Here is a 57,671-nt window from a genome sequence, read left to right on the forward strand (position 1 = left end):
GTGTGCGGTTGGTCATTTTTGGGGTGTTTGTGGTTGTTGGGGGGGTGTCTCCGGTTCCGGTGGGGGGGTCGATGGTGTCGAGGATGAGTCGGGGTAGGTCGGTGTCGGGCAGTGTTTGGATGGTGGCGGTGTCGGTGATCAGTAGTTGGGGGGCGGCGTCGGTGAGCATGTATGTGGTGCGTTCGCTGGGGTAGTTCGGGTCGATAGGCAGGTAGGCCGCGCCGGTTTTGGAGATGGCCAGCAGCGCGGTGACCAATCGGGTGGAGCGGGGCAGTGCGACCGCGACGATGGTTTCGGGTCGGGCTCCATAGGTGGTCAGCTGGGCGGCGAGATGGTTTGCCCGAGCGTCGAGTTGGTGATAGGTCAGGGTCTCGTCGTCGTCTTCGACCGCGAGCGCCTGGGGTGTGCGGGCGGCTTGGGCGGCGAACAGTTCTGGCACGCTGCCGCGCGGTATTGGGGTGGCGGTGTCGTTCCACCGGTTCACGACCTGGTCGCGTTCGACCGCATCGATGATCTCGATCTGATCGATCCGCCGCTCCGGATCAACCGAGACCTCATGCAAAAAAGACGTCAGCTGAGCTGCCAAACGGAACAGATCGTGCTTCGCATAGAGCAGCCCGTTTGCATCAAGTTGGACATAAACATCACCGCCCTGGCTCTTGTCGCCTTGACCCGTGTCGTAATATGCCGAGATCAGGAGATCATCACAGGCTCCGAAAGAGGCGCCGCGAAAAACTGCACGGCTTTCGCCAAATTTGATGTTCCCGAAGAATGGCAGAACATTGATAACGGGTCCAAATCGGCTTTTTTGTCCGTTCAACAGGCGGGCATCGCGCTGAATAGCCGAGATCTGATATCGGGAATGGGCAACCAGTGTGCTGATCTCTCGGTCCAGTGATTTCGCAAAATCAATGAATCGGATTCCTGGCGCCATGTTGATGCGCACAGGAACGACATTGGAAAGCATGCAGGGCGTGCTCCACGCGGTGCCGAACCTGTTAGCGACCGCTAGTCGAATCGAAAACTCCGATGGCGAACACGCTCGACTAAAGAAACCGGCCAGACACCCGGTCAAAAAACGCGGCAGGGACTGGTCAGCGCGACCCGCAGCAGTTCTGAGGAGAGTTGCATCGTCTCCGGTGAGAGCCAAGCTCTGATGCAACGTCGGCGGTTGCGGGGAATTTGGACGTTCGGAGATCGCCAGCGGCTCCGGCCAAGCCGCCGTGTAATTGGCCCAGAATTCTTTGTCCGAAACAAAGCTCTCGGAGCATCTATATTCCAAATCGTCGCTGGCGATCACTTCGGGACTGCAAAACTTGGATCGGGAAGGGCTGACGCTCGACGTCGCGGCCGTGTACACCTCCGCTATGCGCCGGACAGCGACGAGCAGCCCAAATCCGTCACAGACGATGTGGTGGACTACCACGAATAACGTATGGCGCGCCTCATCTAGCTTGATCAGCCCCGCGCGGTACAAGATATCGTGACTTAGGTCGAACGCGCGATGAGTCATCGCCGATATGATGATGCGTCCAGCGGATTCCGGGTTATCCGTATGGCTGACATCGACGTAATCCGGTTCCCAGGCGTCCGGGTCGCCCTGCGTTTGCCACAGTCCGGCTTCGTCTTGAACAAAGGTGACACGCAAAGTCGTTGCTTCGCGACAGACGTCACGCAAAGCTTTCGCCATGACGCGGTGATCCAGTGGGCCCAAGATTTCAAGGTGGCAGGAGATGTTATTTGGCGGATCGGGAACTAATTTCTGGGCAAACCATAAAGCCTCTTGCGCAGATGATGCTGCGATGCGACGGTCCGACACGACTACCTCCCACAACGGACGCTGATGCCGTCAATCCGGCTATGAAGTTTTGGGGTTTACCCGGTAGAGGCGACTATCGCCGTTATCGTGGAGAGCACGCCCAGGATTAGGTAATCGGTCCGTGTCCTCGTCTTCGGCTTTGGGTACGATGAGATTGGCGAGCTCGCCGATCGTGAGCTCGACAAATACCACCACTTCTCCAATATTCAAGGGAACGTCGAGAGCGCGTTCGACTTCCAGCAGGAGCTCCACCCGGGACGCTGACTCGAGGCCCAAGTCCAGCGACAGGTTGGTCTGATGATTTAGTTCCCGCTCAGAAAAGGACGGGCGCATGGCGCGTACGGCGCGGATGATCTCAGCGATCACGCGATCGCGGGTTAGCGGCGTGCCGCTTACCGGCGCCGTCTTTTTCGGAGTGTGAATCTCGGGTTTGTCATTGTGCGACGCGTTGGCAGAGCCGGTCATTGCCCGCCTCCATGAGATCTGCGGCAATTCGGCGCCTGCGCAGCTTGCCGCTGGTTGTCCTGCTTAGCCAGTTCCGCGGTACGAATCTGACTCCTGTCAGCGGCAGACCGGCCGCTCTGGCGGCTCCCAGGAGCTCGCGACGGCGGGCCGTTGCCGCCTCATCGCTGATGTCGGATCCGCTTTCGATCACTGCAACCATTTGGGTCGCTGCGTCGTTGTCGACTCCGACTACGGCAACGCGCCCCGTTTTGCCGAAGCCCGTCCGGACCAGGAAGTCTTCCACCTCGGTGGGCAAAAAATCCTGCCCGGCGACCCGTACGACTTCGGCCGCCCTACCGGTAAAGACCAGCTCGCCGTCGGCAATGAACCCCAGGTCGCCGGTGTGCACCGGAACCGACGCGGGGACCACTTCGCCCCCGAAGGGGCCCGAGCAGCGGGAAGCCGACCGCACGACTACATCGCCGATGATGCGCTCGCCGACAGGATGACCCCCGACCTCGATCCATACCTCGGTGTTGGGCGCGGGTGGGCCAACAGATACCAGTCGGGTATATCGCTCGCTGCGATCGGGGGTTTCGGGCGCATCCACCGTCCGCCAGTGCCGATCCCCGGGAGCGCAGGTCACCATCAGCGTCGCATCGGCGAGGCCGTAGCAAGGGCGCACGACATTTTCGCCGCAGCCGGCCGTTGATTCGAACGCCGTTAAGACATTAGGGCGTATGACATCGGCGCCGACGAGCACAGCTCGCAGCGCACCGAGGCGGCGGCCGCGCGATGCCAATGCCTTGGTCGCGATATGCATCCCCGCGGGAATGACCGGCCAAAAGCCCACTCGGTGAGTCGCCATCTGCTCGATCCACTGGGCCGGCGCCGTCAGGAACTCTTCTGGGCTCCACAGCAACAAGGGGCACCCGAGCGACAAACCGAGCAAGGTGCTGACAAGTCCCATGTCATGCGACAGTGGCAACCACGAGCCCGCCACGGGGTCCGATCCGACCGCGGTGGCATCCGCCAATATCTCCAATTGAGCGCTGAGGGCGCGATGTGATATCCGCAGCGGCCGAGGGCTGCCGACACTCCCCGAGCTGAACTGTAAAAAGGCCGTTTCCTCGTGAGCGACGTCGGGTTGTGAATCCTTTGATACCTGTTGCCACGTTCCGTGTAGGTAGACGAATCGAGCATTGACCTTTTCGGCAACATCGTTAATGCGTCTTTGCACCGCCGTAGCCGACTCATACGTTCGTGAACCAGACAGCACAAGTGGCACGCCGCCGGCAAGCGCCACGGCGAAAAGCCCGGCCAAGGCGTCCTGTGGCTCCTGCACGACGATCGGTACGACAGTGCCCGCGAGATCTGGGGCCATCGCCGATTCGGCCCGACCTGCGGCGACGATCTCACGCGCATCGAGCGTGGAGCGAGCGCGGATGATCGGTATCGCTGTCGATCTGCCTTCGATCGACTCGCAGAGGTCAACAAGTACGGAACGTTGGGAAACGAAGGTGTCTGGCAATAGATTTGCACCCAGGGATTTCATCGTCGCACCTCTCATAACCGGGTCGGATTTTTAGGGGCGCTGTTATGCGGTTACGTACGTAATTCGCGATCGCAAAAGCTTTCCGAAAAATCGCACCCGGGAAGCTGTCTCGTAGAATGGGAAAATGGGGCCCGATGAGTTCAAATATTGTTTGCCGTGTAGCGGCATGTAGAGTGGTATTCTGACGGTTTTTCGCCGCCATAATGAGCTGCCTCGTGGGGCAGCGGCATAAGATTTCGGGCCACCCGCCGAAGGTTTGGTGGGGCCCGATGGGCCGAATGGTGCAAATCGGGAGATGTGATTATGGCCGCTGACCACTTGCACAAACGCTGGCCCGCTAGGCGGGCGGTCGGGATTGCGGTCGCCTTCGGCGGCGATGCGCTTGAGCAACACTGTCCCCGGGTGGACCGCAAACTCGACCATCGCATCCTCCAACCGGTGCAGCACCCGCGTTTCGTAGGAGGGGTGAGCGTGCTGACCGCCGACGAATCTTCTCTCTAACTTCCTCTCTCTCCCAGCTCATCATGGCTCACATCGCTCTCGCTGCACAAGGCCCAAATTGTGTCGGCCTTCGGCCGGCATGGAATTGGGCGCGTGACTGAGCGGCCTTCGTGGCAAGCGGGCGCAAGCGTTACGAGTCGCTCACAGCAACCTGAAAAGCGTCAGTCGCGACATAAGATCTGGCGTCGATTTCGACGCGCTGCTCGGGACCCGGTTGCCCGCTGAGGCGCGATGATCCGATAAACCTGTGCTGAGCGGCAACGCGGCCCCGCGTTCACGGTCGGTGACCGTTTAGCGCCTTCGTCGTGTCACATCTCGTCCAGTTATCACCAAAGTCGCCAGTCGACCTCTTCGATCCCGTAGCGTAGGCTGCAACGTGGTTATTTAGTTTGCTAGGCGGGGTCAATAGTTGCTCGTGCGTCTAATAGATCAAATTTGTCGTGTGCCTAATAAAAATGGCCAAATTGATCGCGCGCCTAATAACAGCCCCGAATTGTCGATGCCCATTAATTAACGCTCTCGAAGAAATTAATTAACACACTCGAAAGAAATCAATTAACGCATTCGAAGAAATGAGGTTACCTATTTGACCGCAGCGTTGCCCCCGGCGTTGCGTAGGGCGCTGGAACTGCTCGCCGATCCGCCCGCCGAGCCGGACGTCACAAGGGGCTACCTCGATCTGCTGGCCGCTGGATCGGTGGGAGAAGGCTCGGCATCGCCGAACAAAACCGGCGCGATCCAGGCGTTATGGGCCTCGCCGGCGGCGGCGATGGTCTACGACAATGCCCAAGCGGTGTTGCGCAAGCTGGTGAGCGCTTTTCAGCCCTCAGTCGACTGGCTCGACATCCCGCAGGGCGGCATCATCCTCGACGTCGGCTGCGGTCCCGCCAGCGTCACCGCGTCCATCGCCCGCGCGGGGGGGGCCGGACGCACTGGTGCTGGGCCTCGATCGCTCCGAGGCGATGTTGGCGCGCGCGGTTCGTGCGCAATCGGGGCCACAGCTCGGGTTCCTACGCGCGGACGCCCAGCGGCTCCCACTGCGCGGTGAGACGGTCGATGCGGTCGTCTCGATCGGCGTGCTGCAATTCATGCCGGACCCGGCTGCCGCGCTGGCCGAGATGATGCGGGTGCTGCGACCGGGCGGACAGTTGGCGGTGGTGGTCCCCGTTGCTCGACACGCCGTCCGATTCTGGCGCAGGCTACCGAGCCTCGATCCTTACGTGTTCACCCAAGACGAGGTCGGAGACATTCTGAAGGACCACGGCTTCGCCGGCGTGCAGACCAAGAATGTTGGGCCCGTTCAGTGGGTTCGCGGCCGACGTTCAGGAGATTCGGCCAAAAACCGTGGAGCACAAGGGCATACGGGCCGGTGGCCCTGACGGTGAGCTGAACCGCTACGTCGGCGCGTTGGCGGGCTGGAACATCCCGGAGCCGTCGGATTCCTCCTCGGCGCGGATCACGTGCACCACCGCGTTGATCAACGCCAGGTGGGTGAACGCCTGCGGGAAGTTGCCCAGGTGCCGGCCGGTACGCGGCTCGATCTCCTCGGCGTAGAGGTGCAACGGGCTCGCGTAGGACAACAACCGCTCGCAGAGTCGCTTGGCGCGGGCCACCTCGCCGATCTCGACCAACGCCGACACCAGCCAGAAGGAGCAAATCGTGAACGTACCCTCCTCGCCGGACAGCCCATCGTCGGTCTCCTCGACGCGGTAACGCAGCACCAGGCCTTCCTCGGTGAGCTCGTTGGCGATCGCGAGCACCGTGTTGCGCACCCGCGGATCGTCCGGCGGCAGGAATCGGGTCAGCACCACCAGCAGCAGCGAGGCGTCCAGCGCGTCGCTGCCGTAGCGCTGGGTGAACACGCCGCGGGAATCCACGCCGTGCTTCAGGATGTCCGCCTTGATCTCCTCGGCGATGTCCCGCCATTGCTGGGCATAGCTCTTCTCGCCCTGTCGCCTCGCCAGTTTGGACCCGCGGTCCAGGGCCACCCAACACATCACCTTCGACGACGTGAAGTGTTGCGGCTCTCCGCGCACCTCCCAGATTCCGCGGTCGGGCTCGCGCCAATGCGCGATCGCCTCCTCGACCTGTTTCTTCAACACCGGCCACAGGGTTTCAGGAACCTGCTCGCGTGACTTGGCGTGCAGATAGAACGAATCCAGGATCGAGCCCCAGATGTCGTGCTGGACCTGGTCGTAGGCGCCGTTGCCGATCCGCACCGGGCGGGCGTGGTCGTAGCCGGTCAGGTGGTGCAGCTCGTCTTCGACGAGGCTGCGCTCGCCGCCCACCCCGTACATCACCTGCAGTGGATGACGCTCGTTGCTGTTGGCGCCGGACACGTCGGCGATGAAGGCGAAGAAATCGTCGGCCTCGCGGTCCAGGCCCAGCGTGTAAAGCCCCCACAACGCGAACGTCGAGTCGCGAACCCAGGCGTAGCGGTAGTCCCAATTGCGTTGCCCCTGAGGCGTTTCCGGAAGCGACGTGGTACTGGCCGCCAGCAGGGCACCGGTGGGGGAATAGGTCAGACCCTTCAGCGTCAGCGCGCTGCGCTGCAAATACGCCCGCCACGGATGGTCGGGGAAGTTGCCGATGTTGATCCATTGCCGCCAGCATTCGGTGGTCTGCCACATCTTTTCCGCGGCCTCGGCGTAGGTCTGCGGCGCCGGGTGCTTCGTCCAGCTCAGCGCGACGAAGACGTCGTCGCCCTCGGTCATCCGGGTGCGTGCCCGGGCCTCCCGCCCCTCGATGCCGATGCGCAGGTTCGTGGTCAGCCGCAGCGTCGGGTGGCTGTCGGGTTGCCGGCCCGCCTGCGCGACGGCCTCGCCGTACGCGTTGGCCGAGTAGTCCCAGACCGCGGTGTCGCGGTGATAGTCGAATGCCGGCTCGCAGCTCATCATCAGTTCGACGGTGCCGCTGACGCAGCGCACCGTGCGAAGCAGGATGTGCTCGGCATCCCAGTCCATCGGGGTGCGACGGTGCGTGTGCGAGCGACGTTCGAGGTCGTGCCAGGGCCCCATCACCAGCGCGTCGCGCACGATCAGCCAGCCGGTGTGGGTCTGCCAGGTGGTCTCCATGATCAGGCTGCCGGGAAGGTAGCGGCGGGCCGACGGCACGGAGACGCCGTAGGGGCCCAGCCGGAAATGGCCGGCGCTGCGGTCCAGGATCGCGCCGAACACGCTCGGCGAGTCCGGCCTGGGCACGCACAGCCATTCCACCGAACCGGCCGGGGAGATCAGGCAGGTCGTCTCCCAGTCGGACAGAAACGCGTAATCGGCGATCGGCGGAAACGGGTTGCGCAGCGCTCCCGTGGACGCAAAGGGTGCGGGCGCGCTGAAATCGAGCGGCGACGCCAAGGCCGATTCGCGACTGCTCTGCGGCGCCGTTTCGAGGGCTTCCCCGGGGACGGCGTCGGCCGGTTGGTCGGCAGGTTGAGCGTGCAGCACCATTTCGACATCATCGACTGTCGACCTGCTCGCCGTCCATGATTTTGCTGATAAGCGTTGGCGGTGACCTTCCCGCCATAGTTGTGCGGCGCGTCATGCGAGTGGTGGCCCGCGCCACGAGGCTTTGCTGGACTGCCTCATCGGCACGGGCATCGCGTTGATGCGCCGCCGGCGGGGTGCGTGGCTCACCAGCGTGCCGGCGCACAATTGGCGATCGTCGCTTGGCTATTGATACACGCGTCAGACCGGCTGCGCCTCAACGATTCTCGTCGCATCGTTAGTGGCGATATCGTCGAGCCGGAGATTCGCACGTACGAGACCGCCAGTGGTGGCAAGACTTTGGCAGAGCCGAACTGCGGGATCAGCAACGAGGCGACGGTGCGCAGCTGGCCGTTTCTGCGTATTGCCTTCTGCGCCAGCATAATACGAGTCCGTAAGGCTCGAGCGTTGTACGCCAGTCCAATACGCACCGACGTTGCAAAGCTGTGCCGCCGCGCATAGCGTCATCACGGGGTGACCCTCCGCGGCGTCTAGTCGGGGAGGGCACCAGATGGGTGGAGAGTCTGCCCGGGGGGATCAAGCCGGATATCCCCATTCAGTAACGAATGGAGAATGCGATGGAAACACTTCACAACCTCCGCAGATGGATCCTTGCCGCGGCCATGGCGGGCGCACTCGGTGCTTTCGGATTGGGCGCGGGGATGGCCAGCGCTGACCCGGACAACGGCGGCAGCGTCAACGGTGGTGCAGGTGGCGGCGTCAACGTGGGTCCGGTGCAAGGCGGTGTCGGCGGCAACACGGGTGGCGGCGTCAACGCCGGTCCCGGCGGCGTCAGCGGTGGTGCCGGAACTGGCACCGGCGGCGACCTTAACTTGGGTCCGGTTCAGGGCGGCGTGGGCGGCAACACGGGCGGCGGTGTCAACGCCGGTCCCGGCGGCGTCAGCGGTGGTGCCGGCAGCGGCACCCGCGGCGGCGTTGACCTGGGTCCGGTTCAGGGCGGCGTGGGCGGCCACACGGGTGGCGGCATCAACGCCGGTCCCGGCGCCGGCAGGTAATCCCTGGACAGGGCGGTGCCGGTGCTGTCGCGAATGCGGCGGCGCCGGCACCGCGTGCTTTTCCATCACGGTGACTTTTACGCTGGCGCGGGCCAACAGCAGGCCAGCCATCCTGCCCACCGGTCTGCCGCCGGCGATCCGTCGTTGCCCCGGATTGGAGGATGCGGCAGGCGCCGGCCGTTCTCGGCACATTGGTTTCCGGTGCCGGGGCGAATAGTGTGAGCCCGGTGAACGCGTTCCTGAATTGGTGGGACGGCAACGAGCTGTGGCTTTCGGGTTTGGCCTTTGTGTTACAGGCCATGGTGGTGATGCCCGTCGTGCTGGTGGTGGCCTACATCACGGCGACTTTGCTGGACGGTCTTCTCGGCAGGGGCATCGGGCTTATGCGCCGCGCCCGCCACGCCGACGGGGCGGCCGGTTAGCCCGCATGCCCCGCTCGCACGTGACGTTGATTCTCGTCACGCTCGTGGTACTGGTGATCGTCGCGTGGCTGCTAACGCACTGAGGCCGGTGGCCGATGCGGCGTCCGGTGGCAGCCCCACGAATTCCTGTTAGGCTTCGCGCCATGCACGCAGCAACCGGTGTTTTGGACTGCTATGTATTCGTGCACTGTTGTCGCTGACTCCCAAACCCGTGCGCGGTCTGGTCTGAGTTCGTAGCTCCTACTGAAATTCTCGGCGCCTTTCCGCAGTTACGGATCGATATCAATAGTCCCGTACTGGAAGGCCACCAATGTTCGACGACATCGCAGGCGCGCTGCGCCGGCGGCGGGTTCGCTATGCCGGAGCGCTCGGGCTGGTTGCCGCTGTCGTCGCGGCGTGTCAGGGCGGCCCCAGCGACGTCGTCGGTGGTGGCGGCCCGGCGAACGCCCATACGAGCCTTACCCTGGTCGCCTACTCCGCCCCAGAACCCGGCTGGAGCAAGGTGATCCCCGCGTTCAACGCCTCCGAGGAGGGCAAGGGCGTGCAGGTGATCACCTCGTACGGCGCCTCCGGCGATCAGTCGCGCGGGGTCGTCGACGGTAAACCGGCCGACGTCGTGAACTTCTCGGTCGAACCGGACATCAGTCGTTTGGTCAAGGCCGGCAAGGTTTCCAAGGACTGGAATACCGACGCGACCAAGGGCATCCCGTTCGGCTCGGTGGTGACTCTCGTGGTGCGCGCGGGCAATCCCAAGAACATCAAGGATTGGGATGACCTGCTGCGCCCCGGTGTCGAGGTCATCACGCCGAGTCCGCTCAGTTCGGGTTCGGCCAAATGGAATCTGCTCGCCCCGTACGCCGTGAAGAGCAGCGGCGGCCAAAACGCCGATGCCGGCGTCGATTTCGTGCGGCAGTTGGTGAGCGGGCACGTCAAACTGCGCCCCGGATCGGGACGGGAAGCCACGGACGTCTTTGTCCAGGGCAGCGGTGACGTGTTGATCAGTTACGAGAATGAGGCCATCGCCACTGAGCGACAAGGCAAGCCGGTCCAGCATGTCACCCCGCCGCAGACGTTCAAGATCGAGAATCCGGTGGCGGTGGTGAGCACCAGCCCGCACCTGGATGCGGCGCGGGCCTTCAAGAACTTTCAGTACACCGCGGCGGCGCAGAAGTTGTGGGCGCAGGCGGGGTTCCGGCCGGTCGACCCGGCGATCGCTGCCGATTTCCGCGACCAGTACCCGGCGCCGGCGAAGCTGTGGACGATCGCCGAACTCGGCGGCTGGGGCACGGCGGATCCGCAGCTGTTCGACAAGAACACCGGCAGGATCACCAAGATCTACATGCAGGCCACCGGATGACGGCCGCGATTACACCGGACCCCCCGGCGATCCGGCCGGAACTCGACGGCGCCGCCGGTCGATGGGCTCCACGCGGGTGGCCCTCGCGCGGGTCGGGCACCACGTCCTTCCGAGTGGGTGTGGCGCTGGTGTGGCTTTCGGTGATCGTGCTGTTGCCGCTGGCCGCCATCGCGTGGCAGGCCGCGGGCGGCGGTTGGCGCGCGTTCTGGCTGGCTGTGACGTCGAACGCCGCGGTGGAGTCGTTCCGGGTAACGCTCACGATTTCCGCCGGAGTCACCGTCGTCAACCTGGTCTTCGGTCTGTTGATCGCCTGGGTGCTGGTGCGCGACGACTTCGTCGGGAAGAGGCTCGTCGACGCGATCATCGATCTGCCGTTCGCGTTGCCGACCATCGTCGCCAGCCTGGTGATGCTCGCCCTGTACGGGAACAACAGCCCGGTGGGGCTTCATCTGCAGCACACCGCGTGGGGTGTGGCGGTGGCGCTGGCCTTCGTCACCCTGCCCTTCGTGGTGCGTGCGGTTCAGCCGGTGCTGCTGGAAATCGATCGCGAGACCGAGGAGGCGGCGGCATCGCTGGGCGCCTCGGGGCCGAAGGTCTTCACCTCGGTGGTGCTGCCGTCGCTGACCCCCGCGTTGTTATCCGGTGCGGGGCTGGCGTTCTCGCGTGCGATCGGCGAATTCGGTTCGGTCGTGCTGATCGGTGGTGCGGTCCCGGGGAAAACCGAAGTGTCGTCGCAGTGGATCCGCACCCTGATCGAGAACGACGATCGCACCGGCGCGGCGGCGATATCGATTGTGCTGCTGTCGCTCTCGTTTGTGGTGCTGCTCCTGCTGCGTGTCGTTGGCGCGCGCGCGGCCAAACGCCAGGAGTTGTCCGCATGAGATCTTCGTCGGGGGTTCGCTACGCCATCCGGTACGTCGCGCTGGCATACGTCTTCGTGCTGCTCATCGTTCCGGTAGCGGTGATCCTGTGGCGCACCTTTCAGCCCGGGTTCGGCCGGTTCGTCGAGTGGATCAGTACCCCGGCGGCCATATCGGCGCTGAACCTGTCGCTGCTGGTGGTGGCCATCGTGGTGCCGCTGAACGTGGTCTTCGGTATTCCGACGGCATTGGTGCTCGCGCGCAACCGGTTTCGCGGCAAGGGCGTGGTGCAGGCGATCATCGATCTGCCGTTCGCGGTGTCGCCCGTCGTCGTGGGCGTGGCGTTGATCCTGTTGTGGGGTTCGGCCGGTGCGCTGGGCTTCGTCGAACGCGATCTCGGGTTCAAGATCATCTTCGGCCTGCCCGGCATCGTGCTCGCGAGCGTCTTCGTCACCCTGCCTTTCGTCGTGCGCGAGGTCGAGCCGGTGTTGCACGAGTTGGGAACCGACCAGGAGGAGGCCGCCGCAACGCTGGGTTCCACGTGGTGGCAAACGTTTTGGCGGATCACCCTGCCGTCCATCCGGTGGGGCCTGACCTACGGCATCGTGCTGACCGTCGCCCGTACGCTCGGGGAATACGGCGCGGTCATCATCGTGTCGTCCAACCTGCCGGGGAAGTCGCAGACGCTGACGTTGCTGGTCTCGGACCGCTACAACCGTGGGGCCGAGTATGGCGCCTACGCGCTGTCGACGCTGCTGATGACCGTTTCCGTGGTGGTGCTGATCTTCCAGGTGGTTGTCGACGCCCGCCGGGCCCGAGCAACCAGAGAGGTGTGAACGAGGGGACTCTATGACAGCCGCCCAGACCGACCAGAGCGAAAATGCCATCGTCGTGCGCGAGGCCAACAAGCGCTATGGCGATTTCGTCGCGCTTGACGACGTGGATTTCGTCGTACCCGCCGGCTCGCTGACGGCGTTGCTGGGCCCCAGCGGGTCAGGAAAATCGACCCTGCTGCGCACCATCGCCGGCCTCGATCACCCCGACACCGGAACCGTCACGATCAACGGTCGTGACGTGACGCGGGTGCCGCCACAGCGCCGCGGCATCGGATTCGTGTTCCAGCACTATGCGGCGTTCAAGCACATGACCGTTCGCGACAATGTGGCGTACGGGCTCAGGATTCGCAAGCGGCCGAAGGCCGAGGTCAAGGAGAAGGTCGACAATCTCCTGGAAGTGGTGGGGCTGAGCGGATTCCAGACCCGCTACCCCAACCAGCTGTCCGGTGGCCAACGACAGCGCATGGCGTTGGCCCGGGCGCTGGCGGTTGATCCGGAAGTGCTGTTGCTCGATGAGCCGTTCGGTGCCCTGGACGCCAAGGTCCGCGAGGACCTACGGGCCTGGTTGCGGCGCCTGCATGACGAAGTCCACGTCACCACGGTGCTGGTCACCCACGACCAGCACGAGGCGCTGGACGTCGCCGATCGAATCGCTGTGCTCAACCAGGGCCGAATCGAGCAAGTCGGTTCTCCCACTGAGGTTTACGACTCCCCGGCGAACGCGTTCGTGATGTCGTTCCTGGGTGCGGTCTCCGCATTGAACGGCGCGTTGGTCCGACCACACGACATTCGGGTGGGGCGCAAACCGGACATGGCGATCGCCGGCGGCGACGGCACCGCCGAGTCCATCGGCGTCGTGCGCGCCGTCGTCGACCGGGTAGTGGCGCTGGGTTTCGAGGTGCGCGTGGAGTTGACCAGCGCGGCCACCGGCGGGGCGTTCACCGCCCAGATCACCCGGGGTGACGCCGAGGCGCTGGCCTTGCGGGAAGGCGACACCGTTTACGTGCGCGCGACCCGGGTGCCGCCGATCGTCGGCAGCGACACCGGCAGTCTCGGCGACGCCGACGAAGACCAGACGACGCTGACGACGGCGTAGCGGGCGGCGGCGGCCGTTATGCGTTGTCTCCCATGACCAAACCGTCGCGGCGCGGGTCGGCGCCGCCGGTCCACTTCGACGAGCTGCGGGTGATCGCCGAGAGCCCGCTGGACTGATCAGCCAAGTTGACCTGATGTCCCAGCGCGCGGAGGCCTTGCACCAGCGGGTCGTGGTCGCCGTTATCCGAGGCGTTGATTTCGGGGTCCTCGCCGCCGACGTTGGTAAGCGGTGAGTTCTCGGCGCCGAAATCGACCAGGGAGACGGCCTGCTGCGGGTTGAGTCCCCAATCCAGCATCGCCACAAGTGTTTTCACGACGTACTGAATGATCGTGGAACCGCCGGGCGAGCCGGTCACCGCGTACAGCGGGCCCCGGCCGCCCGGCGAAGGGTCGAACACCAGCGTCGGCGCCATCGAGCTTCGTGGCCGTTTCCCCGGCTGGACGCGGTTGGCCACCAGTGCGCCGTCGGACGTGCGGGGCTCGGCGGCGAAATCGGTGAGCTGATTGTTGAGGACGAATCCGTCGACCATGTGGAAGGACCCGAACGACGCCTCGATGGTCGTGGTGAACGCGGCCGCGTTGCCGTAGGAATCGATGATGCTGACATGGCTGGTGCCGTGCTCCGGGGCCGGTGGTGCGACACCGGCGGGCATCCCGAAGTCGCCCGGCTTGGCGATCCCCATGGAGTGCTGCGGGGAGATCAGCGCGGCGCGACCGGCCAGATAGCCGGGGTCGATCAGCGCGTTGAGCGAGCCCCCGGGCGGCCCGACGAAATCGGCATCCGCGACGTATTTGTCGCGGTCGGCGTAGGCCAGCCGCTCGGCTTCGGAAACCAGATGCACCCCCATCACGCTCGGGCGGCCCCCGTTGAGATCGACACGGCTGGGCGGGTAGTCAGCCATCGGAAGATGCTCGAGGACTCCGAGCGTGGCCGCCACCGCGACGCCGCCCGACGACGGCGCGGGCATGCCGCAGACTTGCCGGCTGCGATACGTCGTGCACAGCGGTTCGCGTTTCTTGGCGACATAGCCTGCCAAATCCCCGCCCGTCATCTCACTTGGCGTGCGGCCCTCCGAGGTGTCGGCGGCCGCCGCGACGATGTCGCGGGCGATGGCGCCGGTGTAGAAGGCGCCGACGCCTCCGGAGGCTATGGCGAACAACGTTTTTGAGTACGCGGGGTTCGTCAGCCGCGTCCCCGCGGCTCTGGGTCCGCCGTCGGGATTGAGGAAATACCCGCGCGCCTGCGCGTCGCCACGCAGCTGAGCCGCCGAGTCGGAGATGGCGGCGGCCAACCGGGGGCTGATGTCGAAACCGCCGTCGGCCAACGCCATTGCGGAGTTGAAGAGGTCGCGCCACGGCGTGTGCCCGTGGTCGTTGTGCACGAGCTCGAGCATCCGCAGGATCCCCGGGACTCCGATCGAGCGCCCCGAGGCGCGCGCGTTGGGCCTGGGTGCGGCCCGATCGCTGTCGCTGATCCAGCGCAGGTAGTTCTCACCCGCCGCCGCGGGGGCGACTTCGCGGCCGTCGTAGGCCTGCACCGCGCCGCTACGGGCGTCGTAGTACAGCACGAACCCGCCGCCGCCGAGGCCCGAGGACTGCGGTTCGACCAGCCCCAACACCGCCTGAGCAACCACCAACGCGTCGGCGGCCGTCGCTCCGTCCCGCAACACCCGGCAGGCCGCCTGGGTCGCCAATGGGTTGGCCGTGGCCACCGCGTAGTGAGCGGTCTGCACGACGGTCATGTCGCTGCGGTAGCCGCTCGCGATCTCGGGATTCTGCGCGGTGTTCCGCGACGACGGCGGCGAAACCGCGGGCGTCGACGGAGTCTTGGGCACCGGTGACCCATTCGCCACGATCTCGCACGGGCCCGCCGCGTTGGGCGCGGCCGGATGGTTTCCGCCGCTACATCCGGCCAGGGACAGCACCAGCGCAGCCAGCGCGGCTCCGATTGGCAAGGGCGTGTTCAAGCAACGAAGTGTACTGAACGGGGATCAGGCCGCGATGCCCTGGAGTCCAGATTTGCGGGCCTCATCAAAGCGATTCAGCACGGTTTCGGCCACCAACCGGTGCGCGCCCAACGGTTTCGCCAGTTCCATGCCGGCGTTGTCGGCGAAACTTCGCACGCGATCCGGCAGGCGCCCTGGCGCCAGGAACCACGGCGCGACGATGATCCGTCGGGCGCCCTGCCGCCGCAACCGGCCCGCCGCCTCGGCCAGCGACGGTTCGGGACGGGTCACGAACGCCGTCGTCGCGCCCGCCCAGCTCGTGCCCGCCAGCAGGTAGGTTGCCACCCGCCGAGTCCGCGCGTTGGCCATGGCGTCGGACGACCCGATCGCCGCCACCAGCACGCCAACCCCGTCGTCGTGCCTTGAGACACCCAGGTCGGTAACCCGCTGCCGCAGCACCGAGATCAGCCGTGGATCTTCGCCCAGCACATCGGCTTGGGCAACATCGACACCCGATTGGGCGATCTGGCCCGGGATGTCGACGCGGGCGTGGTAGGCGTTCGCCAACAGCAGCGGGGTGACGACGGCGTCGCGACAGTCGCTCAGTACGTCGGGCAGGCTGGGGGAGTTCAGCTCGCAGAACGCAAGGCGCACGTCGAGGCCCGGCCGCAGGCGCGCCACACGGTCCGCGACGGCGCGCGCACTGGCCGCCGATCGTGGATCCCTACTTCCGTGTGCCGTGAGCACCAGGGTGGTCACGAGGCGTGCAACCCACATTCGGTCTTCGACAGCCCCTGCCAGCGGCCGCTGCGCGGGTCGGCGCCCTCGGCGGGTTTCGCGGTGCAGGGAGCGCAGCCGATCGACGGATAGCCCTCGTAGACAAGGGGATTGACCAACACATCGTGCTCGTCGATGTAGTTCTGCATGTCCTGATCGCTCCACGCCGCCAGCGGGTTGATCTTCACCAGCTTGAACGCCTCGTCGAAGCTGATCAGCGGAGCGTTGGCGCGCGTCGGCGCCTCGACGCGACGAAGTCCGGTCACCCAGGCGGAATAACCGCGCAGCGCTTTGCCCAGCGGGGCGACCTTGCGCAGCCGGCAGCACTCACCGGGATCGCGGGCGAACAGGTCTTTGCCCAGCAGTTGATCCTGTTCGGCGACACTGTGCTCCGGCGTGACGTTGAGAACCCTTACGTCGTATACGGATTCGATCGCGTCGCGGGTGCCTATGGTTTCGACGAAGTGATAGCCGGTGTCCAGGAAGAGCACCGGCACACCCGGCCGCACCTTGGCCGCCATATCGACCAGCACGGCGTCCTGCATGTTGGAGGCCACCACGTAGTTGCACGTGGCCCAGCCGCGGGGTCCGTTGATGCCGCCGAAGTTCTCGTCGGTCCAGCGCAGGAGGTCGGCCGCGCTAGCGCCTTCGAGATCCGCGGCGCCCCGCTCCGCCAGCTCACGCAGTGCGGCCTCGCTCGGCATCGTTGCTTGATCGCTCATCGCAGGTCGGCCTCCTCCGCGCGAATCGCCCACTGCGCGAACCGTTCTCCTTCGTTGCGGTGTTTGATGAAGTTTCGCACCACGCGGTCGATGTAGTCGCTCACCTCGTCGCTGGTGACCTTGTGCTGACGCAGCTTTCGGCCGAACCCGCTGTCCAGGCCGAGGCTGCCGCCTAGGTGAACCTGGAAGCCCTCGACCGAGCCGCCATGGCCGTCGTCGACCATCTGACCCTTGAGCCCGATGTCGGCGACTTGGATTCGCGCGCACGAGTTCGGGCAGCCGTTGATATTGACCGTGATCGGCACGTCCAGCTGGGAGTTGATGTCCTCGAGACGACGCTCCAGCTCGGGCACCAGACCCTGTGCCTTGCCGCGGGTTTCGGCGAACGACAACTTGCAGAATTCGATCCCGGTGCACGCCATCAGGTTTCGGCGCCAATGCGAGGGCTTGGACCGCAGCCCGAGCGCCTCGACGCCGGCGATCAGATCGTCGAGCTTGTCATCGGGTACGTCGAGCACCACCAGCTTTTGGTAGGGAGTGAAGCGAATCCGGTCGGAACCGGCCCGCTCGGCCAGCTCGGCCACGGTCGACAGGATAGTGCCGGATACCCGGCCGGCGATCGGTGCGAACCCGACGGCGTTGAGCCCGTTCTTGAGCCGCTGCACCCCGACGTGATCGATCGGATGCTTGACCGGCTCGGGCGCCGGGCCGTCGATCAGGCGGCGCTTGAGGTATTCGGTTTCGAGAACTTCGCGGAACTTTTCGATGCCCCAGTCCTTGATCAAGAACTTCAGGCGTGCCTTCGACCGCAGCCGCCGGTAGCCGTAGTCGCGGAATATCGACGTCACCGCCGCCCACACCTCGGGCACCTCGTCCAGCGGGACCCAGGCCCCGACCCGCTGGGCCAGCATCGGGTTGGTGGACAGGCCGCCGCCGACCCACAGGTCCAGCCCCGGACCGTGCTCGGGATGGTTGACGCCGATGAACGCGATGTCGTTGATTTCGTGCGCGACATCCTGCAGACCCGAGATGGCGGTCTTGTACTTGCGCGGCAGGTCGGCGAAGTCGGGCTGGCCGATGTAGCGGCGCACGATCTCCTCGATCGCCCAGGTGGGATCGAGGACCTCGTCGAGTGACTCGCCGGCCAGCGGCGAGCCCAGAATCACGCGCGGGCAGTCACCACACGCCTCGGCCGTCTGCAAACCGACATCGGCGAGCCGGCGCCAGATTTCCGGGACGTTCTCCACCTCGACCCAGTGGATCTGCAGGTTCTGGCGGTCGGAGATGTCGGCGGTGTCCCTGCCGAACTCGGTCGAGATCTGTCCCACCGTGCGCAGCGCGGCGCTCGACAGCGCGCCGCCGTCGCAGCGCACCCGCATCATGAAGTACTGGGCTTCGAGCAACTCGGCGTTGTCGTCGCCGGTGAACGTCCCGTCGTAACCCTGTTCGCGCTGTGTGTACAGGCCCCACCAGCGGAAACGACCACGCAGGTCGCTTTTGTCGATGCTCTCGAATCCGCCCTTGGCATAGATGTTCTCGATGCGCTCGCGGACCTCGAGGGGGGCGCCGGCCTGTTTCATTTCTTCGTTGGGGTTCAGCGGCTCGCGATCACCCAGCGCCCACTGGCCCTCATTCCGGGGCTTTGCGGGACGTGCCGTGGTCATTCGGGGGTTCTCCTTCGCGAACGTTGTCAGCCATCAGCGCGCAGGAAACCGGTATCTCCGGGCTGCGCAGATCCGGGGGCCAGCTGGAGGTACAGGTGGGCTGGGTCTACGACGTCAAGGCAGACAGCAACAGCTACAGACGCGCTTGAGGTCGATATGCCGCCGCGCCACTAGGGCGATACGCAGGCTGCGGTTGGCGACGGTCACGCGCCCATTCTGCCATGAATATCGACGAGCTTCGCAACCAGGTGAAATTTCTCCTCACGGTGATTAAAACTAGTGATCCATCCTGGGCGAACGGGCTGCGAAAGCCGAGTATTCCCTGGGAGGAATCGGGCACCCGGCCCATCCCGCCCGCCGTGGGATCATTTGGCATGGCCCTTCCCGACGTACCGCCCGACCTGCCCGACATGCAGGCGACGCGTGGGCGGCCGTTCGGGCTGTATGTCCATGTCCCGTTCTGCATCACTCGCTGCGGTTACTGCGACTTCAACACCTACACGCCAGCGGAGTTGGGTGGCGTCAACCCCGACGCCTGGCTGCAGGCGCTGCGTACGGAGCTCGAACTCGCGGCGGCACGGCTGGACGCACCGACGGTAAACACGGTGTTCGTCGGGGGCGGGACGCCGTCACTGCTGGGCGGCGAACGCCTGGCCGCGCTGCTGCGCATGGTGCGCGACCAGTTCGTACTGGCCCCGGATGCCGAGGTGACCACCGAGGCCAACCCCGAATCGACGTGGCCGGAATTCTTCGATGCCATCCGGGCGGCCGGATACACGCGGGTCTCGCTGGGCATGCAGTCGGTGGCCCCACGGGTGTTGGCGACCCTCGATCGTGTGCACTCACCCGGGCGCGCGGCGTCCGCGGCCGGCGAGGCGATGGCCGCGGGCTTCGACCACGTCAACCTCGACCTGATCTATGGAACCCCCGGGGAAACCGACGACGACCTGACGCGTTCCGTCGACGCGGCCCTCGAGGCGGGCGTCGATCACGTCTCGGCGTATGCCCTGCTTGTCGAGGAGGGCACCGCGCTTGCCCGGCGGGTCCGGCGCGGCGAGCTCGACGCCCCCGACGACGATGTGCTGGCGCATCGCTACGAGCTGGTCGACGCCAAGCTGTCGGCGGCCGGGATGGCCTGGTATGAGGTGTCCAACTGGTCCCGGCCCGGCGGCGAGTGCCGGCATAACCTCGGCTACTGGGACGGCGGCCAATGGTGGGGGGCGGGCCCTGGCGCGCACGGATTCGTCGGCGCGACTCGATGGTGGAATGTCAAGCACCCCAACACTTATGCGGAGATGCTGGCGCGTGCCGCGGTGCCGGTCGCGGGCTTCGAGCAGCTCGGGCCCGACGCCTTGCACACCGAAGACGTGTTGCTGAAAACCCGTCTGCGCCAAGGGCTTCCGCTGGACCGGCTGGATGGCGCCGAACGCGAACGTGCGCAAGCCGTCGTCGCCGACGGGTTGTTGGAGCCCGAGGGCGAGCGCCTGGTCCTCACGCCGCGCGGGCGGCTGCTTGCCGACGCGGTCGTGCGAACGCTGCTGGGGTAGTTCTCAGGTGGCCGGCCGTCAATCGGTCGGTTGAGGGACCGCCAACTTCTCGACGCTGCCCAGGGCGATCCGCGTGCTGGTCTCATGCTTGGACAGGGGCCGCATGTGATCCCATCCCTCGATGACCAGCCTTGGACTTTGGTCTTGGCCGCTGAACTCGTCCAGGTAGTAGCGGAGGGACTCACCTGTCGTGTGGTCGACGAGGGGCACACGCGAGCTCAAGTGGAGATGGACCGTCCGGGTATCCGATGGAAGCTGCCGCAGCTCCCGAATCACGTGGAACAGGTTGAAACACACCAGGGGACCATCCAGGTATAGGTGGTAGTCGCCGTCGTCGAATTCCCTGTCCGACACCGGATTCCGGAACAGACTGAGGAACCGGACGCCGAAATTCGGTTTGGCGGATTCCGAGCCGTTGCGCAGGGTGTGCCAGAGGCCCACGAACCATAGGTTCACCACCAGCTCCAGGGCGATGCCGGTGATGATGCCGATGAGCAGGTCGGTCGTGACGGTCACGAGCAGGGTGGTGGCGAAGACCACGAACTGCTCCGTGCCGATTCGTGCGACCTTGAGCCAGACCGCGGGCTTACACAGCTTGTAGCCGATGAAGACCAGGATGGCGCCGAGGACCGCCATCGGCACCATGTCGATCACATAGCGGCCGAATAGCACGAACAGCAGCAGGAAGCAGGCGTTGTAGAAGTTGGCCCACTGGGTCCGGCCGCCGGCCAGGACATTCGCGGTGCTCTTGACCATGCCGGGGATGATGGTCAAGCCGCCGAGCATGCTCGAGGCGCCGTTCGAAACACCCATGGCCAGCAGCGTCCGGTCCGGGTCGGACCGGCGGCGATACGGGTCAATGTTGTCCACGGCCGCGATCGTCGCCAGGGACTCGGTCGCGTCGATCAACAGGAGGGTGACAACGAGGTAGGCGAGGGGCAGCAACAGTGCGGTATCGGTGAATGCCTCCCCGAACTGGGGGAAGACGATCCCGTGCTCAAGCGAATCGGGCACGTTGATCAGGTAGTGCTTGTCCAATTTCAGGATGAATGTGCTGACCACCGTGCCGGCGAGGAACACCCAGACCGGAGGCGGCATGACCTTCAGCAGCCGCCCGGGGAGGGCCGACAGCACGAAAAGCGCTGCCAGGCAACCGATCCCGAGGGCGCAGACCTGCGGGTGTATCGACGGGACGTGGCTGGGCACTTCGCCCAGGACCGCCCAGAACTCGTGGGCGTCGAACTTCACTCCCATGAAGAGCGGAATCTGCTTGACGATGATCATCAGGCCGATCGCCGCCAGCATGCCCTGGATGGCCGCGGCCGGGAAGATGGCACTCAGGCGCGCCACCTTCAACTTGGCAAGGATCACCTGCAACACGCCCGCGATCGCAATGGCGACAAGGACTAGGGGGTAGCCCACTGCGAGCACCTCGGACGTGGGGGCGCCCCGGCCCAGGCGGGCGTGTCCCAATGCGATCATGCCGGCGAACAGCGCCGGCGCCAGCCCCGCGGCCGGGCCGCTGATGGTCACATACGAGCCGCCCAAGAACGGCAGGATGAAACCGGCGATGATCGCCGACATGATCCCGCAGATCGGCGGCGCACCCGAGGTCATCGCGATGCCCATCGAGAACGGAAGCGAGATCATCGCCACCGTGAAACCCGAGCGAAGGTCATAACGCCAATGTTTGAGGCCGGCCAGGCCATTGCGAGGCTTTTCGCTGTTGCGAAGCTTTTCGCCATTGCGAGGCTCTTCGGTCGGAGCGGTCCGGGCCTGCCGCACGCGTACGCGTACGCGTGGGCCCCGCTCGACGGCGGCTTCATGAAGCACTGGCGCCTCCCGATGACCTAGTCCGGCGACGCGGAAAGCAGCGAGCGGCACGGGGCGTCCACGAACACGAATCAACCTTGAGGACTCACCAGGCCTCGGTCAACGTAGTGAACGCCTCTTTACGAACAATTAACAACGAGTTGACATGCGCTCGAATAACCCGTCCGGCGCACCGATGCTTGGTGCGCTCAGGCCGCGGCGCGTACGGCCGTCAGTCGAGACGGCGCGGCACGATCGGCATGGCTTGTGCCGCATGGCTTATCGAGACGCCATCGATCAATCGCCCGGCGACCCATGATGTTTCGTCGATCATTGAGCGATCTTCCAGCCGTTTGACCTCAGGTTCCCGGGAACCAGTGTCCGACCAGACGGACGATCTCGATGTACAGGGGGATTCCGATGGTGACGTTATAGGAGAACGTCAGACCCAGTGACGCGGCGAGCGGCAGCGTCGGGCTGGCTTCGGGGATTGCCAGGCGCTGGACCGCCGGCACGGCGATGTAGGACGCCGCACCGCACAGCACCGCGAACAGCACGTAGGTCCCGGTCTTGAAGTCGGTGTGGGTCAGGTAGGCGTAGCTGTAGGCGACGAAAATCCCCAGCGTTGCAAAGAGATTCGGGGCCAGCAGGCCGTAGAAGATGAAACCGAGGCCGGCCGACCGCAGGTCCCTCAATTTGCGCGACGCCGTCATGCCCATTTCCAGCAGGAACAGGCAGAGCACGCCCTGGAATGCCATGACGAAGAACTTGTCGTCGTCCGCAACGACCTTCTGTCCCTGCAGCCCGCTGATGAGGCCGATGACGATCCCGCCGAACAGGAGGACCAGCCCGGGGTTGAGGAAGACTTCCTGGAAGAGCTCGCGGGAGAACAGGGGGGCCTTGACCTTCGCCGGGCGTGGGTCGGCCTCCCAGTCGGGATGTTCCATCTTTTCCAGCGAGAGCTCCAGCTCCTGCTCGAGGGCGCGTTCCTCCTCGGACTCGAGGCTCGCGCCGTGCGGCGGCCGCGCCGCGGTTCCGGGACCGACTCCGACCTTGACGGGCGGGGTGTAGCCGGCTTCGTTGGGCATGTATCCCGCCGTGTCCAACCCCCGGTGCCGCAGGCGCGCCACCAGGTACAGCGCCACCAGGCAGCCGGGCACCTCCATGACGGCCAACATGACGGGCATGTAGGCGTTGAACGCGATGCCGACGGCGGTCAGGACCGCCACGCAGGTGGCAAAAGTTCCCGCGGAGTCCGAGCCGTAGTAGCCGGCCACAGTGGCGCGGTCGACGCTTCTTAGCCGCGTCAGCAAATTCAGCAGCAAGTAGGCGATGCCGCCGATCGCGAAGTTCAGTACGAAGCCCACCGCCATGAATCCCACGATGACCCCGACGCTGGAGGCATTGATCTTGGCGAGTTCTTCGCCGCCATGCCAGCCAATGGCCAGCAGCAGGTACATCGTCAGGCCCTGATAGATCACGTACGGGAATTCGAAGCGCACCTTGAGGATCGGAATGAGGAACCCAAAGTAGAAGAAGAGCAGGAGCGGCTTGAACAGGTTGTGGGTGAAGTTCTGCCAGAACTCTTGCAGCATTGGTGCCTCTCTTGTTGATCCGGCGATCAGGGGAAGCACCGTTCGCAACTACGACCATCCCGAGACCGTGCAAAAATTTAACCCCGCCGGTAGGCGTCCGCCAGTCGAAGACAGCGCGAAAAGGCCGTGTTTAACACAGGCGTATTCAAACGGTCGATTTCGCCAAAGTTGGTGGTCACAGCGCCGCTGGTCGACCGGTATAAGCGGCCCTAGACGTGAATCCACTGTGACTTTTCTGGGGATTCGCTGTGTAGCATTGGTGTCGCCCGGACACGCCGTGGCAGGCCGACGCCGCCCGCGCGCGGCTAGGGGTTGCGCACGCTTAGATAGGTTAGGCTACATTTACTAACCGTGACCGACGTCAGCGTTTCGCCGAGTTCCGCCGGCACCACGTCATCGCCCATTCCGCTCCCCACCCACATCGAGCCCGCCGACCTGGCGGCCGAGCTGGCTGCGGTGCTGCCCGAGCGGTTGGGCGAGGAGTACCTGCTCTACGAGCACGGCGGTCAATGGGTGCTGGCCAGCGGTGTGCAGGCCATGGTCGAACTGGACAGCGACGAACTGCGCGTCATCCGCGACGGCGTGATTCAGCGGCAACAATGGTCCGGTCGGCCGGGCCCGGTCCTGGGTGAGACCGTCGATCGGTTGTTGCTGGAAACCGATCACGTGTTCGGCTGGATCGCGTTCGAATTCGGCGTCTACCGCTTCGGGCTGCAGCAGCGGCTGTCACCGCGAACCCCGCTGGCCCGATTGTTTTGGCCACGCACCCGCATCGTGGTGACCTCCGAGACGGTTCAGCTTTTCAACGCCGCCGCTTCTCACCGCGAGGCGGTGGTCGGCCTACTCGAAGGCGGTGTTCCGCGCGTGGGCGGCGCCCGCGACGTCGGAGTGACCGCCGACCCGTCGGGCTACCGCGATCGCGTGGCGACGGCCGTGGGCGAGATCGGCGCGGGCAACTACCACAAGGTGATCCTGTCTCGTTGCGTCGAAGTGCCTTTCGCGGTGGACTTCCCGGCAACGTATCGGCTGGGTCGTCGGCACAACACCCCCGTGCGGTCGTTTTTGTTGCGCCTGGGCGGAATTCGCGCCGTCGGCTACAGCCCCGAACTTGTTGCCGCCGTCCACGACGGCGAGGTGGTGACCGAACCCCTGGCCGGAACCCGCGCGCTCGGTCGCGGTCCCGCGCGCGACCGTGAGGCTCGTGACGATCTTGAATCGAATTCGAAAGAGATTGTCGAGCACGCGATTTCGGTGCGCAGCTCGCTGCACGAGATCACCGAGGTCGCCGTGCCGGGTACGCCGGTGGTGACCGATTTCATGACCGTGCGGGAGCGGGGGAGCGTGCAACACCTCGGCTCGACCATCAGCGCGCGGCTGGACCCCTCGCGCGACAGGATGGACGCCCTGGAAGCGCTCTTTCCGGCGGTCACCGCGTCGGGCATCCCGAAGGCGGCGGGTGTCGAGGCCATCCTGCGCCTCGACGATCACCCGCGTGGCCTGTATTCCGGTGCGGTGGTGATGATTTCAGCGGACGGCGGGCTGGATGCCGCGCTGACGCTGCGGGCAGCTTATGAGCGCGACGGTGCGACGTGGCTGAGGGCCGGCGCCGGCATCATCGCGGCGTCGGACCCCGAGCGCGAATTCGAGGAGACCTGCGAGAAGCTCTCAACCCTGGCGCCATATTTGGTTCCGCTTCGCTAGCAGTCCAGTCGGGTAACGGTTGGGGCACGTTTGTGTCACCCCGCGTCAAGTCGCGCGGCACCGCGGTTTGCGTCGTCGAGAATGCGGAACATGACGCAATCGCGGGAGCCCGACGATGGCGCGTGAAATCTCGCGGCAGGCGTTCCTGCGGGGCGCCGCCGGGGCGTTGGCCGCCGGCGCGGTGCTCGGATCGGGCCGCGTCGGCTGGGTGCGGGCCACCGCCGCGCCGAGCGCCACCGGCTGGGACGGTCTGTCGAATGCCCTCGGCGGGGAGGTATTGCTACCGAACAGTCCCCAATTCGGTTCGGCCAAGCAGGTTTTCAACACCAACTACAACGGCTATACCCCGGCGGCGATCGTCACGCCCAAATCGGCGGCGGATGTGCAAAAGGCGATGGCATTCGCCGCCGCCAACAACCTCAAGGTCGCTCCGCGCAGCGGTGGGCACTCCTATATCGGGGCGTCCACAGCGAATGGCGCCATGGTGCTCGACCTGCGACAGCTGCCCGGGGACGCCAACTACGACGCCTCTACCGGGCAGGTCACGGTGACGCCGGCGACCAGTCTGTACACGATGCACCGGACCCTGGCCGCGGCCGGCCGCGGCGTCCCGACGGGTACCTGTCCCTCGGTCGGGGCCGCGGGGCACGCCCTGGGTGGCGGAATGGGCGCCCAGTCCCGGCACGCGGGCCTGCTGTGCGACCAGATGACGTCGGCGTCGGTGGTGCTGCCCAGCGGCCAGGCGGTCACCGCGTCCGCCGGCAGCAACCCCGACCTGTTCTGGGCGTTGCGCGGTGGCGGCGGCGGCAACTTCGGCGTGACGACTGCGCTGACCTTCGCGACATTCCCCACCAAGGACGTCGACGTCGTCAACCTCAACTTCCCGCCACAGTCGTTCGCCCAGGTGCTCGTCGGTTGGCAGAATTGGCTGCGCACCGCCGATCGGAACAGCTGGGCACTGGCCGACGCCACGGTCGACCCAATGGGCACGCATTGCCGGATTCTGGCCACCTGCCCGGCCGGATCGGGTAACGGCACGGCGGCCGCCATCACCCGAGCGGTGGGAATGCAACCGTCCGGCACCGAGAATCACACGTTCAACTACATGGACTTGGTGAACTATCTGGCCGTCGGGAACCTCAACCCGTCGCCGCTGGGATACGTCGGCGGATCCGATGTCTTTCCGACCGTCAACGCCGCGGCCGCCCAGGGGATCGCCTCGGCCGTCAACGCCTTTCCGCGCGGCGCGGGCCGCATGTTGGCCATCATGCACGCGCTCGACGGTGCGCTCGCGAGCGTGGCACCGGGCGCCACGGCGTATCCGTGGCGCCAGCAGTCCGCCCTGGTGCAATGGTATGTCGAAACCGGTGACCCGGCGGCCGCGACCAGCTGGCTCAACACGGCACACCAAGCGGTGCAACAGTATTCGGTGGGCGGCTACGTGAACTACATCGAGGCCAACCAGCCGCCGTCGCGGTACTTCGGCCCGAACCTGGCCCGGCTGACCGCCGTACGGCAGAAGTACGACCCCAGCCGGATCATGTTCTCCGGGCTGAACTTCTAGCCAGCTCGCTGCGGTAACGGACGGGAACGCACCAGGGTTGGCCACCAGAACCATGGCCCGAGGATTCGCAGGATGCACGGCACGACGAACGAACGCACGATCAGCGTGTCGAGCAGCAGGCCAATGCACACGGTCGAACCCACCTGACCGACGGTGCGCAGATCGCTGGTGAGCATTGCCAGCATGGTGAACGCGAACACCAAACCGGCGGAAGTCACCACGCCGCCGGTGCTTCCGAGCGCGCGGATCAGGCCGGTGTGGATTCCGGCGTGCAGCTCCTCTTTGACGCGAAGGATCAACAGCAGGTTGTAGTCCGAACCCACCGCCACCAGGATGATGAACGTCAGCGGCAATACCAACCAGTGCAGCGGCAGGCCGATGAGGTGCTGCCAGACGAGGATGGAGAGCCCGAACGCCCCGGCGTAGGAGAAGGCCACCGTGCCGGGGATGACAATGGCTGCCATCAGACTTCTGGTGAGGAACAACATGATCAAGAAGATCAGCACGAAGGCGGCGATCGCCACGATGAGCAGATCGGATGCCGCGTATTGCTTGATGTCCTTGTTGGTTGATCCCGAGCCGCCGATATAAACCTTCGAGCCGGCCAGCGAGGTCTCTTTGAGCGCCACGGTTATCGCGGTGGGGAACTGTTCTACATGCTGCACACCTTCGGGGCCGTTGGCATCGCCCTCATGGGTGATGATCAGCCGGGCCGCCTTGCCGTCGGGCGACATCAGCAGCTGCATACCGGTTTTGACGTCGTCGTTGTCGAAAGCCTCGTGCGGGATGTAAAAGAAGTCATCGCTGCGGGACTGGTCGAAGTCGAGCCCCACATTGATCTGGTCGTCGAATGTCTGGTCGGTCTGGGTGGACTGCAGAGAAGACTGGCCGTAGGTGCTGACCAATAGAGAGGCTAACGCCTCCGAGTCGTCGGCCGTGAGTTTCAGCTGCGTGATGATTTGCGGCAAGGTCTTGTCGATGACCTCGAGAGAGTTTACGGCGTCCTTGATGTCGTCGGCCATCTTGTCGAGGCCGTCGACCGACTCGAACAGCGACCTGAATGCGTAGCAGATGGGAATGTCGAAACAGTGCTTCTCCCAATAGAAATAGCTGCGCATCGGCCGGAAGAAGTCCTCGAGGTTGGCAAGGTTCGACCTCAACTCGTCGGTGACCTGTTGCATGTCCTCCATGGTGATAACCGTCTTGTGCATCTCATCCGACATCGTTTGGAAGAAGCCGATCTCTTTGCGCAAGACCGCGACCGTGTGCTCCGTAATCTGTGCCTGCTCGTTGGTATTGGCGTTTTGCTGCTTGGTGAACGGGAGCTGTTGACCGCTCCCGCTGCCTTGTGTGGTGAACAAGTAGGGAATGGTGGCATGTTCCAAAGCTCGGCCCATGGGCCTGGTGATGCTTTGCACCATCGCGACGCCGGGAAGGCGTTCGAGGGCCTTGGCCGCGCGGTCTAGTGAGATGAAATCACCCGAGTTTCGCATGTCGTGATCTGACTCGATCATCAGCATCTCGGAGAACAGCTTGCTCTTCGGGAAGTGCCGGTCGGCAGCCTGGAAACCGAGGTTGGCCGGGGAGTTGTGCGGCTGGTACTGGCGGTCGTCGTAGTTCTGCCGGTACGTCGGCACGAAGATGGCCCCGAGCAGAACGGCAGCGGCGCTGGCGAAGAGGATCGGCACCGGCCACCGGACCACGCTCGCCCCGATCCGCCGATACAGATGCGCCTTGGCCTTGCTCCTTGGGTCGAAGAGCCCGAAAAGACTGCCCACCGTCAAGAAGGCCGGGCCCAGCGTCAGCGCCGCCGCGATGGTGAACAACATGCTGATCGCGACGGCCGGCCCCATGGTGTGGAAATAGTTGAGTCGCGCGAAGGTCAGGCAGTAACACGCCCCCGCGATCGTCAGCCCCGAGCCGAGGATGACGGGTGCGACGCTTTTGTACGCGGTGTAAAACGCCTCCTCCCTGCTTTCGCCGTCGTGTCGGGCCTCGTGATAGCGGCCCATCAAGAAGATGCCGTAGTCCGTCCCCGCTCCCAGCGTCAGCGCGACGACGATGTTCACTGCGAATGACGAGAGCTCGATGTACCCGAGATGCCCAAGGGTCGCGATAACCCCCTTCGCGACCAGCATCTCGAACAGAACTCCGGCCAACGGCACAAACAGGTTGACGATGGAGCGGTACACCAGCAGCAACATCGCGATGATGAGGAAGATCGTCACAATCGTGATGTTGTTCAGGCTCGAATTCGCAATAGCCACAGTGTCTTTGGCAAGCGGGGCCGCGCCGCTGACATAGACCATGAGCCCGGGCGGCGGCGCGTCCTTGGCGACGATATCCCGAACGGCGGCAACGGACTCATTCGCTTGCATCTGGCCGATATCGCCCGCGAGACGCAACAGCACGTATGCGCACTTGCCGTCGAGGCTCTGCGCCCCTGCCGCCGTGATCGGCTTTCCCCACAGATCCATGGCGTACTGCACATGCTTGGGGTCTTGCTTGAACCGGCGCATCAGATCGTCGTAGTACCGGTGATCCGCGTCGCCTAGCGGCCGGTTGGCTTCGAGCACGATCATGGCCAGGCTGGTCGAATTCGACTCGTGGAACTTCGCCCCGATGCTCAGCAGCGCGCGCTGCGACGGCGCGTAGTGCGGGACCAGTGGGCCCGCGAGCTCCTCGGCGACCCTTTCGACCTGCGGCATGAAGGTGTTCGTCGACACGGCGAGCAGGCCCCAGAAGGCGATGATCGGGATCGCGAAGACGCGGACCATTCTGGGGACCAAGGGGCGCTTCGCCCGAGGCTGCGCCTGGTGTTCGCTCATGCGGATTTCACCAGACAAAAGACGTGTGCGTCCTGATGGGCATCGGATTGTTCAGCGCGGACAACGCCATTCACCCGCAACCGGCAGCCGACTTGACCGCCATGAACCTGCGCCGAGATGCTGCCGGACACGACAGTGAGGGTGGTCGCCTCCGTATGCGACCACGGCAAGGTCGTCAGATCGACCTGGTGTGGATGCCCGTTGATGTCCACCCAGACGAGCATCCCGCCATCGCCGACGGAGCCGAACAACTCGTACGTGAGCCGTTTGATACTGAACTCGGGAGGCGCTGCCGGCTCATTGACGGTGATGACGGGCGGGGGATTAGAGAACTGGTGCACCTTCACCATGGCCACCGCGCCCACGCCGATAGCAATGACCGCGACCAATGGCATCCAGACGCGCGCCAAGACGGTCCTGCCGACCGAACGAGGGCTCATTCGATCACCTCTGTAGAACTCGGTCCCGGATCTCGTCTGCGCATCCCGCCCCCGCCCTCGTGCCCATGCAGATAGTAGACGGTCATGTGCCTAACGGGAAATGGGGCCAGGCGCAGACGATCGGCACCGCACCGGAACGCCTCAGTACGTCTTGCGCAGGCGCCTCTTCAGCCTTGCGCTTCTGAGAACCTGCACCGTGAGGTTCGTACCGGCCAACATGGGGAAAACGCCGAGAAATGTCCGCTCGGAGGGCGTCGCCCCATGCAGGTGGTAAAGGCTGCCGAACACATAAAAGCAGCCCACCATGAATAGGGCGCCGGGTATGCACAACGCCATCAACGAGCTGCGGGCGGCGATGATTTGCTGCGCGTAGTCCAACTCATCGGGTGACAGCGGTTCGCGTTTGCGCACTTTTTGCGTGACCGCCCTGGCGCTGCCTATTTCTTCGCCTATCGCGGTGGGCGTTCGGTCGCGCAATTGCATTGTGAAGACGAAAGCGACCGCCGCGAACACCAGCGCCAGCACGAGGGCGAGTACCGTCAGAAAACCCCACAAAGCTTCACCCATTGTTCGGCTCCTTCGCGCCTGCCGTCGAACTTAGCATCGCGCACGCGGCCGGCGCACGGCGTCAATCCACGCCGCCGACCTGGCGGGCGATCGCCTTTTTGTCGACCTTGCCGACGGGTGTGGTGGGCAGCGAGGGCATCGCGACCAACACGTCGGGCCGGGCATGCACGGCCACACCGCGCCGGTCGAGGTAGGCGTTCAGTTGCGCAAGGCTGATCGCTTCGCCGGTGAAAACGGCGGCGACGCAAATCTTTTCGCCCAGATAGGGGTCGGGCAGCGCAACGGCCGCGGCCGCGTAGATCGCGGGGTGGCGCAGCAGCTGCTCTTCGAGGTCCGCGGCCGCAATCGTCTCACCGCCGCGACAGATCACGTCTTTCACCCGCCCGGTGACCACCAGGTAGCCGTCTTCCCTGCGGCGGACCAAATCGCCGCTGCGGAAGAACCCGTCGGGATCGAAGCAGCGCTCGTTGTCCCGCTCGGCACGGAAGTAACCGTTGAACGTATACGGGCCGCGTACCAGCAGCTCGCCCTCTTCGCCGGGTGACACCGGCTCGCCCACGCCGTCGACGACGCGCAGTTCGTCATCCGCGCACAAGGGCCGGCCCTGGGTGCCGTCCAGCAATTCCGGCGGATCGCCGGGACGGGTGAAATTGAGCAACCCCTCCGCCATGCCGAACACCTGCTGCAGGCCCGGGGTCAGCGTCGCGCGCACCCGTCGGGCGTCCTCGGGCTCGAGTTTGGCACCGCCAACCTGCAAGAGCCGCAACGACTTCGGTGTCACCGGTTCCCAGTCGCAGGCCTGTGCCCACAGTTTGGCCAGCGCCGGCACCAGGGCGGTGACGGTGACGCCGTGGCGGTCGATGGCGGCGAAGGCCGCCTCCGGGCTGGGGTCGGTGCCGAACACGGTGGTGGCGCCCACCGTCATCGCACCGAGTAGCCCCGGACAAGCCAGGGGGAAGTTGTGGCCCGCGGACAGCGCCACCAGATAGACGTCCTGTGCGGTGAGCCCGCAGACGGCGGCGCTCGCGGTCGCGTTGAACACGTAGTCGTTGTGCGTGCGGGGGATGAGCTTGGGTAGGCCGGTGGTGCCGCCGGAAACCAGTAGCAAGGCAGGCGATTCCGGATCCACCGGCGATTCGGTGTTCGGAACCGCCACCGACTCGCACAGCCGCCGCCATGAGACGAACGGACCGGGGTCGCCGTCGACGATGACGTGCTGGAGCGTGGGGTGCTCCTCGGCGAGCTGGCGTGCCATCGCCCGATAGTCGAAACCGTTTGCGGCATCAGCGATTAACAGCACGCTGGCTTGACCGACGGCGGCAAAGTGTCCCAACTCGGCGGCCCGATGACCGGGCAGGCACATCACCGGGATCGCCCGCGCGCGCAACAGCCCGAACAACGCAACCGCGAATTGGCAGCCGTTCGGCAGCTGCAGCAACACCCGGTCGCCCGGTCCGATGCCCAGGCCGCGCAGACCGGCCGCCGCACGGTCGGCCCGCTCGTCGAGTTCGGCGTAGCTGAGTCGCTCACCCGGGAGTGCGTCGAGCACGGCGATCCGGTGGGGCCAGCGTCGCGCAGCGTCGGCGAGGATCGCGTCCACGGCCCGACCAGTCCAATACCCGGCCGCCCGGTACGCGGCGGCCCTATCGGCCGGGAACGGTACGAATCCCTCCATGCCTTCGGCCGCCGGCTGCGCGGTGTCTGCGGGCATCGGACTCCTCAGTGGGGGGCTAGTGGCGGCGACCCGGTGATCGAGGATAGGGTACCCAAAGAAATTAGGGCAGCCTTTGCTAATTCCGAGGAGGGTTCGTGGTACGTGCCCCGGCGTGCTCGGAGGATATCCGCGCGGAGGTGGCCGAGCTGCTCGGCGTCCCGGCCGACACCGTTCACCCGGGTAGCAACCTTATCGGCCAGGGCCTCGACTCGATCCGGATGATGACGCTGGCCGGTCGCTGGCGCCGCCACGGCATCGGGATCGATTTCGCCACTCTGGCCGCGACACCGACCATCGAGGCGTGGTCGGAGTTGGTGACGGCGGGTGCGCCGGCGACCACCGACGAAGCGCCAGCCGACCAGCCCGCTGGGGACGACCGCGCTTCCGACGATTTTCCGCTCGCCCCGATGCAGCACGCGATGTGGGTCGGCCGCCAGGACAACCAGCAGTTCGGTGGGGTGGCCGGGCACCTCTACGTCGAGTTCGACGGCGGCGCCACCGACCCGGACCGGCTCCGTGCGGCGGCCACCCGGCTGGCGCGGCGTCACCCGATGCTGCGCGTGCGGTTCGGATCCGACGGCACCCAGCGCATCGCCCCGATCTCGGAACGCCCCGACTTCCCCGTCACCGTCGAGGACCTGCGCCACCTCGCCGGTGACCTCGTCGAGCGGCGCCTGGCCGAGATCCGCGACGCCAAATCGCACCAGCAGCTCGACGGCGCGGTGTTCGAACTGGCGTTGACGCTGCTGCCCGGCGAGCGTTCGCGCCTGCACGTCGACCTGGACATGCAGGCCGCCGACGCGATGAGCTATCGCACCCTGATGTCGGACCTGGCCGCCCTCTATGTCGGCCGCGAGCTGCCCGCATTGGGTTACAGCTACCGGGAATACCGCCAGGCCGTCGCGCGGGAGGAGACGCGGCCGCAACCCGCCCGCGACGCCGACCGCGAGTGGTGGGCGCAACGCATCCCGCAGCTGCCCGACCCGCCGGCGCTGCCATCGAGCGGGGGCCGCGAGTCGCGCCGAAGCACCCGACGTTGGCACTGGCTGGACCCGGCGACCCGCGACGCGCTGTTCGCCCGCGCCCGGGCACGCGGCGTCACCCCGGCGATGGCGCTGGCCGCGGCGTTCGCCAATGCGCTGGCGCGCTGGTCGGGGGCGCCACGGTTCCTGCTGAACGTGCCCTTGTTCGCCCGCCAGGCCCTGCACTCCGACGTCGACCTGCTGGTCGGGGACTTCACCTCGTCCCTGCTGCTGGACATCGACCTGACCGGCGCGGGCACCCCCGCTGCGCGGGCACGCGTGGTACAGGACGCCATGCGGATGGCCGCCGCCCATTCCGAGTACCCGGGGCTGTCGGTGTTGCGCGACCTGAGCCGCCACCGCGGTACGCAGGTGTTGGCGCCCGTGGTGTTCACCAGCGCGCTCGGGCTCGGCGAATTGTTCAGTGCCGATGTCACAGGGCAATTCGGCCGCCCGGGATGGATCATCTCGCAGGGCCCGCAGGTGCTGCTGGACGCGCAGGTCACCGAGTTCGACGGCGGGGTGCTGGTGAACTGGGACGTGCGCGACGGCGTCTTCGCACCCGGCGTCATCGACGCCATGTTCGCCCATCACGTCGACGAACTGCTCCGGCTGGCCGCGGCCGACGAACCGTGGGATGCGCCGGACCCGTCGGCGCTGCCGGCCGCGCAGCGCGCAGTGCGTGACGCGGTGAACGGCCGCACCGCCGCGCCCAGCGGTGAGGCGTTGCACCACGGGTTTTTTCGGCAGGCCGGGCTGCGGCCGGACGCGCCCGCGGTGTTCGCCAGCTCCGGCGACCTCAGCTACGCGCGGTTGCGCGATCAGGCGCTGGCGGTGGCGGCGGCGTTGCGCGCGAGCGGGATCGGCGCCGGCGACACGGTCGCGGTCATGGGCCCCAAGACCGCCGAACAGGTGCCGGCACTGCTGGGAATCCTTGCCGCCGGAGGCGTGTATCTGCCGATCGGGGTCGACCAACCCCGCGACCGCGCGCAGCGCATCCTGGAAACCGGTGGAGTGAGGCTGGCCCTGGTGTGCGGCGGGAAGACGCTGTCGTTACCGGTGCGGGAGCTGACGATCGCCGACGTGGTTCGCGACGCACCCGCCGCGCCGGCGGGCGTCGTGCCCGCGGGCGGCGATCCGGCCGACCTCGCCTACGTGCTGTTCACCTCGGGTTCGACCGGGCAGCCCAAGGGCGTCGAGATGACGCACGACGGCGCGATGAACACCATCGAATGTCTCACCCGCCACTTCGATATCGGCCCCGCCGATCGGTGCCTGGCCCTGTCGACGCTGGAATGCGACATGTCGGTGCTGGACGTCTTCGCGACCTTGCGCGCGGGCGGAGCGATCGTGGTGGTCGATGAGGCGCAGCGGCGCGACCCCGACGCGTGGGCCCGGCTCATCGACGATCACCACGTCACGGTGCTGAACTTCCTGCCGGGCTGGCTGGAGATGCTCGTCGAGGTCGGCCAGGACCGGCTGTCGTCGCTGCGGGTGGTGCCTACCGGCGGCGACTGGGTACGTCCCGGCCTGGCCCGCCGGTTGCGGTCCCTGGCGCCGAACGTGCGGTTCGCCGGGCTGGGTGGCGCGACCGAAACCGCCGTCCACGCAACCATTTTCGAGGTCGGCGACGACCTGCCGACCGACTGGACCGCCGTGCCGTACGGCGTCCCGTTCCCGAATATCGCGTGCCGCGTCGTCAACGAGGCCGGTGCCGACTGCCCCGACTGGGTCGCCGGGGAGCTGTGGATATCCGGACGCGGCATCGCCCGGGGTTACCGTGGCCGCAGCGAACTCACCGCGGAACGTTTCGTGCTCCGCGACGGCCGGATCTGGTACCGCACCGGTGATTTGGCCCGCTATTGGCCGGACGGCACCCTCGAGTTCGTCGGCCGCGCCGATTACCGCATCAAGATAAGCGGCTACCGCGTGGAGCTCGGCGAGATCGAGGCGTCGCTGCGCCGAGTGCCCGGGGTGCGGGCGGCCGTGGCCGCCCTGGTTCCCGCGCCCGGCGGCGCCGAGGTGTTGGCGGCCCAGGTCTGCCTCGAAGACGCCGCGCTGGACGCCCGGCGGATTCGCGAGGTCCTCGTCGATCTCGTTCCCGCACACATGATTCCGGCACATATTTCGGTGGTCGAGCGCATCCCCTTCACCGACGGCGGCAAGATCGACCGGCGCGCCGTCGGCGGCGAGCTGGCCGCGGCGGTGGCCGAGCAGTCCCGCGACACGTCAGCGCGCTACGGGGCGCCCCGAACGCAGCTGGAACGGGCGCTGTGCCACATCGTCGCGGGGCTGCTGAACCGCGACGCCGTGGGCGTGCACGACGACTTCTTCTCCCTCGGGGGCGATTCCGTGCTTGCGACACAGGCCGTCGCGGCCATCCGCCAGTGGCTCGATTCGCCGAGCCTGATGGTCGCCGACGTCTTCGCCACGAGGACCGCCGCCACGCTGGCGCAACTGCTCATCGCCCGGGACTCCGACGCCGGACGACTCGAGCTGGTGGCCGAGGTGTACCTGGAGATCGCGGACATGTCGCGCGTCGACGTGTTGTCCGCGCTCGATGCGCCGACCGACCAACCCGTCCGACGGGAATTCCAGCCCTGGGTGAAGCGGTTTACCGGTGCCACGGCGAACGGCTCGGTGGTCGTGTTCCCGCACGCCGGCGGTGCCGCGGCGGCGTACCGGTCACTGGCTAAAGCGCTGTCGGCCAATGACGTCGACGCCTACGTGGTGCAGTACCCGCAGCGCGCGGATCGCCGGCATCATCGCGCCGCGCAGAGCATCGGCGCGCTGGCAATCGAGTTGTTCGAGGCGGGCGACTGGGCCGCGGCGGCTCCGCTGAGCCTGTTCGGCCATTGCATGGGCGCGGTGGTGGCCTTCGAGTTCGCCCGCGTGGCCGAACGCAACGGGGTGCCGGTGCGCGTGCTGTGGGCCTCGGCCGGGCAGGCCCCGTCGACGGTCACCGCGTATGGACCGCTGCCGACCACCGCCAGCGGCGTGCTGGCGGACATGGTGGATCTCGGTGGCACCGATCCGGCGCTGTTGGAGGACGAGGAATTCGTCGAACTGTTGGTGCGGGCGGTGCAGGCCGACTACACCGCCCTGAACGCCTATTCGTGCCCGCCGGACGTACGCATCCGCGCCGACATCCATGCGGTCGGCGGCAGCCGCGACCACCGGATCAGCCGGGAAACGTTGGCCACGTGGCAAACTCACACCTCCGGCCGGTTCACGCTGACCGATTTCGAGGGCGGCCACTTCTACCTCAACGACCATCTCGACGCGGTGGCCCGGATGGTGAGCGCCGATGTCCGATAACGACCCGGTCGTGATCGTCGGGCTGGCGCTCGAAGCGCCCGGCGGGATCGAAACCGCCGACGATTTCTGGGCGATGCTCTCCGAGCAGCGGGAAGGACTCGGCCCGTTCCCCACCGATCGGGGCTGGGCCCTTCGCGAGCTGTTCGACTCATCGCGGCGAGACGGCTTCAAGCCCATCCGCAACCTTGGTGGATTCCTGTCCAGCGCATCGGCATTCGATCCCGAGTTCTTCGGCATCTCCCCGCGGGAAGCGACGGCGATGGACCCCCAGCAGCGGGTCGCGCTGCGGGTCGCGTGGCGCAGCCTGGAGAACGGCGGGATCAATCCCGACGACCTGGCCGGTCACGATGTGGGCTGCTATGTCGGCGCCTCGGCGCTCGAATACGGCCCCGGTCTTTCCGAGTTCTCGCATCACACAGGGCACCTGATGACCGGGACGTCGCTGGGCGTCATCTCGGGGCGCATCGCCTACACGCTGGACCTGGCCGGGCCCGCGCTGACGGTCGACACCGCGTGCTCGTCCGCGCTGGCGGCATTTCACACTGCCGTGCAAGCGATCCGGGCCGGCGACTGCGACCTCGCACTCGCCGGCGCCGTGTGCGTGATGGGCACCCCGGGCTATTTCGTCGAGTTCTCCAAGAAGCACGCGCTGTCCGATGACGGCCATTGCCGGCCCTACAGTGCGCACGCCAGCGGAACCGTCTGGGCGGAAGGCGCGGGCATGTTCGTCCTGCAGCGCCGGTCCAGGGCGGTGGCCGACGGGCGCAGCATCCTCGCCGAGGTCCGCGCCAGTTGCGTGAACTCCGATGGGCGCAGCAACGGACTGATGGCGCCGAGCGGCGACGCGCAGCTGCGACTGTTTCGGCGCGCCATCGCCCAGGCCGGGGTCGAGCCCGTCGAGGTCGGGATGATCGAGGGGCACGCCACCGGAACCCGGGTCGGCGACCGGACCGAACTGTTGTCCATGGCGGCCAGTTACGGCACCGCACCGCCGGGCCGCGGGCCGCTGCTGGGATCGGTCAAGTCGAACATCGGGCACGCGCAGGCCGCGGCGGGCGCGTTGGGTCTCGCCAAGGTCATCCTGTCCGCCGAACACGCCGCGGTGCCTCCGACGCTGCACGTCGACGAACCCAGCCGCGAAATAGATTGGGACGACCAAGGTTTGCGGTTGGCGGACAAGCTGACGCCGTGGCGGGCGGTCGACGGATGGCGCACCGCGGCGGTGTCCGCGTTCGGGATGAGCGGCACCAATACCCACCTGATCGTCTCGATGCCCGACACCAGCAACGCGCGCAGGGTCGCCTGATGGCCCGGTTGCCCGATGGGCGCATCCCGGTACTGCTCAGCGCGCACGCCGGCGAACTCGTCGCCGCGGACGCCCGGGCGATCGCCGACTATCTCGACCGCTTTCCGGAAGCGACTGTGCCGCAGGTTGCCCGGCAACTGCACACGACCCGGCGGGTGCGCCGGCACCGTGCGGTGCTCCGCGCCGCCGACCGCCTCGAGCTCGTCGACGGGTTGCGTGCGCTGGCCGCGGGGCGCGAGCATCCGCTGGTCGCCAGTTCGGCGCTGGGGTCGGCTCCCCGGCAGGCGTTCGTGTTTCCCGGTCAGGGCGGACACTGGCCGGGCATGGGCGCCGTCGCCTACCGGGCGCTCCCGCGCTATCGGGCGGCCACCGATGGGTGCGTCGCCGCATTCGACGCCGCCGGCATCGCGTCGCCGCTGCGCTACCTCACGGCTACCGACGCGGCGGAGACGTTCTCCGAAACCGAGGTCCAGGGCGCCCAATTCGTCAACGCCGTCGCCCTGGCGGAGGTGTGGCGCTCGTGCGGCGTGGTCCCCGACCTCACCATCGGCCAGAGTCTCGGTGAGGTCGCCGCCGCCGTCGTCGCCGGCAGCATCACGATGCCCGACGCCGTCGCCGTGGTGGCCGCCCGCGCCGCCGTCGTCGACCGGCTTCCGGGCCGCTACGCGATGGCCACGCTGGGCATCGGCGCCCCGGCGGCCGAGGCGCTGATCGCGGCCACCGACGGCTGGGCGGAGGTGTCGGTGGTCTACTCCGCCTCCACCGTCGCGGTGTCGGGCGACCGCGACGCGGTGCTCGCAATGGCCGACGCGGTTCGCGCCGATGGCCAGTTCGCCCGCGAGATCAGCGCCGGCTTCCCAGGGCACACCAGCCTGCTCGAGTCGCTCCGCGACGAACTGCAAACGCGACTGCCCTCCTCGGAATTCGCAGAATCCCCAGTGCAATTCATCGGCGGCACCACCGGCGACGTCGTGGCGCCGAACACACCCTTTGGCGACTACTGGTATGCGAACCTGCGCAACACCGTGCGGTTGGACCGCGCGTTCGAGTCGGCAATCCGTTGTGGTGCTGGGTCGTTCATCGAGCTGTCGGCACATCCCGCGCTGCTGTTCTCGATCGGCCAGATCTTCGAGGCGGACCGACCCGAAGACCCGGCGGTGCTGGTCGGCTCGGGTCGCCGGGATGAGCCCTTGGTCGACACACTGTCGGCCAACATCGTCACCGCGGCGGTCGCGGATCCCGGGTACGCCTGGGGAGACCAACTGAATGCCGATGCCGGCGCCGGCTTGCGGGGATTCCCGAACGCGCCGATGCGCGCAATTTCGATGTGGGCGCAGCCGGAGCCGTTGTCCGCCGTTCCCGCGACAGCGGACGGGCTCAACATCTCCGTCGAGCACTGGGAGCGCACATCGCCGCCGACAACGGGGGCGCCCGCGCGGATCGCGGTGATCGACCTGGGTGCCCACGGGGCGCTGGCGAGCGCGCTCCGTGCGGCGGTCGACTCCCACCCGGTAGCGCAGCTCAGTCAACCGCCGGATGCGGAGATCGTCGTGGCGATCGCGCCCACCCTCGAATGCGCCGGGGCGTACCAGGCCGCCGAGGTGCTGCCCGGGGTGATCGGCGCCGGTTTGTTCGACTATGCGAACTCGCCGGGGCCCCGATGCCACACCGTCTGCCTGATCACCGTGGCGGCCGAACGGGTGGGCCAGCTCGACGCGTCGCAGTCGGCCACCCATGCGGCGCTGGCCGCGACACACCGCAGCATCGGATTCGATTACCCCGAACGGGCTTTCACCCACCTCGACCTGCCTTCGTGGGAACTGGGGCCAGCCGCCTGCCTCGCCGCGGTGGACGCACTGATCGCCGGTGTCGGTGAGGCCGCGCTGCGCGGCGTCGCCGACGGGTACGCAATGTTCGAGCGCACGTTCCGCGATGCGCCGACCGCCCCGCAATTGCCATTGGACTCTCGCGTGCTCGACGACGTCGTGATCACCGGGGGCGCCGGCGCCATCGGCCTGCACTACGCCCGCTACCTCGCCGAGCGCGGCGCGCGGCGCATCGTGCTGCTGAGCCGCCGCTCCGCGGATCTTGCAGTGCTGAAGACCTTGGCCGCCGAATACGGAACCGAGCTGCTGTCACCGCCGTGCGACATTACCGATCCGGCCCAATTATCGCTTGTCGCAGCCCAATACGGCGGATCGGCCGCTTCGCTGATCGTGCACGCGGCGGGCACCGCCACGTTCGGTACCGCGCCGGCGCTCACGCCGGGCGCCGTCGCCGCCACGTTCGCCGCCAAGGTCGGCGGCCTCGCCCATCTGACCGAGTTGTGGCCCACCGGGCCGGACGCACGAATGCTGTTGTGTTCGTCCGTATCCGGAATGTGGGGCGGACGTGGGCACGCGGCGTACTCGGCGGCCAACCGCCTCCTGGACGTCATGGCCGCCGAGCTGCGCGCCTCCGGCAGGCACTGCGTCGCGGTGAGATGGGGGCTGTGGCAGGGCTCGGGCATCCTGGATTCGACCGAGCGCGCAGACATCGTGCGGTCCGGTCTGCGCCCGATGGCACCCCGGGCAGCGATCGAGGCGAGCCTATGCGCGTGGCACCACGACCCGCTGGTGTTCTCCGCCGACGCTGCTCGGTTGCGAATCTTCCTGGACGCCACGCGATCCGAGGTGCCCGACCAGCCTTCCGAGCTGGGCTCGGCCGACGCCGCGGTGCCGATCGTCGACGCGGTCCGCGGCCAATTGGCGGCGGTGCTCGGCATCACGCCGGCCGGCGAATTGAGCCTCACCGAATCGCTCTTCGATCTGGGCATCGACTCGATGCTGGCGGTCGAACTGCGCAAACGCCTTAAAAGGACGACCGGCCGGACGGTGTCGCTGGCCACGCTGATGGGTGAGATCACCGGCGACGAACTTGTCGAACAACTCGAGCGTGCGGACGAGCGCTCCGAAGCGGCACAGAAAGTGGACCTCAAAGATGGACAAAGCGCGTGACTGACATCGCCGACACCGCCCGGCTCGACGCGGCCCGACTGGAGCTGCTTCGTCGCAGGCTTGCCGAACGCGGTCTCGTGTCCGACACCGAAGACACCGGCAGCAGTACCGACGACCAACTCTCCGACGGCCAGGCCCGGATGTGGTTCGTGCAGATGGCCGACCCCAGCGGCGCGCTGCTCAATGTCTGCGTCTCGTATCGGATCACCGGCGATATCGATCTCGCCCGGCTGCACGACGCCGTGGATGCGGTGTCGCGCCGCCACCGGATCCTGCGCACCACCTACACGCTCAGCGATGAGGGCGAGCCCCGGCCGACGGTGCACGACGATCTCCGACCGGCGTGGGCGCAACACGACTTGACCGACCTGTCGGAGCAGGCACGCCGGCTTCGCCTCGAAGTGCTGGCTCAACGCGAATTCGCCGCGCCCTTTGATCTTTCCGCCGACGCACCGTTGCGGATCACCGTCGTGCGCACCGCCGCCGACGAACATGTCCTGCTGTTCGTGGCCCATCACATCGCCTGGGACGACGGCTCGTGGCGCGTCTTCTTCGCCGACCTCACCAAGGCCTACGGCGGCGCCGACCTCGGACCGGAACGTTCCCTGCCGGCCCCATCCGGACCGGACACCACCGAGGCCGATCTCGACTACTGGCGCGCCATCATGGCCGATCCGCCGGAGCCACTGGAACTCCCGGGGCCGGCCGGCACGACCATGGCGACCGACTGGCGCGCCGCCCGTTGCACGATGCGGCTGTCAAGCGACACCGCCCAGCGAGTGACGGCGTTGGCCCGCGACACCGGCTGCACCCCGTACATGGTCCTGCTGGCCGCGTTCGGCGCGCTGGTGCACCGCTACACCCACAGCGACGACTTTCTCGTGGCCGCCCCGGTACTCAACCGCGGCGCCGGAACCGACGACGCCATCGGCTATTTCGGCAACACGGTGGCGATGCGGTTGCGGCCGCGGCCGGCGATGAGCTTCCGCGAGTTGCTCAAATCGACGCGCGATATCGCCACCGGCGCGTTCGCACACCAACGGGTCGGCCTGGAGCGCGCGGTGCGCGAACTGAACCCCGATCGCCGGCACGGCGCGGAACGGATGACTCGGATCAGCTTCGGATTTCGCGAGCCCGACGGGGGCGGATTCCGCCCGCCGGGCATCGACTGCGTGCGTTACGACCTGCGCGGCAACCTCACCCAGCTGCCGCTGGGTTTCATGGTCGAATTCGACGGCAGTGGTGCGCTGGTCGAGGCCGAACACCAACTGGACATTGTTGAACCCGCCCTGGCGCGTCAGCTGTTGGAACACTTCGCCGTGCTGCTCGACGACGCCCTCGCCCGGCCGGAGCAGCGGCTGGCCGCGCTGGCGCTGATGGGCGAGGCCGACGCCGGGTGGCTGCACGACGTGTCGCGCGGCGAGGCGTTCGACACCGCACCCAGAACGCTCGCCGACCTGGTGTCCGAACAGGCCGCGCGCACTCCAGAGGCAATCGCCGTCAGCTACGAGGGTCGCCGGCTCACCTATCGCGACATCAACGAGCAAGCAAACCGGTTGGCGCACTGGCTGATCGGGCGGGGGATAGGCAGCGAGGACCGCGTCGCCGTCCTGCTCGACAAGTCGCCGGATCTGGTCGTCACCGCGCTGGGGATCGCCAAGTCCGGCGCGGTATATGTGCCCGTCGACCCCACCTATCCGCGGGAGCGGCTGGACTTCATCCTCGGGGACTGCGACGCGAAGCTGATATTGCGCGAGCCGGTGACCGACCTGGCGGCCTACCCCGCCCACGACCCGACGGAAGACCGGCTGCGGCCGCTGCGCCCGGACAACACCGCGTATCTGATCTACACCTCGGGGACCACCGGAGTGCCCAAGGGCGTCGCGGTGCCGCACCGCCCCGTCGCGGAATACTTCGTCTGGTTCAAGGGCGACTACGGGGTCGACCACACCGACCGGCTGCTGCAGGTCGCCTCGCCCAGCTTCGACGTGTCGATAGCCGAGATCTTCGGCACGCTGGCCTGCGGCGCGCGAATGGTGATCCCGCGCCCCGGCGGACTGAACGACATCGGTTATCTCACCGCCCTACTGCGCGACGAGGGAATCACGGCGATGCATTTCGTGCCGTCCCTACTCGGGCTGTTCCTGTCGCTGCCGGGCGTCAACCAATGGCGAACGCTGCAGCGGGTGCCCATCGGCGGCGAGCCGCTGCCCGGGGAGGTGGCCGACAAGTTCCACGCCACATTCGACGCGCTGCTACACAACTTCTACGGCCCGACCGAAACCGTGATCAACGCCAGCCGCTTCAAGGTGGAAGGCCCGCAAGGCACTCGCATCGTGCCCATCGGCCGGCCCAAAATCAACACCACGATGCACCTGCTCGACGACTCGCTGCGGCCCGTGCCCGTCGGCGTGATCGGCGAGATCTACCTCGGCGGAACGCATCTGGCCCACGGATACCATCGCCGGGCCCGGCTGACCGCCGAACGATTCGTCGCCGACCCGTTCAATCCCGGCGCCCGGATGTATCGGTCCGGGGACCTCGCACGCCGCAACGCCGACGGCGACGTCGAGTATGTGGGTCGCGCCGACGAACAGGTAAAGATCCGCGGTTTCCGGATCGAACTGGGTGACGTCGCCGCCGCCATCTCGGTCGACCCCACGGTCGGACAGGCCGTCGTGGTCGTCAGCGACCTGCCACGGCTGGGCAAGAGCCTGGTCGGCTACGTGACACCCGCGGCGGGAACCCCTGAGGTCGATCTCGACCGCATCCGGGCTCGGGTGGCGGCCGCCCTGCCCGAATACATGGTGCCGGCGGCATACGTTGTGCTCGACGAGATTCCGATCACCGCGCACGGCAAGATCGACCGCACGGCGCTGCCCGATCCCGAGGTCGGCTCCGGCGTCGAGTTCCGCGAACCGGAAACCGCCACCGAGCGGCGCGTCGCCGAACTGTTCGCCCAGCTGCTCGGCCGCGACCGGGTCGGCGCCGACGACTCGTTCTTCGACCTCGGCGGCCACTCGTTGCTCGCGACGAAATTCGTTGCGGCGGTGCGTAATACGCTCGGCGTCGAGATCGGTGTGCGGGAAGTCTTCGAACTCGCGACGGTAGCGCGCATCGCCGCACACCTCGACGCAACAGAGACGCCCGGTTCGGCGCGGCCGCGATTGACGGCAGCAGTGCATGACGGGCCGGTGCGGTTGTCGTCGTCGCAGCTGCGAAGCTGGTTCACCTATCGCTTCGACGGACCCAACGCCGTCAACAACATCCCGTTCGCCGCGGCGCTTCGTGGTCCCTGCGACACCGAGGCCCTGGCGGCGGCCATCACCGACGTGGTGGCGCGCCATGAGATCTTGCGTACCACCTACCGCGAAATCGACGGCGTGCCACACCAGATCGTCCACCCACCCGCCGAGGTGCCGGTCCGGCGCGCCACCGGCCCCGACCAGGACTGGCTGCAGGCCGAACTGGACGACGAGCGGCGCCACGTCTTCGATCTCGAGAACGAATTGCCCATTCGGGCGGCGTTGCTGAGCCTGCCGGACCGCAACGTCGTGTCCTTGGTGGCGCACCATATCGCCGGCGATCACTGGTCCGCCGGTGTGCTGTTCACCGATCTGCTGACCGCCTACCGGGCCCGCAGCGGCGGGCAGCCGCCGTCCTGGGAACCGCTGCCGGTGCAGTACGCGGACTTCGGCGTGTGGCAGGCGGCGCTGTTGGACGACGGTGCGGGCATCGCGGGCCCGCAACGCGATTACTGGATCCGCCAACTCGAGGGCTTGGCAGGCGAAAGCGGTCTGCGCCCGGACTTTCCGCGCCCCGCCCTGCTCAGCGGCGCCGGGGACGCCATCGAGTTCAGTCTCGCGTCGGCGACCCGCGCGAAGGTCAAGGACCTGACGCGCGAACTCGGCATCACCGAGTTCATGCTCCTGCAAGCCGCCGTAGCGGTGGTCCTGCACAAGGCCGGCGGCGGCCCCGACATCCCGATCGGCACCCCGGTCGCCGGTCGCAACGAACCCGAACTCGACCGGCTGATCGGGTTCTTCATCAACATCCTGGTGTTGCGCAACGACCTGAGCGGAAACCCGACGCTGCGCGAGCTGCTGCGGCGGACCAGGGACATGGCGTTGGCGGCCTACGCGCACCAGGACCTGCCGTTCGACCAGGTGGTGGACGCCGTCAGCCCGGCGCGGTCACTGTCGCGCAATCCGCTGTTCGACGTCGTGGTGCACGTGCGGGACCAGTTGCCACAAGACACCGTCATCGACAGCGGCCCGGGCGGCGACACCACTTTCAGCGCTTTGGAACCGACGTTCGACGTCGCGCACGCCGACATGTCTGTCAACTTCTTCGCATCCGACGACGGCTACCGCGGCCACGTCATCTACCGCCCCGAACTGTACAAGCGCGACACCGCACAACGGTTTGCCGACTGGCTGGTCCGCGTCGTCGAGGCGTTCGCGCACCGGCCCGACCAACCGCTGCGCGACGTGCAGATCGCCAGTGCGCAAGAGCGGCAGCGCATTCTGCGCCGGTCCAACGCGGACGACGTATACCTGCTGGACGCCGCGCTGAATCCCGTCCCGACCGGCGTGGTGGGCGACGTCTACTACGGTGGCGGCCCGGCGGTCCGCGCGCGGCTGGCGGGACCCTCGCCGACCGCCGCCCGTTTCGTCGCCGATCCCTTTGCCGCGCAACCCGGTTCGCGGCTCTACCGCACCGGCCAGCGCGGCGTGTGGGACGACGACGGACAACTGGAACTGTTGGGCGACTCCGAAACGCCGCCTCGGCCCGCGCAGGCGGCGGACACGCAGCCCGCCGAACCGCCCACCACCGCCACCGAGCGCGCGCTGGCGGCCATCCTCACCGACGTTCTCGATGCCGGACCGGTCGGGCGGCACGACGAGTTTTTCAACCTCGGCGGGGACAGCATTTCCGCGGTGCGGGTGGCCGCACGGGCGCGGGATGCAGGGCTCCCGCTCACCCCGCGGATGGTCTTCGAACATCCCGTGCTGCGTGAGCTCGCCGCCGCCCTCGACGCCAAGTCCGAAACCGAGCCCGACGACCGGCATTACGCGCCGATGAGCGCGTCGGGACTTTCCCCCGACGAGTTGGCGGCCCTGACGTCGTCATGGGGCCAGCAGCCGTGACGCGAGCCGACGAGCGACCGGCCATCGAAGACGTGATGGCGCTCAGCCCCCTGCAGCAGGGGCTGTTCTCGATGGCGGCGCTGACGGACGATTCCGGTGATGCCGACCCGTACGTGATCGCGATGGCCGCCGACATCATGGGCCCGCTCGACGTTCCCTTGCTGCGCGAGTGCGCCGCGGCGATGCTGGCCAGACATCCCAATCTGCGCGCAAGCTTTGTCCACGGTGATCTGAGCCGGCCCGTGCAGGTGATTCCGAGCATCGTCGAACTGCCGTGGCGGTGTGTGCGCGCCGATCCCGCGGAGGTGGCGGCGCTGGAAGCCGAGGAGCGCCGGCGCCGTTTCGACCTGGGCCGCGGCCCGCTGATCCGCTTTCTGCTCATCGAATTGCCGGACCAGCATTGGCATCTGGCCGTCGTCGCGCACCACATCGTCATCGACGGGTGGTCGTTGCCGCTCTTCGTTTCCGAGCTGCTCGCGCTGTATCGGGCCTTCGGCGACACCGCCGCGCTGCCGCCGCCACCGCGCCCGTACCGCGACTACATCGGCTGGCTGGCAGCCCGTGATCAGACCTACAGCCGCGCGGTGTGGGCCGGGCACCTCAAGGGCGTGGACGGCCCGACCCTGCTGTCGCCGGCGCTGACCGACACCCCGGCGCGGGCCGGCATCCCGAGTCGAACCACGCTGCGGCTGGACCGCGATGCCACGACCGCTCTCGCCGAGGCCGCCCGCGCCCGCGGCGTCACGCTGAACACCCTCGTTCAAATGGCCTGGGCGATAATGCTTTCTGCGGTGACCGGCCGCAGCGACGTGGCGTTCGGGGTGACCGTGTCCGGCCGGCCCGGCGAACTGCCCGGCGTCGAGACGATGGTCGGGCTGTTCATCAACAGCGTTCCGCTGCGGGTACGACTGGATCCCCGCGAGACGGTCGGGACGCAATGCGTTGCCCTGCAACGTGAATCCGCCGCGCTGCGGGACCACGGCTACCTGGGGCACGCGGAGTTGCGTTCGATCGCCGGTGTCGGGGAGATGTTCGACACGCTGCTGGTATACGAGAACTTCCCTCCCGGCGAAGTCGTGGGGGCCAGCGAGTTCGTCGCGAACGGCGTGACCTTCCGCCCGGTGGCGCTGGAGAGCGTCTCGCATTTCCCGGTGACCATCGCCGCACACCTGAGCGCCGGCCAATTCACCGTATTGGTCGAGGTGCTCGACGGCGCGCTGGGCGCGTTGACCCCCACGGACCTCGGCGGGCGGCTGCTGGCCGTGCTGCGGCGCTTGGTGGACAAGTGGGACCGGCCACTGCGTGAGATCGACATCCTGCATGACGGCGAGCGCGACTCGACGGGCTCGCCGGCCGCGGGCACGACCGGCGTCGCGGTGCACACCCGATTCGGCGAAATCGCTGCGGCCCAGCCCGATTCGATCGCGGTCAGCTGGGCCGACGGCCGGCTGACCTACCGCGAGCTCGACGCGCTCGCCGACCGGCTCGCCGCGGCCCTGATCAGGGCCGGCGTGGAAGGCGAGACTCCCGTGGCCGTCATGCTGCCGCGGGGCCCGAACTACGTGGCCGCGATGCTGGGAATCCTCAAAGCCGGCGGCATGCTGGTGCCGCTGGACCCGGCCATGCCCGACGAGCGGGTGGCCGAGATCCTGCGGCAGACGTGCGCCGCGATCGTCGTCGACGACGAATTGTTCGCCGCTTTTCTCGCCGGGCCCGCCGACTACCGGGCCGCCGCGGCGGCACCCGACCATGCGGCCTATGCCGTCTTCACCTCGGGCACGACGGGCACGCCGAAGGGCGTCGTCGGCACCCACCGGGCGCTTTCGGCGTACGCTGACGACCACATCGAGCGCGTTCTTCGGCCGGCGGCCAGGCGAATCGGGCGACCGCTGCGCATCGCGCATGCCTGGTCCTTCACCTTCGACGCGGCATGGCAGCCGCTGGCGGCGTTGCTCGACGGCCACTCGGTGCACGTTGTCGAAGACGACGTGCAACGCGACGCCGAGGCGCTGGTCGAAGCCATCGCCCGGTTCGGGCTGGACATGATCGACACCACGCCGTCGATGTTCGCCCAGCTGTACAGCGCGGGGCTGCTGCGGCGGGTGCCGCTTCCGGTCCTGGCACTCGGTGGCGAAGCCCTGGGCATCACCGAATGGCAAGCGATCCAAGCGGAATGCGCGCGCACGGCAATGAGCGCGTTCAACTGTTACGGGCCCACCGAAACCACGGTCGAGGCGGTGGTCGCCGCAATCGACGAACACGCGCGGCCGGCCATCGGGCGCCCGACCCGGACCACCCGCGCCCACGTCATGGACCCCTGGCTGCGCCCGGTGCCCGACGGCGTCGCGGGTGAGCTGTACCTGGCGGGCGATCAGCTGGCCCGCGGCTACCTCGGACGCGCGGGCGAGACCGCCGCGCGGTTCGTCGCCGACCCCGACGGCCGCGGCGGGCGGATGTATCGCACCGGAGATGTGGTGCGCCGCATGCCCGACGGCGGTCTCGAATTCCTCGGGCGCGCCGACGACCAACTCAAGATTCGCGGTTTCCGCGTCGAGCCGGGCGAGATCGCCGCGGTGCTCAACGACCACGACGGGGTGCGCGGCGCGCACGTGACGGCCCGCAACCACACACACGGGCCGCGGCTCACGGCGTATGTCGCGGGCGGGCCCAACCCGCCGACGGCGGCCGAACTGCGCTCAATGCTGCTCGAGCGGCTGCCGCGCTACCTGATCCCGCACCACATCGTCGTCCTCGACGAACTGCCGCTGACTGCGCACGGCAAAATCGACGAAAACGCCCTGGCTGCAAACGATTCCGTCGAGGGACCGATCGTCCCGCCGGAGACGCCGACCGAGAAAGCGCTCGCCGACGCGTTCACCGACGTGCTGGGGACCGCCGAGGTCGACGTCACGGCCGGCTTTCTGCAACTGGGCCTCGACAGCATCGTGGCCCTGTCGGTCGTCCAGGCCGCACGCCGCCGCGGCATCGCGCTGCGCGCCAGGCTGACGATGGAATGCGAGACCCTCCGCGAACTCGCCGCGGCCATCGACTCCGACACCGCACGGCACACAGCCGTCGAAGCGACCGGCGAACCCATCCCGGTGTTGGCCGGCGTTCATTGGCTCTACGAATACGGCGAACCGCGCCGGCTCGCGCAGACCGAAGTCATCCGGCTACCCGACACGATCACCCGCGAACGCCTGGATTCGCTGCTGTCCGCCGTCATCGACGGGCACGAAGCGTTGCGATGCCGGCTCGACCGCGACGCGATGACGCTTGTCGCACAACCGAAAACGGGCATCCTCAGCGAAGCGCGGGTCACCGGTGATCCCGCCGGCGAGGTCGCCAGCCAGACCCTCGACGCCTTGGAGCGGCTCGACCCGCAGGCCGGTCGGCTCTTGTCCGCCGTATGGCTGCGCGGGCCCGACGGCCCGGGGGTCCTCGTGTTGACCGCCCACGTGCTGGCGATGGACCCGGCCTCGTGGCGCATCGTGCTCGCCGAACTCGACGCCGGCCTGCACGCCCTGGCCGCGGGACGCCAACCCGCGCCGGCGCGTGAGCACACCAGCTACCGGCAATGGTCACGGCTGCTGCACGAGCGGGCCGCGGCGCTGGACACCGCAGGCTTCTGGGCCGCCGAACTCCAGGGCGCCGACCCGCCCCTGGGCGCCCGCAGGCTGCGGCCACAGACCGACCGGGCCGGTGACGTCGCGATCAGCATCTCGACCTGCGAGGCCGACCTCACCGCCCGGCTGCTCGCCAAAGCCGCAGCGGGACAGGCGATGGGCGAACTGCTCGTCACCGCGACCGCACGCACGGTGACCGCGTGGCGGCGCCGACGCGGACAGGACACACCGGCACCGCTGCTGGCGCTCGAGACGCACGGGCGCGCCGACGTCGACGTCGACGAGACGGCCGACACCAGCGACACGGTCGGACTGCTCAGCGCGATCTACCCGCTGCGCATCCACACCGACGGCCCCACCGACCTGGCCCGAATCCCCGGCAGCGGCATCGATTACGGCCTGCTGCGGTATTTGCGGCCCGACACTCGCCTGCGCGAACTCCCCGAACCCCAGCTACTGCTGAACTACCTCGGCAGCGTCCACGTCGGCGTCGGCGACCTGGACCTTGCCCGCGAACTGATGTCCGGCCTTGGGCACGTCCCGGAACCGCAACAGGCGGTGCGCCACGAGCTGACCGTGGCGGCAGGAATCGTCGGCACCGGCGATGCCCGCGTCCTCGTCGCACAGTGGCGAGCGCTGCCAGACATCCTCGATGACTCGGATATCGCTGTACTGCAACAACTTTGGGTCGAAGCACTGCAGGAGTTGACGACATGAGCACGCTTGCGGTCCTGGGCGCCGGGGCAAAGGCGGTGGCCGTCGCCGCCAAGGCGTACGTATTGCGCGAAATGGGCGTCGACGTTCCCGACGTGATCGCAGTCGAACGCACCGGGGTCGGGGCCAACTGGCAGGCCAGCGGCGGCTGGACCGACGGGGCGCATCGGCTGGGCACCAGCCCGGAAAAGGACGTCGGGTTCCCCTACCGATCGGCACTGGCACCGCGCCGCAACGCCGAACTCGACGAGCGGATGACGCGCTACAGCTGGCAGTCCTATCTGATCGCCACCGCGTCGTTCGCCGAATGGATCGATCGCGGCCGGCCGGCACCCACCCATCGCCGGTGGAGCCAGTACCTGGGATGGGTCGCCCAGCACGTGGGCCTGGACGTCGTGCACGGCGAGGTCGACGGGCTGGCCGTCAGCGGTGACCGCTGGGCGCTGCATACCCGCGAGACCACCGTGCACGCCGATGCCTTGATGATCACCGGACCCGGCCAGGCCGAGAAGTCGCTGTTGCCCGGCAATCCGCGGATGCTCTCGATCGCCCAGTTCTGGGACCGCGCCGCCGGCCATGACCGGATCAACGCCGAACGGGTGGCGGTGATCGGGGGCGGTGAAACGGCCGCGTCGATGCTCAATGAGCTGTTCCGGCACCGGGTTTCGACCATCACCGTCATCTCGCCACAGGTCACGCTGTTCACCCGCGGCGAGGGATACTTCGAGAACTCGCTGTTCTCCGATCCCACCGACTGGACCGCGCTGACGCTGGACGAACGCCGCGACGCGCTGGCGCGCACCGACCGCGGAGTGTTCTCGGCCAACGTTCAGGAAGCGCTGTTGGCGGACGACCGCATCCACCACCTGCGCGGCCGGGTCGCCCACGCGGTGGGGTGGGACGGCCAGATCCGGCTCACGCTGTCCACCAACCGGGGCAGCGAAAACCTCGAGACCGTCCACGGTTTCGATCTGGTCATCGACGGATCCGGCGCCGACCCGCTGTGGTTCAGCTCGCTGTTCAGCCAGGACGCCCTCGACCTGCTCGAGCTGGGCCTGGGTGGCCCCCTGACCGCTGACCGCCTGCAGGAGGCCATCGGCTATGACCTGGCCGTCACCGACGTCGTCCCGAAGCTGTTCCTGCCGAACCTCGCCGGACTCACCCAGGGGCCCGGATTCCCCAACCTGAGCTGCCTGGGACTGCTGTCGGACCGGGTGCTGGGATCCACGACGAACCCGTCCACATCCGCCCCGGTGAGACGCGAGCTTGGTCGTAACGTGACCGAGTCGAGACACAAATAGCGGTCGCAGGGGGCACAATTACACCACCTAACACAAGACGAACGGTATGAGGCCGTCCGCCGCATTCCAGGTGCAACTCAGGGGGAGGACCTGACCATGACAACGAGTTTGACAATGACCTTGAAGACCTTGAAATCCGCCGCGACTGGCGTTGCGGCCGTGGCCGCCATCGGCGCCGCCGGCATCGGCGTGACGTCGGCCGCATTCGCCCCGGCTAGCGCCGATCAGGTGCAGCTGGCCGCGGTCGGCGCGCCGCTGCCGCAAGACCCGCCGCCCCCGCCGCCCTTGCCGGGCCAACTGCCGACCCCAGAGCAGTTGTCCACACTGTGCACCCAAGTGACCGACCCCGGCGTTAACTACAGGGACAAGGTCAATTTCGTCGAAAACGGCATCCCTCAAAACGAGGGTATGGTCGCCGACCACGATCTGAGGAAGGCCTACCGGAACGGGAACTTTCCGGAGACGTTCGCCGTGACCAACATTGCGCCGGCCGGCCCGAACATGGCCCAGGCCGACGTGGCCATCTCGGGTCCGAAGTTCGCCGGGCCGGTCACCAAGCACCTCGTGTTCATCAATCAGGGGGGCAACTGGGTCCTGCAGCACGACGCGGCGCTCGCTCTGATTCAGGCATCGACCGCTACGGGCTAAACCGCACCCAGATTCTGGGCGCCTACACAGCAAGCGCATAGATTGGACACACGTGCGCGGGCCTAAAGTAACCGTGCCCATGAAAGGGGGACGATGAAAACCGTCAAGTTTTTTGCCACCGGCGCGGCTACCGTGGCCGCCATCGGGGGAGCGGCGACCGCGATCGCTTTCGCCGCGGCGTCATGCGATCTGGCCTCGGTGCAATTGGCCGCAGTCGGTGCGCCGCTGCCGCAGGATCCGGTGCCGCCCGCGCCACCGGTTCCGGGTGCGAATGTCCCGACCGCGGACCAGTTGAGCAGCGTGCTGACCAGCCTGGCCGATCCCAACGTTCCGTTCTCCAGCAAGAGCAATCTGGTTGAGGGCGGCATCAGCGGGATCGAAGCGCACGTCGCGGACAAGAAGCTGCAGAAGGCGGCGAAGAACGGCGACCTGCCGCTGTCGTTCGACGTGTCGAACATCCAGCCGACGGCGTCCGGTTCGTCCGCGGACGTCGCGGTCTCCGGACCCAAGCTGACGTCGCCGGTCACGCAGAACCTCTCGTTCGTCAGTCAGGGCGGCGGCTGGGTGCTGTCGCGCGCGTCGGCGATGCAGTTGCTGCAGGCCGTTCAGTGATCGCCGCGCAGCGCGCGTAGGTCGAGCTTGGCGAGGCGTGCCGGGTCGGCCAGCACGTCGATGGCCGCGATGCGTCCGTCGCGCACCACGAATCCCATGATGGCCGTGGCGCGCCCGCCGACGAAGATCACCGCGCCCGCGGCGCCGTTGACGGTCGCGGCCCGCGCCTCGCGCTCGGGGCCCGCGTAACTGCGGGCCAGCCTGGCCACCGAGGCCGCGCCGTCGGCCCGGAAGCCGCGCGTCCCGGCGCCGAAGTCGCCGCGCAGCACCACGTCGGGATGCAGCACCGACACCAACCGGTCGAAGTTGCCGCTACGTCCCGCCGCGAAGAAGGCGTCGACGGCTTCGCGTTGCGCGGTGAGGTCGCCGTCGGGCACGGGGTCCGCCTGCTCGATGCGCCGGCGTGCCCGGCTGGCCAGCTTGCGGGTCGCCTCCGGCGTCCGGTCGACGATGGGTGCGATCTGGTCGAACGGGACGGTGAAGACGTCGTGCAGCACGAACGCCAGCCGCTCCGCCGGCGGCAGCGTATCCAGCACCACGAACAGCGCCAGGCCCACCGCGTCGGCCAGCATCGCGCGGTGTTCGGGATCGGACTCGCCGACCGGATCGACGATCGGGTCCGGTAGATGGGCGACCAATTCCTCCTGTCCGTGGGAGTGGCGGTCGCGCAACATGTTCAGGCAGATGCGGGCCACCACGGTGGTCAGCCAGGCGTCGAGGTTGGCGATGCCGTCCGCGCCGCTGCGACGCAGCCGCAGCCATGCCTCCTGCACCGCGTCCTGGGCGTCGTCGATCGAGCCCAGCATGCGATATGCGATGGCGCCCAGCTGTGGTCGGGCCGCCTCGAAACGTTCCGTGAGCGACGCGGTCACGTGCGACCGGTGTCCCGCTGTGTGTCGGGCAGGGCGCACACCCGGTTGCCGGAAAAGCCGGACGACCCGATGCCGAGCGCGATGTTGAACCGGGCGCGAAAGTTGCCCAGGTTGATCACGTGGGTGAGCGCGACGAGTTGGGGCGTGTCGAAGTGGGCGCGCAGCGCATCGAAAAGCTCGTCGCTCACCTCGACCGGGGTGCGGCTGATCGCGGTCGCATACTCCAGGATCAGCTTGTCGACGTCGGAGAAGCACGGGGCGTTCTGGTAATCGGCCATCGCGAGCAGCTCCTCGTCGGTGATTCCCCACTGGCGTGCGATCTGCGAACCGAGGTCGATGCAGTACTCGCAGCGGACAGTCGTCGCCGCCTTCAGCTCGGCCAGCGCGCGCTCGCGCGGGCTGAGGATATCCAGCTTGGACTCGGCCATCTCGAGCTTGCCGATGGCGGTGAGCAACCGGGGGATGTGTGCATACATCCGCAGCGGTTCCAGCATCCCGGCCGTTTCCAGGCCGGTCATCTGCGCCAGCTTGCGTCTGGTGAAGAAGAAGGCGATCTTGGCGCCCAGGCCGGCGTCGCGGTCGGACACTCCGTTGAGACGGGGCATGGCGGTCCTCCTTGAATGTCGTCCTTACTAGGTCGACACCTGGCGGCGCTCAAACGTGACCGGGCCCCTCAACGGCTAGGTCTGCTGGCTCAGCGGCAAATCCATGTCGAACACCCGGGCATGCAGCACGGTGCGATTCCGCAGGGCGGCACGCACCGCGCGATGCAGGCCGTCCTCGAGATAGGTAATGCCTTTCCACCGCACCGCGTGGGGGAAAAGGTCGCCATAAAAGGTGGAGTCCTCCGACAGCAGGCGGTCCAGTGCGAGCACCGTGGTCGTGGTGACCAATTCGTCGAGCCTGATTTGCTGCGGGGGAATCTGGGACCACTCTCGGTACGAAAGCCCGTGCTCGGGATAGGGCTTACCATCGCGCACGCCCTTGAAAATCATTGGGGGATCTCCCGCGAGGCGTCACCCGGGCCCGACGACTGCATGTTGGACAGGCTAGCCGGAAAATCGTCCGCCGCGGCTGCCGACGCCCGCTCATGGCAGGTCACACCTCGTGAGACCGTAAAATGGACGCGATCAAGGAGGTGGGCGTCGATGGGAAGCGCGGACGAGCGTCGCTTCGAGGTGTTGCGTGCGATCGTCGCCGACTTCGTCGCCACCAAGGAACCGATCGGCTCCAAATCATTGGTGGAACGCCATAACTTGGGCGTGTCCAGCGCCACGGTCCGCAACGACATGGCGGTGCTGGAGGCCGAGGGCTACATCGCCCAGCCCCACACCAGCTCCGGTCGGGTGCCCACCGAGAAGGGATACCGCGAGTTCGTCGATCGGCTCGATGACGTCAAGCCGCTGTCGTCGGCCGAGCGGCGCGCGATCCAAAGCTTCCTCGAGTCCGGCGTCGACCTCGATGACGTGCTGCGCCGGGCTGTGCGCCTGCTGGCACAGCTGACCCGCCAGGTGGCCGTGGTCCAGTACCCGACACTGTCGACCTCGACCGTTCGCCACCTGGAGGTGATCGCCCTGACGCCCGCGCGGCTGTTGATGGTGGTCATCACCGACACCGGCCGGGTCGATCAGCGCATCGTCGAACTCGGCGATGTGATCGACGATCATCAGCTTTCACAACTGCGTGAGATGCTCGGTCAGGCGTTGGAGGGCAAACGGCTGGCGGCGGCCTCGACGGCGGTGGCCGATCTCGCCAGCCATCTCGAGGGTTCCGGAGGCTTGGGTGACGCGGTTGGCCGTTCGGCGACGGTATTGCTGGAGTCCCTGGTGGAACACACCGAGGAGCGCCTGGTGATGGGCGGCACCGCCAACCTGACCCGCAATGCCGCGGACTTCGGCGGTTCGCTGCGGTCGATCCTGGAGGCCCTCGAGGAGCAGGTGGTGGTGCTGCGGCTGCTGGCGGCACAGCAAGAAGCCGGCAAGGTGACGGTGCGCATCGGTCACGAGACCGCGGTCGAGCAGATGGCGGGCACCTCGATGGTGTCCACCGCCTACGGCACCACCGACACGGTGTACGGCGGCATGGGTGTGCTGGGGCCCACCAGGATGGACTATCCGGGAACTATCGCCAGCGTGGCCGCGGTTGCTCTCTATATCGGTGAGGTCCTGGGTGCTCGATGACTGCGCACCCCGACAATGGATAGCCGCGTAGGCGCGGCGTAAGAAAGGTCAGGCGTGGCACGCGACTACTACGGGCTGCTCGGCGTGAGCAGAAACGCCAGCGATGCGGACATTAAGCGCGCGTATCGCAAGCTGGCGCGCGAACTGCATCCCGACGTCAACCCCGATGAGGCCGCGCAGGCGAAATTCAAGGAGATCAGCGTCGCCTACGAAGTGCTCAGCGACCCGGAGAAACGCCGGATCGTCGACCTGGGTGGCGACCCGCTGGAAAACGCCGCCGCCTCGGCCGGCGGGTTCGGCGGGTTCGGCGGTTTGGGCGATGTCTTCGAGGCCTTCTTCGGTGGCGGCTTCAGTGGCGGGGCCACGTCACGCGGTCCCATCGGCCGGGTGCGGCCCGGCTCCGACTCGCTGCTGCGGATGCGCCTGGACCTGGAGGAGTGCGCGACCGGCGTGACCAAGCAGGTGACCGTCGACACCGCGGTGTTGTGCGACCGCTGCCAGGGCAAGGGCACCAACGGCGATTCCGCGCCGATTCCCTGCGACACCTGCGGTGGCCGCGGCGAGGTGCAGACGGTGCAGCGTTCGCTACTGGGCCAGATGGTGACGTCGCGGCCGTGTCCGACCTGCCGCGGTGTCGGGGTGGTCATCCCCGACCCGTGCCACCAGTGCATGGGCGACGGCCGGGTGCGGGCCCGACGGGAAATCAGTGTGAAGATCCCCGCCGGCGTCGGCGACGGCATGCGCGTCCGGCTCGCCTCCCAAGGGGAGGTCGGGCCCGGGGGAGGACCGGCCGGCGACCTGTATGTCGAGGTGCACGAGCAGGCCCATGACATTTTCGTTCGCGACGGCGACGACCTGCACTGCACGATCTCGGTGCCGATGGTCGACGCGGCGCTGGGCACCACGGTCACCGTTGACGCCATCCTCGACGGCATGAGCGAGATCACCATTCCGCCTGGGACGCAACCGGGTTCGGTCATCACGCTGCGCGGCCACGGGATGCCGCACCTGCGCTCCAGCGCGCGGGGCAATCTGCACGTTCACATCGAGGTCGTGGTTCCCACACGGCTCGACCATCAGGACAGCGAACTGCTGCGCGAGCTGAAGAACCGCCGCAGCCGCGACGTGGCCGAGGTCCGCTCGACGCACAGCGGCGGCGGGCTGTTCAGCCGGCTGCGCGAGACCTTCACCGGGCGCTAGCCACAGTCACACGGATCGCGCACATGGTGGCGACGCTGTTCTACATCGACGCACTGCCCGACGCCGGGGCGCTGGCCGTCGTCGACGGCGACGAAGGATTTCACGCCGCCACCGTGCGCCGGATCCGTCCCGGCGAGCAGCTGGTGCTCGGCGACGGAGCCGGCGGCCTGGCGCGCTGCGTGGTCGAGCACGCCGGGCGCGACGGGCTGCGTGCCCGGGTGCAGGAGCGCTGGCGCGTCGCGCCCGCGCGGCCCTCCGTGACGGTGGCGCAGGCGCTGCCCAAGTCCGAGCGCTCGGAGTTGGCGATCGAATTGGCCACCGAGGCCGGCGCCGACGCGTTCCTGGCCTGGCAGGCGGCTCGGTGTGTGGCCAACTGGCAAGGCGCGAAGGTCGACAAGGGTCTGCGCCGCTGGCGCGCCGTCGCCCGATCGGCGGCCCGCCAATCCCGTCGGCCGCGCATCC

Annotated in this window: 38 protein-coding genes and 1 pseudogene (1 of these 39 running past the window's edge); 21 read left to right on the forward strand and 18 right to left on the reverse strand. The window is 67.2% G+C overall.

Going from position 1 to position 57,671, the window contains the following annotated elements; all coding sequences use genetic code 11:
* From A5745_RS24270 to A5745_RS07665, 3 genes are all read right to left on the reverse strand, one after another.
* On the reverse strand, positions 1–1,819 hold a 1,819-nt coding region (locus A5745_RS24270; RefSeq protein ID WP_175879783.1), incomplete at its 3' end, for a condensation domain-containing protein.
* 39 nt (positions 1,820–1,858) lie between these two features.
* Positions 1,859–2,284 (reverse strand): acyl carrier protein, encoded by a 426-nt coding sequence (locus A5745_RS07660; protein ID WP_076064632.1) that lies wholly within the window; start codon positions 2,282–2,284, stop codon positions 1,859–1,861.
* On the reverse strand, positions 2,253–3,818 hold the full coding sequence (locus A5745_RS07665) for an AMP-binding protein (protein WP_170874570.1): 1,566 nt from the start codon (positions 3,816–3,818) through the stop codon (positions 2,253–2,255). The genes A5745_RS07660 and A5745_RS07665 overlap by 32 nt, the downstream gene beginning before the upstream one ends.
* A gap of 1,087 nt (positions 3,819–4,905) precedes the next feature.
* Between A5745_RS07665 and A5745_RS07675 the strand changes: the two are divergent.
* Positions 4,906–5,698: pseudogene (locus A5745_RS07675) on the forward strand (class I SAM-dependent methyltransferase).
* A 15-nt stretch (positions 5,699–5,713) separates the two neighbouring features.
* Here the strand turns inward: A5745_RS07675 and A5745_RS07680 are convergent.
* Positions 5,714–7,765 carry a glycoside hydrolase family 15 protein gene (locus A5745_RS07680; RefSeq protein ID WP_076115644.1) on the reverse strand — a complete coding sequence of 684 codons (2,052 nt, stop codon included), beginning with the start codon at positions 7,763–7,765 and terminating at the stop codon, positions 5,714–5,716.
* A gap of 614 nt (positions 7,766–8,379) precedes the next feature.
* Here A5745_RS07680 and A5745_RS24605 point away from each other — a divergent pair.
* From A5745_RS24605 to A5745_RS07710, 6 genes are all read left to right on the forward strand, one after another.
* Positions 8,380–8,817 carry a hypothetical protein gene (locus A5745_RS24605; RefSeq protein ID WP_076115645.1) on the forward strand — a complete coding sequence of 146 codons (438 nt, stop codon included), beginning with the start codon at positions 8,380–8,382 and terminating at the stop codon, positions 8,815–8,817.
* Between the two features lie 218 nt (positions 8,818–9,035).
* Positions 9,036–9,239 carry a hypothetical protein gene (locus A5745_RS07690; RefSeq protein WP_240563158.1) on the forward strand — a complete coding sequence of 68 codons (204 nt, stop codon included), beginning with the start codon at positions 9,036–9,038 and terminating at the stop codon, positions 9,237–9,239.
* A gap of 310 nt (positions 9,240–9,549) precedes the next feature.
* Positions 9,550–10,596 (forward strand): sulfate ABC transporter substrate-binding protein, encoded by a 1,047-nt coding sequence (locus tag A5745_RS07695; protein WP_076064639.1) that lies wholly within the window; start codon positions 9,550–9,552, stop codon positions 10,594–10,596.
* Positions 10,593–11,477 carry a sulfate ABC transporter permease subunit CysT gene (gene cysT, locus A5745_RS07700; protein ID WP_076064640.1) on the forward strand — a complete coding sequence of 295 codons (885 nt, stop codon included), beginning with the start codon at positions 10,593–10,595 and terminating at the stop codon, positions 11,475–11,477. The genes A5745_RS07695 and cysT overlap by 4 nt, the downstream gene beginning before the upstream one ends.
* Positions 11,474–12,292, forward strand: a complete 819-nt coding sequence (cysW, locus tag A5745_RS07705; RefSeq protein WP_076115646.1) for a sulfate ABC transporter permease subunit CysW — start codon at positions 11,474–11,476, stop codon at positions 12,290–12,292. The genes cysT and cysW overlap by 4 nt, the downstream gene beginning before the upstream one ends.
* 13 nt (positions 12,293–12,305) lie before the next feature.
* Positions 12,306–13,388 carry a sulfate/molybdate ABC transporter ATP-binding protein gene (locus A5745_RS07710; protein ID WP_076115647.1) on the forward strand — a complete coding sequence of 361 codons (1,083 nt, stop codon included), beginning with the start codon at positions 12,306–12,308 and terminating at the stop codon, positions 13,386–13,388.
* 16 nt (positions 13,389–13,404) lie between these two features.
* On the opposite strand, the gene A5745_RS07715 is transcribed toward A5745_RS07710, so the two are convergent.
* The 5 genes from A5745_RS07715 to A5745_RS25320 form a co-directional block, all read right to left on the reverse strand.
* Complete coding sequence (locus A5745_RS07715; RefSeq protein ID WP_254848514.1) at positions 13,405–15,354, reverse strand: gamma-glutamyltransferase family protein; 1,950 nt, start codon at positions 15,352–15,354, stop codon at positions 13,405–13,407.
* A 24-nt stretch (positions 15,355–15,378) separates the two neighbouring features.
* Positions 15,379–16,110 (reverse strand): sirohydrochlorin chelatase, encoded by a 732-nt coding sequence (locus tag A5745_RS07720; RefSeq protein ID WP_175879784.1) that lies wholly within the window; start codon positions 16,108–16,110, stop codon positions 15,379–15,381.
* Positions 16,089–16,832, reverse strand: a complete 744-nt coding sequence (locus tag A5745_RS07725) for a phosphoadenylyl-sulfate reductase (RefSeq protein WP_076064644.1) — start codon at positions 16,830–16,832, stop codon at positions 16,089–16,091. Before A5745_RS07725 ends, A5745_RS07720 begins: the two co-directional genes overlap by 22 nt.
* Complete coding sequence (locus tag A5745_RS07730) at positions 16,829–18,496, reverse strand: nitrite/sulfite reductase (RefSeq protein ID WP_076064645.1); 1,668 nt, start codon at positions 18,494–18,496, stop codon at positions 16,829–16,831. The genes A5745_RS07725 and A5745_RS07730 overlap by 4 nt, the downstream gene beginning before the upstream one ends.
* Before the next feature lie 114 nt (positions 18,497–18,610).
* A complete protein-coding gene (locus A5745_RS25320; protein ID WP_371328371.1) occupies positions 18,611–18,703 on the reverse strand; it encodes an Ms4527A family Cys-rich leader peptide in 93 nt (30 codons plus the stop codon).
* A 167-nt stretch (positions 18,704–18,870) separates the two neighbouring features.
* On the opposite strand from A5745_RS25320, the gene hemW reads away from it, so the two are divergent.
* Positions 18,871–20,043 (forward strand): radical SAM family heme chaperone HemW, encoded by a 1,173-nt coding sequence (gene hemW, locus A5745_RS07740; protein ID WP_076064646.1) that lies wholly within the window; start codon positions 18,871–18,873, stop codon positions 20,041–20,043.
* A gap of 18 nt (positions 20,044–20,061) precedes the next feature.
* Here the strand turns inward: hemW and A5745_RS07745 are convergent, their stop codons facing one another.
* Positions 20,062–21,828, reverse strand: a complete 1,767-nt coding sequence (locus A5745_RS07745) for a SulP family inorganic anion transporter (RefSeq protein WP_256385464.1) — start codon at positions 21,826–21,828, stop codon at positions 20,062–20,064.
* A 386-nt stretch (positions 21,829–22,214) separates the two neighbouring features.
* On the reverse strand, positions 22,215–23,450 hold the full coding sequence (locus A5745_RS07750; protein ID WP_076064647.1) for a sodium-dependent bicarbonate transport family permease: 1,236 nt from the start codon (positions 23,448–23,450) through the stop codon (positions 22,215–22,217).
* A 351-nt stretch (positions 23,451–23,801) separates the two neighbouring features.
* Between A5745_RS07750 and A5745_RS07755 the strand changes: the two genes are divergently transcribed.
* Positions 23,802–25,151, forward strand: coding sequence for a salicylate synthase (locus A5745_RS07755; protein WP_076064648.1), 1,350 nt, complete (start codon positions 23,802–23,804; stop codon positions 25,149–25,151).
* Positions 25,152–25,266: 115 nt separating this feature from the next.
* Positions 25,267–26,715 (forward strand): FAD-binding oxidoreductase, encoded by a 1,449-nt coding sequence (locus A5745_RS07760; protein ID WP_076115649.1) that lies wholly within the window; start codon positions 25,267–25,269, stop codon positions 26,713–26,715.
* On the opposite strand, the gene A5745_RS07765 is transcribed toward A5745_RS07760, so the two are convergent.
* From A5745_RS07765 to A5745_RS07780, 4 genes are all read right to left on the reverse strand, one after another.
* Entirely contained in the window at positions 26,712–29,543 is a 2,832-nt protein-coding gene (locus tag A5745_RS07765; protein WP_076064650.1) for an RND family transporter, read from the reverse strand. The genes A5745_RS07760 and A5745_RS07765 overlap by 4 nt on opposite strands.
* Positions 29,540–29,983 carry an MmpS family transport accessory protein gene (locus A5745_RS07770; protein WP_076064651.1) on the reverse strand — a complete coding sequence of 148 codons (444 nt, stop codon included), beginning with the start codon at positions 29,981–29,983 and terminating at the stop codon, positions 29,540–29,542. The genes A5745_RS07765 and A5745_RS07770 overlap by 4 nt, the downstream gene beginning before the upstream one ends.
* A 141-nt stretch (positions 29,984–30,124) precedes the next feature.
* The gene (locus A5745_RS07775) at positions 30,125–30,550 is read right to left on the reverse strand and encodes a hypothetical protein (protein WP_076064652.1); all 426 of its coding nucleotides are present in this window, start codon (positions 30,548–30,550) and stop codon (positions 30,125–30,127) included.
* Between the two features lie 61 nt (positions 30,551–30,611).
* Positions 30,612–32,261, reverse strand: a complete 1,650-nt coding sequence (locus A5745_RS07780; protein ID WP_076115650.1) for a (2,3-dihydroxybenzoyl)adenylate synthase — start codon at positions 32,259–32,261, stop codon at positions 30,612–30,614.
* 98 nt (positions 32,262–32,359) lie between these two features.
* Between A5745_RS07780 and A5745_RS07785 the strand changes: the two genes are divergently transcribed.
* The 8 genes from A5745_RS07785 to A5745_RS07820 all read left to right on the forward strand — a co-directional run bounded on the left by A5745_RS07785 (position 32,360) and on the right by A5745_RS07820 (position 52,957).
* A complete protein-coding gene (locus A5745_RS07785) occupies positions 32,360–36,604 on the forward strand; it encodes a non-ribosomal peptide synthetase (protein WP_076115651.1) in 4,245 nt (1,414 codons plus the stop codon).
* The gene (locus tag A5745_RS07790) at positions 36,594–37,910 is read left to right on the forward strand and encodes a polyketide synthase (RefSeq protein ID WP_076064655.1); all 1,317 of its coding nucleotides are present in this window, start codon (positions 36,594–36,596) and stop codon (positions 37,908–37,910) included. The genes A5745_RS07785 and A5745_RS07790 overlap by 11 nt, the downstream gene beginning before the upstream one ends.
* The gene (gene mbtD / locus A5745_RS07795) at positions 37,910–40,906 is read left to right on the forward strand and encodes a mycobactin polyketide synthase MbtD (RefSeq protein ID WP_076115652.1); all 2,997 of its coding nucleotides are present in this window, start codon (positions 37,910–37,912) and stop codon (positions 40,904–40,906) included. The genes A5745_RS07790 and mbtD overlap by 1 nt, the downstream gene beginning before the upstream one ends.
* Positions 40,903–46,056 (forward strand): non-ribosomal peptide synthetase, encoded by a 5,154-nt coding sequence (locus tag A5745_RS07800; RefSeq protein ID WP_076115653.1) that lies wholly within the window; start codon positions 40,903–40,905, stop codon positions 46,054–46,056. Before mbtD ends, A5745_RS07800 begins: the two co-directional genes overlap by 4 nt.
* On the forward strand, positions 46,038–50,399 hold the full coding sequence (locus A5745_RS07805; protein ID WP_076115654.1) for a non-ribosomal peptide synthetase: 4,362 nt from the start codon (positions 46,038–46,040) through the stop codon (positions 50,397–50,399). The genes A5745_RS07800 and A5745_RS07805 overlap by 19 nt, the downstream gene beginning before the upstream one ends.
* On the forward strand, positions 50,396–51,697 hold the full coding sequence (gene mbtG, locus A5745_RS07810) for an NADPH-dependent L-lysine N(6)-monooxygenase MbtG (RefSeq protein ID WP_076115655.1): 1,302 nt from the start codon (positions 50,396–50,398) through the stop codon (positions 51,695–51,697). Before A5745_RS07805 ends, mbtG begins: the two co-directional genes overlap by 4 nt.
* A gap of 120 nt (positions 51,698–51,817) precedes the next feature.
* Complete coding sequence (locus A5745_RS07815) at positions 51,818–52,345, forward strand: hypothetical protein (RefSeq protein ID WP_076064741.1); 528 nt, start codon at positions 51,818–51,820, stop codon at positions 52,343–52,345.
* A gap of 93 nt (positions 52,346–52,438) precedes the next feature.
* Entirely contained in the window at positions 52,439–52,957 is a 519-nt protein-coding gene (locus tag A5745_RS07820) for a hypothetical protein (protein WP_076115656.1), read from the forward strand.
* Here the strand turns inward: A5745_RS07820 and A5745_RS07825 are convergent.
* The 3 genes from A5745_RS07825 to A5745_RS07835 all read right to left on the reverse strand — a co-directional run bounded on the left by A5745_RS07825 (position 52,951) and on the right by A5745_RS07835 (position 54,824).
* Complete coding sequence (locus A5745_RS07825; RefSeq protein ID WP_076115657.1) at positions 52,951–53,829, reverse strand: sigma-70 family RNA polymerase sigma factor; 879 nt, start codon at positions 53,827–53,829, stop codon at positions 52,951–52,953. The genes A5745_RS07820 and A5745_RS07825 overlap by 7 nt on opposite strands.
* Positions 53,826–54,434, reverse strand: a complete 609-nt coding sequence (locus A5745_RS07830; protein WP_076115658.1) for a carboxymuconolactone decarboxylase family protein — start codon at positions 54,432–54,434, stop codon at positions 53,826–53,828. The genes A5745_RS07825 and A5745_RS07830 overlap by 4 nt, the downstream gene beginning before the upstream one ends.
* A 75-nt stretch (positions 54,435–54,509) precedes the next feature.
* Positions 54,510–54,824, reverse strand: a complete 315-nt coding sequence (locus A5745_RS07835; RefSeq protein ID WP_076064663.1) for a type II toxin-antitoxin system VapB family antitoxin — start codon at positions 54,822–54,824, stop codon at positions 54,510–54,512.
* A 153-nt stretch (positions 54,825–54,977) separates the two neighbouring features.
* Between A5745_RS07835 and hrcA the strand changes: the two genes are divergently transcribed.
* The 3 genes in view from hrcA to A5745_RS07850 are tightly spaced (at most 54 nt apart) and all read left to right on the forward strand, a layout consistent with a single transcriptional unit that may run on beyond the window.
* On the forward strand, positions 54,978–56,009 hold the full coding sequence (gene hrcA, locus A5745_RS07840; protein WP_076064664.1) for a heat-inducible transcriptional repressor HrcA: 1,032 nt from the start codon (positions 54,978–54,980) through the stop codon (positions 56,007–56,009).
* A 54-nt stretch (positions 56,010–56,063) separates the two neighbouring features.
* Complete coding sequence (gene dnaJ, locus A5745_RS07845; protein ID WP_076064665.1) at positions 56,064–57,209, forward strand: molecular chaperone DnaJ; 1,146 nt, start codon at positions 56,064–56,066, stop codon at positions 57,207–57,209.
* Positions 57,210–57,232: 23 nt separating this feature from the next.
* Positions 57,233–57,671 carry the 5' portion of a 16S rRNA (uracil(1498)-N(3))-methyltransferase gene (locus tag A5745_RS07850; protein WP_076115659.1) on the forward strand. It continues 323 nt past the right edge of the window, so the window shows 439 of its 762 coding nt (coding positions 1–439); its start codon is at positions 57,233–57,235; its stop codon lies off the right edge, out of view.

Origin of the sequence: Mycobacterium sp. IS-2888 (assembly GCF_001954215.1) — a bacterium.
In the GTDB taxonomy this organism is placed as follows: Bacteria; Actinomycetota; Actinomycetes; order Mycobacteriales; family Mycobacteriaceae; genus Mycobacterium.

What these genes read in the sequence shown, in the direction of transcription:
- A5745_RS07660 (WP_076064632.1), bottom strand. Translation starts at nt 2,284, where the DNA reads ATGACCGGCTCTGCCAACGCGTCGCACAATGACAAACCCGAGATTCAC.
- A5745_RS07665 (WP_170874570.1), bottom strand. Translation starts at nt 3,818, where the DNA reads ATGAAATCCCTGGGTGCAAATCTATTGCCAGACACCTTCGTTTCCCAA.
- A5745_RS07680 (WP_076115644.1), bottom strand. Translation starts at nt 7,765, where the DNA reads ATGGTGCTGCACGCTCAACCTGCCGACCAACCGGCCGACGCCGTCCCC.
- A5745_RS24605 (WP_076115645.1), top strand. Translation starts at nt 8,380, where the DNA reads ATGGAAACACTTCACAACCTCCGCAGATGGATCCTTGCCGCGGCCATG.
- A5745_RS07695 (WP_076064639.1), top strand. Translation starts at nt 9,550, where the DNA reads ATGTTCGACGACATCGCAGGCGCGCTGCGCCGGCGGCGGGTTCGCTAT.
- cysT (WP_076064640.1), top strand. Translation starts at nt 10,593, where the DNA reads ATGACGGCCGCGATTACACCGGACCCCCCGGCGATCCGGCCGGAACTC.
- cysW (WP_076115646.1), top strand. Translation starts at nt 11,474, where the DNA reads ATGAGATCTTCGTCGGGGGTTCGCTACGCCATCCGGTACGTCGCGCTG.
- A5745_RS07710 (WP_076115647.1), top strand. Translation starts at nt 12,306, where the DNA reads ATGACAGCCGCCCAGACCGACCAGAGCGAAAATGCCATCGTCGTGCGC.
- A5745_RS07720 (WP_175879784.1), bottom strand. Translation starts at nt 16,110, where the DNA reads ATGTGGGTTGCACGCCTCGTGACCACCCTGGTGCTCACGGCACACGGA.
- A5745_RS07725 (WP_076064644.1), bottom strand. Translation starts at nt 16,832, where the DNA reads ATGAGCGATCAAGCAACGATGCCGAGCGAGGCCGCACTGCGTGAGCTG.
- A5745_RS07730 (WP_076064645.1), bottom strand. Translation starts at nt 18,496, where the DNA reads ATGACCACGGCACGTCCCGCAAAGCCCCGGAATGAGGGCCAGTGGGCG.
- hemW (WP_076064646.1), top strand. Translation starts at nt 18,871, where the DNA reads ATGGCCCTTCCCGACGTACCGCCCGACCTGCCCGACATGCAGGCGACG.
- A5745_RS07750 (WP_076064647.1), bottom strand. Translation starts at nt 23,450, where the DNA reads ATGCTGCAAGAGTTCTGGCAGAACTTCACCCACAACCTGTTCAAGCCG.
- A5745_RS07760 (WP_076115649.1), top strand. Translation starts at nt 25,267, where the DNA reads ATGGCGCGTGAAATCTCGCGGCAGGCGTTCCTGCGGGGCGCCGCCGGG.
- A5745_RS07765 (WP_076064650.1), bottom strand. Translation starts at nt 29,543, where the DNA reads ATGAGCGAACACCAGGCGCAGCCTCGGGCGAAGCGCCCCTTGGTCCCC.
- A5745_RS07770 (WP_076064651.1), bottom strand. Translation starts at nt 29,983, where the DNA reads ATGAGCCCTCGTTCGGTCGGCAGGACCGTCTTGGCGCGCGTCTGGATG.
- A5745_RS07775 (WP_076064652.1), bottom strand. Translation starts at nt 30,550, where the DNA reads ATGGGTGAAGCTTTGTGGGGTTTTCTGACGGTACTCGCCCTCGTGCTG.
- A5745_RS07780 (WP_076115650.1), bottom strand. Translation starts at nt 32,261, where the DNA reads ATGCCCGCAGACACCGCGCAGCCGGCGGCCGAAGGCATGGAGGGATTC.
- A5745_RS07790 (WP_076064655.1), top strand. Translation starts at nt 36,594, where the DNA reads ATGTCCGATAACGACCCGGTCGTGATCGTCGGGCTGGCGCTCGAAGCG.
- mbtD (WP_076115652.1), top strand. Translation starts at nt 37,910, where the DNA reads ATGGCCCGGTTGCCCGATGGGCGCATCCCGGTACTGCTCAGCGCGCAC.
- A5745_RS07805 (WP_076115654.1), top strand. Translation starts at nt 46,038, where the DNA reads ATGGGGCCAGCAGCCGTGACGCGAGCCGACGAGCGACCGGCCATCGAA.
- mbtG (WP_076115655.1), top strand. Translation starts at nt 50,396, where the DNA reads ATGAGCACGCTTGCGGTCCTGGGCGCCGGGGCAAAGGCGGTGGCCGTC.
- A5745_RS07820 (WP_076115656.1), top strand. Translation starts at nt 52,439, where the DNA reads ATGAAAACCGTCAAGTTTTTTGCCACCGGCGCGGCTACCGTGGCCGCC.
- A5745_RS07830 (WP_076115658.1), bottom strand. Translation starts at nt 54,434, where the DNA reads ATGCCCCGTCTCAACGGAGTGTCCGACCGCGACGCCGGCCTGGGCGCC.
- A5745_RS07835 (WP_076064663.1), bottom strand. Translation starts at nt 54,824, where the DNA reads ATGATTTTCAAGGGCGTGCGCGATGGTAAGCCCTATCCCGAGCACGGG.
- hrcA (WP_076064664.1), top strand. Translation starts at nt 54,978, where the DNA reads ATGGGAAGCGCGGACGAGCGTCGCTTCGAGGTGTTGCGTGCGATCGTC.